The sequence below is a fragment of the Marinagarivorans sp. genome (assembly GCF_982758155.1).
Genome location: NZ_CEXWTU010000006.1, coordinates 1 through 57,671, shown reverse-complemented (window position 1 = coordinate 57,671; position 57,671 = coordinate 1). Strand labels below are relative to the sequence as shown.

The following is a 57,671-nucleotide window of genomic DNA, read 5'->3' as shown; positions in this document are numbered from 1 at the left end:
CTTATTAGCCTATTGTTTTTTTCAGGCATTGGCAAAGCCCATGCCCAATGGCCTGTTAACCTCGTTACTGGTGGCTCGCAGGTAACCGATAGCGCGGTTGATTCACAAGGCAATCATTACCTTACTGGTCATTATGTTGGAAATATGCAATTTCCACGGGAAGGGCAAGAAGCTGCTGTATTAGCTTTTGATACCAGCAGCCAGAGTTCCCAGTATTTCATCGTAAAATATAATAAAGTAGGAACGTTTATTTGGGCGAAGCAGATTCTTGGGTACGGACCCGATAGAAACCCTGCCAGACTAAGCATTGACAATAAAAATAGAGTCTATTTTAGTAACTACGGTTCAGGAGTTAATCGCAGAGGCAATATTGGTGATTCTGTGGTAACTAGGGCAGTGTTTAAGACCGAGTTAGACGTTTTTAACGCCGATGGTGTTCGGCTTTCACACAGCTCCTCTGATCTTTATCAGATTGACGCTCCCTTCAGTGATACAGACTTGATTCATCCAACGGGAAATGTGCAGTTTTCGCTCTCAGAGTCGATTGATAATGCAGGTAATCAAACTGGATTTCAGTTGATGACTTTTAAAAATAGACCTATTGGCGGAAGTGCAAGTGATGACTGGGATTCGACTAGGGTTCGTCAATATCACTGGCAGGGTGATACCTTGATTTGGGGGGATTATAAGACAATCCCTGTAAATCAATTCACAAGCACGGCAAGGGTATTATCAATAGAAGGTTTACTAGGAGATAGATATTGTCTGCTGATCTCAGCAGGAACTCCTAACAATATTAAACATCAATGCTTTTATAGAACAAACTTAGACTTGTGGAAAATAGCTGCAGATGGTGATGGCGAATCAATAGCATTTCTAGGAAGTCTAGCTTCCCCTAGAATACTAGAATTGGATATTCCTGCTAACTCAAACCCGCTTATGGCGCATTGGGATGGTGGAATATATTATTATAACCGTGAACTATTAAGTTATACCCATCCTGGCGATCCTAGCCGGAACTTTAGCCAAAAAATTGTTGGCGGCGCTGTGCTTAGCAACGATTTAACGGTAGATAGCGCGGGTAATGCCATTATTTCAGGACGCACTGCAAATAAGTTGACCTTCACCAATGTGGGCGGCGATCCAGTAACACTGTCATTTGATAGTAGCAGTGCAGAGTCAAGTTTTGTCGCTAAAATATCGAATAGCGGAGAGTGGGCTTGGGCTAATAATGTCGCCCGCACAAGTAAAACGATGTCGGGCAATAGCTTAGCTGTCAATCGTGACGGTAGTGTTGTTTATCTTGGTGCCAGTTATGTGCGCACTGCCGCCTTTGCCGGTAGCAAGCCGCCCATTGAATTTTCTGGAAGCCCTGCGTTTAGCACATACATTATGCCGCTTGAGACAACGTCCGGAAAATGGCTAAACCCAACCCCTATTACAGTTGGTCAATCAATAAGTCGCCCTGTTGACGCGTTAGCAGGTAAGCCTCCCTTAGTCTATGTCGACAATATTCTTATAAACGCACTAGAAACAGATTATGTTTATTGGAGTGAAGTGGATGATGCGCTGTATGTCGTAGGAGACCTACCCGGCAATACTCAACTTGCCTGGCGCACAGTAGAAAGTGGCGAAACAGACGATGAAGGTAGCCCCATTGGGAGTATTTTTGGCGCAACAATTGCCGAGCCCATTATTAATCAGCCCAGCGAGCAAATAAGTATTCATGCGGCGGGCACCTCGGTTGATTTACTGCCAGCTTATACACCAAATAATTTTGTTAATAGCGCCAATAACAATAATGAGGCCAATAGACCATTGCGTTTTGAAAGGGTGGTATGGCCGTCAGAATTAAATTTAGCCTTTGAAAATAATGTTTTTACCCGTGACGAATGGGAGGGCGTTGAAAGTGATTATGTGGTATTACAGTACAACTATACATCTCCAACAACAAACACAGCACATCCTTATTTTCAAATGGTTGAAACTAAGAAAACCAGTGATTTTATAAAAGCTGGTAGTAATTGCGTGATTGGTGAAGCACTTACCGAAAATAGCCATGCTCGACCCGCAGAGCGTAACGGGCATGTTGTTAATGTAAGGTCTCGCTACGATGCCAGTTTGCACAACCGAGCAAGTGATTTAGGTTCTATTATTGCGGTAAATACTGCTGCCGCCGCCGCTGATACAAAAATGGATGTGGTGTGGTATGGCATAAACGAATTAGGGCAATTTTGGTCCAATAACCCGCGCCGTTATAACTGTCAATGGAAAGATTCTGCAGACGTCATCACTATTTCCGATCAGCAAGGTTCGGGCGATCTTAGTGACATCCTAGGGCCTAATGTTAGAAACCCGAGTATTTATTATCAAAACGACGTATCCCTGCCGGGTTTTAATGCCAATGAAGAGCATGCTTTACTGTATAACAACCGTGTATATGCGCTGCGTGATGACCTTAATGAAAAGTTGAATCAGCAAAACCCTGAAATGTATTCATTGCCTCGTGTGCTATTAAAGTACGAAGATGGTGATAACGCTAATAAGACCACCTTTAAGCAGTTCAAAATAACGGCTGTGGCAGATGATAAACCGTTTGGGCCTAAGGATGCCAACAAGATATATCAGAGCAAAGGGCTGTATAAAACCACGGTAGGTAATTTACTACAAGCACCTGCGCCACTTACCCGATTAGGCGTCGATGGCTGTGATGGAACCACCATTGTTGATAGTTTTAACGTCGGGTGGACTGATCATCAAAATAATTTTTGGGGCCGCTCTGCTGGAATCATTAAGGTAAAATACCAATACCCGCTTCAAGACGGTTTTTATTTTGATTTTGATGATAATGTTGTTGTTGAGGGAACAAAAGAGGTGGGCGAATGTGTCTCGTGGTTAGCATATCATTCCTTCGCTGAAGGTGGCGCAACAGACGATGCTATCAGTATTAAGGTTTTATTTGAATGGCCTGAAAATGCACCGATTATGGCGCCGGGTGAAACGCTCTTTAAAAGTAAAATTGTTGAGTGTGCTGATCCAAACACCGACGAAATATGTACGTTACCACAAATTAATGGTCAAGCCGCAGCCGAAATTATATATGACGAGGTAATGCACGGGGCTGATGCACCGCTTGATGCTGACCCTGCCGATGCATTATTAACACTGTTTGATCCACTCAGTGCACGTAGTGTTGCTCTTGAAAAGCTGCCGCCGGCTATCGCAACCTTCTCGCAGGGCGGAGTAGAGTTATTTACCGGTTTGCCTTTTGTTTTACGGTCACGCTTAAGCTACGACCCGATTAATAAACTACTGAGCTTTAAAGGCACCTTTGATGATTCGCAAATAGGTGACCCGCATTTATTAGCTAACATTATGACAGCTAAAGAAAAAGACCGTATTTTAGCCTTAAGTAACAATACAGATTTCGCAACTGCCGTAACCGCCTTATATCATAAAAGTCGTAATCCCAACGATCTAGAGCTTGCCACGGTATTAATCGGCGGTGTTGTTGTAAATGCCGGTGTACCAGGTGAAGCCGATCAAGCCTATCTCATCGGTCTGCAAGGCACTTATTTAGGAGACGGGCTTGATACCGATGATGATGGTATTGCGAACGATTTTATTGATGAATCAAGTTATAACGATACTGGTGAGTTGATCCTTAACCCCAATTTCATCGACGACAGGCTGGATTCACCGACATTTTCGCTGCAATCAGGCCACTCAATTGTCAAAAAAATTGATAAAACAGCAGCACAGCCTCAAGCGTTAACAGGAGTGCCAATGGCTTTAGCAGCGGGGCGTACCCGTGGTGAAGGCTGGGTAACGCTCGCTTTTAATAATGACCCTGAGCTAGGTTTACCGGTGAGTTTACAAGTGATAAAAGTAGATGCTAGCAAGGGCGTTTACCAAGGGAATATTTGGATTGTGCCTTCTGATAACGTTTTTGATGAGTCACTTACTTTACGCCATAGCGCGGACTTTGCCGGTGACCCTGACCGGATTGATTTTAGCTGGTACTACCAACCCGATACAGCAGGCCAACCTGAAGCCCCTTTGTCTTTTGCGGCTGGTGACACCGATAAAACGACCTTATTACCGGTTGATTCACCTTGGATACGCCATGGCAGCTCCGGCCTTGGCGCAATAGATATTACCATTGAAGGACCTGGTTTATTAACGCTAAGTGATAATTGGTTTATTACCCGTTATACCGGTTTAGGTACTGATAGTGTTGACACAGATGTCGATTTGTTTGGTAATAAAGACATTCCAAGCCCTTGGGCTGGCGATCCTTCCTATAACCGATATGCTGAAACGTCAAACCCTGCCGTTGAAACAAAGGGGATGTTGGCCGAAGGTTGGATTAAACGCGTTATTGGTAAACTGAATGTATTTGACCAACGTGTATCCGATTTCCATACCAGTGAAGTGAATACACTCACTAGCATAATTGCCCAAGCGGGTGAACCTTATGCTGGCCCAATTCCTTTTAACCCCGATCCTGATGTTATCAATAATGTTGGTATTATCGAAGCGTATCAAACGGTATTAGACCGAGGAAAAGACTTAAGTATTGGCGCGGGTTTTAACGATATTGCTGCTAATACCCAATTATTAAATGCCTCTACCCGTATTGCTGATTTGTATATGTTATTAGGCAACGAAGCTTATGCTGATGCACAAGACCCGACTATCGGTTTTGATACCCATAATAAAATTGGCTCTGTAGGCTCTATAGCGTCTTCCATGTTCGCTTTTCAAAATCAACTGGCATCACCTCTTGAAGAAGAGCTGATACTACTGCGTGGTCGTGATGATTCTCGCTCGGGTACCTCTGGTCACCCAGTAAATAACCGCCTATTTTGGAACTTTACCCAAGGTAATGGCGAGGTCGCCTACGTAAAAAATTATCGCATTACCGACCAAAATGCTGATGGTTTTGTTAATGAAACCGATGCGCGTATTTTATATCCTCAAGGTCATGGTGATGCCTGGGGACATTATTTAACGTCAGTTAAAAATCGTTACCTATTACTTAAAGAAGAAAACTTCACTTGGAAACCGCGCACAGAGTCTGTATTGGTGGCGGGCGTGCCGATTGAAATTGACTATCTGGATGAGCGAAAGTTTGCCGCGGCTGCCGCCGCTAAGGCGCGAGCTGGTGTTGAAGTAATTAACCTGACTTACCGCGAAAAATATGTTGAATCGCCTGCCGGCCAATGGCAAGGCTACAAAGATACAAAAAAGGTTAACGTAACAAACGAGTCTGGCGATGTTAGCCAAATAGATCGTGCTTGGGGCCTTGACGGCTGGGGCCGCAGGGCAGCACAAGGCGCATATTTTGATTGGCTAACCGCTAACGCCATTTTACCGCACGAAGACCCTGATCCTACACACGAAGGTATTGAAAAAGTAGATCGTACTACCGTGCCAGAGTTGGGCGAAATAGCGGCCGCTTATAACGCGATTCAAGCGCAATTAGATAAAGCCGATGCTGGATTAAACCCGTTGGGGTTAGCCAAGGGAGTTGTGCCTTTTGATATTAACCCCAATACACTAGAGGGAGAAATGGGTAATCATTTTGACCAGATAGCTGGGCGAGCGCAGGCGGCGCTCGATAATGCATTGAAGGTCTTTGATCATGCCAATCAGCAGACGAAATCTTTGCGCTATGTTCAGGATAACGTTGATCAAATCACCACTAACATGGCCGAGCAAGAGCGAGATTACAAAAACCGCTTAATCGAACTTTTTGGCTACCCTTATGCCGGCGATATTGGCGGAGGAAAAACCTATCCCTCGGGCTATAACGGACCAGACTTGTATCACTATCAGTACATTAACAGTGACTTGGTTGGCGATTTACCCGCACCCAATGGTTCATTTACTGGCTACTTTACCGGAATACCCTTTGGTGGCGTAAACGCCCATTTCTTCCCTGAAGACCTTACCGCTTTTACTAACGTTGGCGAAGATATTCTTGAAGTATATTACCCGGTAACAGAAGGCGCTGGAGCAACACACGGTGGGAGCTGGAAATTTATTGCCCCGACCAGCTGGGGTAAGCGCAGAGCTCCGGGGGAATTACAAAATTCGCTGTCAGCCTTATTACAAGCTGAGGCCGAATCAAAAATGGCCCTTAAGGCGCATGAAAACTTACTGGAGGACATAGAAGATGCGGCTGACTTGCTTGAAGCTGAATACCAACTGAACATCGTTAGTATCTCTATATTAAAAGACGAAAAATATCAGGCTGAAGCGTTTAGTAAAACAATATGGAAAGTACGTAACGCTCAATCTGCCGCAGGGTTTACTGCAACTACTAGTGAATATATTGCACAAATAATAGAGCTTGCCATAGCAGATACGGTAGGTCTTGCTACTGATGCGTTAGCCCCGATTACATCAACATCCGTGGCTATTGCTTTGGGTGTAGCCACTGTTTCTAATGAAATATAAAGGCTTCTTGATTCTTCAGCTCATCGTGTGGAGTTAAGGAAGGACGATACGTCGCTTTCTACGGACATACGCTTAGAAGAAGATACCATTAACGTTGCCCTAAAAGAACGTATCAAAGCACTTGAGCAACTTTGGCGCCAAGAGGCGGTATTACGTTTAGAGCTATATACCCAAGCTGAAATAGCGCAGCAATCAAAAGCTAATTATTACGAAGTATTAGCACGTGGGCAGCGTTTGCTGGAAGAACGTAAAGCTTTTCGTGTTGCGACGTCGGGAGATATACAGTCTCATCGCTACAGCGATATGACCTTTCGAATATTTCGTAATGACGCTTTACAAAAATACCGTGCACATTTTGATTTAGCCGCTCGTTATGTGTATTTAGCGGCAACCGCTTATGATTACGAAACGAACTTACTTGGCGATGGCGCGGGCGCAGGGCGTAAATTCTTAGCTGACATAGTACGCCAGCGTAGTTTAGGCCAGGTTATTGATGGTGTGCCCGTTGCTGGCACTCCTGGTTTAGCAGATGTTTTAGCGCGATTAAATCAGAACTTTGACCTTTATCGTGGGCAGCTTGGCTTTAATAACCCGCAGGTAGAGACCAATCGTTTCTCATTGCGTAAAGAGCTGTTCCGCCTTGCTGGGGATGACGAACAGTGGCGTAATACCTTAGAAAAATCGCGGGTGAATAACCTTTGGGATGATCCTGACTTTAAGCGTTATGCTCGACCTTTTGCTCCTGAAAGTAGTGGCCCACAACCGGGTTTGGTGATTGAATTTCCAACCACGATAAGTTTTGGTCACAACTTTTTTGGCAAGTCCTTAGGCGGCGGTGACAGTGCCTATGATCCGACTAACTTTGCCACCAAAATTCGTGCGGTAGGCACTTGGTTTAGTGATTACGATGGCACAGCGTTGTCGAATACACCGCGGGTATATTTGATTCCTGTTGGCATGGATGTCTTGCGTTCGCCAAATGGCGATAACTTTGAGACCCGTGAATGGCGAGTGGTCGACCAAAAATTACCCGCTCCGTTTCAAATTGGTGCCTCGGATCTGAATAATCCGTCGTGGATACCGAGCAACGACTCATTAAGCGATACCTTTGCGGAACTCAGGAGAGTGTCGAGTTACCGCGCTTATCATGACAGTGGTGAATACGACCCAAGCGAAGCGATTACCGATAGCCGTTTAGTAGGGCGTTCGGTGTGGAATACTCGCTGGAAGTTGATTATACCGGGCGGCACGTTAAATGCTGATTCGGCAGAGGGATTAGATCGTTTTATTCATGGGCAAGCTCTTCAAGGCGGCGAGCGTGATGGCAATGGTATTTCCGATATTCTTTTACACTTCCAGACCTATGGCTTTTCGGGTAATTAAGGCGATGATTAAAATGAAATTTAAACTATTTTTCACAATGAATTCGCTGATAGCGGTATTGAGTTTATTACCGCTTAAGCTCGCATTCGCTTTAATACCAGAGCCTGACAATTTGGTTTTTGGCACGGTGACTCTTGACGGAATTGCGTTAACTGCCAATGACAGTGCGGTAAGCATTGTTATTCGCCAAGGTGATGTAACGATAGCGCGATACTCTTTAGGGGATAACGAAGCTGCAGGAAATCGCTATTTACTCGCGGTACCCACTGATTCGATATTAGCGCGTAATCCTAGCGCTAATCGGGCTGAAGATAGCTTGATGGTTTCTTATCAATCAGGGGCTGTATTTTACGACGTGGTTGAATTTGAAATTCCTGAGCGAGGAGAGGCGACAGAGTTAAACTTAAGTATCTCAAGTGAGGCTATTGCTCGTAATCAAAATGATTTACCTAACCCTGGCAATCCTAATAATGGTGGTGGCTCTGGAGGTCAAAATCCAGGTGATGGTAACACGCCAGCTCCACTTGATAGTTTTGGGAAACCAGACAGTGATGAGGATGGTATTAGCGACGAGTTTGAATTGGCCAATGAGGGACTAAGTCCATTTATTGGCAGCGATGCTGTTAAAGATAACGATGGCGATGGCGTGAGTAACCTTGATGAATATCTTACGGGTACCAATGTAAACCTCGATGATATTGCACCACTTTGTCAAGCGCCACTTGATATATCGATAGGTTCACAAGGCCACTTAACTGCGGTAAGTCTTGGAGAAGCCCTGGTCACTGAGCAAGGAACAGGTAGTGCTATTGCGTTAGCTTCAGATATAGGGCCTTTCCTTTCTGGTCAGCATCAAGTTTTGTGGACGTGTACAGATGAAGCAGGCAATACCAGTTCGGATCTTCAGTTGGTAAGGGTATTACCAAGCATGAATTTTTCTGCCGATCAGGTCACTGGAGAAGGTGGATTAATAAACGTGTGTTTACAGGCAAGTGGCGAAGCAGTATTGCTTCCTGTTATCGTCAATTACAGCGTTTCTGGTGATGCGTTAAACCCAGAGCACCACAACGCAATTGATGGCGAACTGTTTTTTGATGACGCTGTTTTTGCTAGCGATAAAACGGTCTGTGTTGATGTGGATATTACACAAGACGAGCAAGTTGATGATAATCGTAATTTTACCCTTACGCTAACCGCAGCGCAAAATGCGGTGATTGGCGATAAATCCTCCCATAAAGTGACTATTATGGAAGGTAATATTGGCCCTGTTGTTGCGCTAACAGTTGAGCAAGATGGGGCTGAGCGCGATTATATTAGTGCTGATGACGGTATTGTTACCATAACCGCTGTTATTCAAGATGCTAACTTCGCTGATCAGCATAGCCTTGATTGGTTTGTTGCTGACGATTTGATTACCGATACTGATGGCATTCCAACGGATAATGTTTTTGTATTCGATCCGAGTACTTTAGCGACAGATAAGATGTTTTTGTTTGAAGTAACGATTACTGATGACGGTGCCCCGGCTATGTCGACAACCCAACCAATGACAGTAGCGTTCAAAGCCATTGACGGCCCAGATAGCCTTGATGACATGTTGGATAATCATCAATTACCTGGGCAAAGTGATTTTAACCATCATTACGTGCTAGAAACGGATATTGGCTTGGCGTTGCTGTTAGGCGATCAGGCTAAGTCTTCTGGGGTGGAGCACGCGATATTAAATGAGGTTGAATTTAGTGCTTTTGCGGGAAGTGAGCTTGTTGATACCTTTATGAGTTTATCGGGGTATTTTGATGCAGTTGTTAGCAAACTTTCAGCACCGGGTTTACAAGCCAATATTGTTTTACCTTTATTGTCTGAAGTGCCTTCAGGTAATGTCTTTAAAGTTCTTATTGATGGTGAGTGGGTAGCATTTATTGCCGATGAAAATAATAAAATTCGTAGCGCGAGAGGACAAGAAGGTGTTTGTCCTGCGGTAGGAAGTGAATTATATCAACCAGGTTTAACCCCTGGAGATTGGTGTGTACAGTTAACATTACACGATGGCGGTTTATATGATGTTGACCAACGTGGTAATGGCTCTGTTGCTGTTACAAGTGGTATATCATCTTTAAGTAGTTTTGCTACCGTTACCTATACCTTCTTGCCTAAGCTAAAACAAGAGATGGGCTTAAGCAAAGTTACTTTGTCAGCCTTTGAAATTGATAATGGTGAAGATGTTCAAATAAGTGGGCTGACATTACAAGCTTCTGGTAGTGGTGATGAAGCCACTCATGTTGAACGAGTAGAGATCTGGCTTGATGAGAATGGCGATAATAGCTGGGATGAAGGCGATCAAAAACTAGGACAAGGTCACTTTAGCGAAGATGATGAGCGTTTGGTCATCGACTTTGATAGCTCTTTCGATCTTAATAAAGGTATAAGTAATATTTTAGTTACCTACGATTTCTATGAAGCGACATCGCTAGCGGATTAATTTAATTTGGTTTGATTTAATTTATGAGTAAAAATATGAAAATAGTTAAAACAGCACTCTTTGTGTTTATCGTCTTGAATTCTCTTTTTTTAGTTGGCTGTGGTGATAGTGATCATAGCGTTGCTATTACTGACGAAGACAGTGGCGATAACACCGGCGTTGGTGACGACGATAACACCGCCGGTAGTAATGACAATAACACCGGCGGCGGTGATGACGGTATTACGAATAAAGAATCAGGGCCTAAAACTGAAATCAGCTATAGCGCGACAGTTGTTGCTTTAAAAATGCAATATAGCAGCGACGTAGAAACGTATGATGTTGTCGTAGCAAACCCGAAAGAGAATAGTCGAGTCGTTACTATTGAGTAACTATCTGTTAGATAAAAATAGCGCTATTGTCCGCTTAGACTAGCTTATATAGGGGGAAGTAGGGGACACCCAGTGCGCATCCTTCTGAATTGCAGTAACGAAGAAGTGATATTGCTCAAGCACTTCTAGAATGGGTTTAAAATGTCTTTAAGCGGCATTAAATAATCAAAGTATAGAGCGACTATACTTTGATTATTCTCCTTACCTAAAGGCATTTTAATTCCCACTGGAATCGAGCACTTTGAATGGTAATGGGTATAGGTCCTACCAATTCAGTATGTTTTGCACAATGCCGTAAAGGTTATTGGCCATAATTGTATGACCAGCCCTTGTTGGGTGAGTCCAATCACCGGAAAAATCGTCTTGATTTGGTAACCAAGCGCCCAGTGGTCCTTTTACCCCTGGGTCAATACAATGAACCTTTTGATCGCCTTTATCATTCAATTCCTCGACTGAATTACATATATAGGCATTAGCATCAATCCATGCGGAGCCATTTGCAGGTGAACCAAAAGCAAAAATATGTGCGTTCGGATACTTACCTCGTATATTTGTAATAAACGTTTTATAAGCCAGCTCAAAGTCATGTTGATTGGGTTGGTCCCCTATAAAGTCATTCGTACCTAGGGCAACAAAAACAGCATCCATTTGTACTTCGAAAGACCACTCAGGGATACTCATGCCTGACCACATAGGGAAATGTGTCATCAGGAATTCATCGGTCAAGGTGTTACCGGCCGCAAAAAATAATTAAAATAAAGCTTGCAACTTCCAGCTTGTTTTTCAGGATTTTTCGTTTTTGACACCCTTTTTTACGAGAAATTCACATAAATGAATCTATACATTAACTGATCATATTCTCGCACATATTGATGACAGTATGACGGCAGCCCTATCTGGCCGCACTCCTTTATGGGCACGATCATGCTCCGAAATGAGCGACGCGGATTTTATTAAGTTTGGAATATTACGCTGCATTGGTCGAGTGAATAGTGGTCGAGATTTTTACAGACCGCTAGCGATATTCATGATGAGGCGATTCCTTTATCGACATATTTTAATTCGCTAAAGTCATCACGCCGCATGCAAATGCTTGAATCAATCGAAGAGGGAAGCTATGCGCTTCACTGTGAGATGCTCGCATCGCACGATATCAATTATCTAGAAAAATTCCAGAGCTTGACTCGTACACTGTAATGGCGGCAGATGGCCATTTTATTGACCATGCTTGCCATACAAAAAAAGACTCTAGCGGAAATTTTTTCGCTGCCGGTTTTATTTATTCTATGAACCATTCGAAATGGACTCTTAAGGCCTTTATGCTGCATCACGAACGGAACAAGACGAAATCATGAAATTTCCGTTCTGAGGCGTCACACAGAAGCAAACCTCTATCTATGAGCTGTCCAATATGACGGCTATCAGCCGGCAAGACATCTCCATGAATTAAAATCATGTACCCATGAAAAATAATCAATTTTTTTCATGAAGCAACCCATCTATCATTCTATTTAGGTGTTGAGTGTTTACCAGCACCACTGGTTAATCACATAAATGGCACCAAGATATTCTAAACGGACAATAAAGATATTCAGGCTTTATTCCAATAGACAGGATTAAAATATAATGAGTAAAGATTTCACATATATAATCAAGCGAGTTTGTTTCGATGAGAATTATCATCCTCCCGACAGCACGCGAATCACTACCAACTTTGCAAATTTGGCGAGAGGAACGAATCGCCAGGAAAACTTACGCAAGGCCTTGAGGATGATAGACAGCCGCTTTAATGCTTTAGCCCACTGGGATAACCCCAAGGGAGATCGTTACACTGTCGAACTAGAAATTATTTCTATCGAAATCGACATTGAAGGTAATGGTCATCAATTTCCATCGATTGAGATACTTAAGACCAACATTGTTGATCATAAAATTAATAAACATATAGAGGGGATTGTAGGGAACAACTTCTCATCTTATGTTCGAGATTACGACTTTAGCGTGCTACTGCGTGACCACAATAAGAGCCAATCAGAATTTAGTGTCCCAGAAAATTTTGGTGATTTACATGGGAAACTGTTTAAAAGCTTTCTCAACTCAAATACATACAAAGAAAATTTCAACAAGCCGCCAGTCATATGCTTGAGCGTCTCAGACAACAAGATGTACAACCGAACTCAAAATCAGCACCCAGTATTGGGCGTTGAATATCATCCAAGCGAACCTTCTTTAACTGAGCTGTATCTAAAAAAAATGGGCTTTGATGTTCGATATTTCATGCCGCCAAATAGTGTTGCACCTTTAGCATTTTATTTCCTGGGCGACTTACTCAATGATTATAGTAATGTTGAGCTCATCAGCACCATTAGTACAATGGAGACATTTCAAAAAATCTACCGCCCAGAGATTTACAATGCCAATGCTGTTGCAGGAAACCAATATCGACCAAATTTAAAGCACTTGGATCATTCGCTGACGCAAGTTATTTACAATCGGGAAGAGCGTAGTCAACTTGCGATTAAACAGGGGGAGTTTGCTGAGGAAAATTTCATAAAACCCTACCAGTCGATCCTTGAACAATGGTCAGAAAATTACGCCTTTTAATTCACCCAAGTAGACATAAGATTATTATGAAAAAAATATTACCTACTTCGAGTGCCGGTAGCTTACCAAAACCTTCTTGGCTTGCACAACCTAAGTCACTGTGGTCGCCATGGAAATTGCAGGATGAAGAATTGATTGGCGGGAAGCAGGATGCTTTACGTGTGTGTTTGCAAGAACAACAACAAGCAGGTATTGATATTGTTAGTGATGGAGAGCAAACGCGCCAACACTTTGTGACCACGTTTATTGAGCACCTTAGCGGCGTTGATTTTGACAGTCGAGAAACTGTCAAAATTCGTGATCGTTATGATGCTAGTGTACCAACGGTTGTCGGGCCGGTCAGTAGACCAAATTCGGTATTTGTAGAAGATGCAAAGTTTTTACGTCAACAAACTGATCAACCTATTAAATGGGCTCTGCCAGGCCCAATGACAATGGTAGATACGCTTTATGACAATCACTATAAGAGTCGGAAAAATCTAGCCTGGGAATTTGCCAAAATCCTCAATCAAGAAGCTAGAGAATTGGAGGCTGCGGGTGTTGATATTATTCAGTTTGATGAGCCTGCATTTAATGTCTTTTTTGATGAATTTAGTGAGTGGGGAATTGATTGCTTAGAACGAGCTATAGAGGGTCTTAACTGCGAAACGGTGGTGCATATTTGCTACGGCTACGGTATCAAAGCAAACACAGACTGGAAACTTACACTTGGTGCCGAATGGCGACAATACGAAGAGATTTTTCCAAAGTTACAAAAATCGAATATCGATATTATCTCATTAGAGTGTCACAACTCCCGTGTGCCGATCGAGTTACTAGAACTCATACGAGGTAAAAAAGTTATGGTCGGTGCCATTGATGTGGCAAGCGATACCATTGAGACTCCCGAAGAAGTCGCCACAACTTTGCGGCAAGCTCTTAAGCATGTTGATGCCGATAAATTGTATCCTTGTACCAACTGTGGCATGGCGCCACTGTCGCGTGAAGTGGCAAGAGGCAAGTTAAATGCCTTGCGAGCTGGAACGGAGATTGTAAGAAGAGAGCTCTCTGTTTAGATAAGGGGCGTGCATAAAATAACTTTCCGTTTTTGAATTCCTGGGTGTACGGCCCTAAGTATATTTTCCGATATAAGGGCCGAGGAAAAAATACTTTATCCAATAATACTTGTTGCCTGTCTCCTCAACGGCGTTGTTCAAAGCGTTACATGCCTCGGTAACTGCTCCACGACATTATGCTCCTGCAATGTCTAATAAGGGGCTCCTGCCCCGATGCGTTACCCTAATGACCTATATCCATATAGGCCCCGGCATGCGCCTATTTGAGTGCCTTGCTGAGAAAACAGGCTCCCTCGTCCCTAATGACGCTGGACGTTACAATTGAAGTGGTTATTAATGATCATCATAGAATTTATAACAAATAATATAGCTACCTTTTTTGCTTTGGTCGCGACTGGGGCATTCGCGGGTATTCTTGCTGGCTTATTAGGTGTAGGCGGTGGCATCGTCATTGTGCCAGTGCTGTTTTTCTTATTTCAAAAATTTGGCGCTTCACCAGAAACTGCAATGGCGGTAGCAACAGCAACATCACTGGCCACAATAGTGCCCACATCTATTAGCTCAATTCGTTCGCACATGCAAAAAGGGAATGTAGATTTTGACCTTTTAAAACGCTGGGCCACATTCATTCTTTTGGGTGTACTGACTGGTAGTTGGTTGGTGACACGTGTCGACGGTAACTGGCTTACGGTATTGTTTGGTGTGATTGCCACTTCATCTGCACTGAATATGCTGTTGAGAGCAGGGAAGCCCGCGTTTTACGAACAATTACCCGGTAAAGCAGGACAAGCAACAATGGGCACATCCGTTGGTTTTTTTAGCTCGATGGTCGGTATTGGTGGAGGCACTATTTCTGTTCCTTTACTAACCCTGTACAACTACTCAGCCCATAAGGCTGTTGGCACCGCAGCAGCAATAGGCTTAATCATTTCCTTGCCGGGCGCAATGATAATGTTGTTAGTGGGCAATACACCAGCTGACGCTCCAGTTGGTACACTGGGGTTAATCAACATTGTTGGTTTCGTGTGTATTGTGCCACTTACCATACTATTTGCTCCGATGGGGGCATTCCTGGCTGGAACTTTAGATTCGATAAAGCTTAAAAAGATCTTTGCTGTTGTATTACTTATCACTGGCCTGCGTATGTTAGTGCAAATCTTGCTGTAGGCTATAAACCATAAGAGGGGGCTTCCTCCATATCCACTAAATATCGCTGCAGGGCCCGGCATGCGCCCCTTCGAGCGCCTTATTGAGAAAGCAGGCGCCCTCGTCTAATTGGACAAGCTTTTATTGCCTCGCCCCTAAAGCGAACCCTTCAACGCGACGGCCGTAGACCTATCAGCTCGCGAAAATACAGAATTGAAGTGCTCGGCGGACCACCTAAGGTTGAGCTATGCTCTTTAAAGTGGTTCAAACCTTTAGTGTCGACCTCAATGCATGAAATGCCCTCGTTCTTGGATGTTTTCACGCTTTTAACTTTGAGGAGCTATTGAAAGAGCTTGCACAAGTCTGTATACCTCTTGAAAAATTGCCTATGTCAGCACCTTTGATCGTGATATTAGTGTTCTTGCTTTGGCTTGGCTCTAACCAATATCGCCCTATTTACAAATGGTTTATCAGTGCCTTTATAGGTGCATTGGTCGTTGATTTGAGTGTGAGCGGCAAAAACGTTTTGGCGGCATCTGAGGTTAATAACCAAAAAATGCTGGATAATATGCGTTTTCAACGCCTGTTAACGGGCGCGGAAGAGGAGAAGGGGGGGATTGGTGTCGTATTTTCCATTGTGCAGGATGACGCGGGTTTTCTTTGGTTTGGTGGCGAATCTGGACTTGCCCGTTACGATGCCCATGACTTTAAATTTTACACCGCCGATGCAAAAGACCCACGTGGCTTGGCCAGTACTTGGGTAACCGATATGCAGGTAGACCGCGATGGAGTGTTGTGGCTTGCCACTAGCGCGGGTCTTAGCCGTTATAATAGTGAAACTGACGACTTTACAACTATTGGAACGTCTAGCGTATTAGGTCTGACACTGTTATCAAATTTTGTTGCGGCGCTTGCGGTAGATAGTCGTAACAACCTTTATATCGGAACGGATGCGGGCTTTACAGTATTTAACGCCGAGCGCACTCATGCACGTCACTTCACCTACGATAAAAATCAACCTCGTGGTATCGGCGATAAACGTGTCGCCAGTTTATTTGTGGGCGCTAATGATCAAGTCTGGATTGGCACAGCAGGCAATGGCATTAGCCGTTTCGATCCTGTCACAAAAACCTTTCAGCATTGGCTTAATGATCCAGATGATCCCGATTCACTTATGCACAACAATATTGTTCGTATCGTCGAAGACAACAAGGGCCGCATTTGGGTTGCCACCCGCGGTTATGGTTTAGCACGATTGCTGGAGGATGGCCGGAAATTTCGTACTTACCGCCACAATCACGACAATCCTCGCTCTATTGGCAGTGATATTATTAGTGATGTCCACGTAGATTCTCATGGCAACCTTTGGGTTGCCACAGATCACGGTGGTTTAGCATTGTATCAAGAAGAAACAGATGATTTTTTGCACTTGCGGCATCATGTATACGACCGAACAACCCTTATTTCCGATCAACTACGTCGTATTTACGGAGATCGTGACGGTAATTTATGGATAGGCGTAGTGCCCACAGGCATCAATTTTTATGATGCCGCAAAAGCTCGGTTTCGAACTTTAACGCATCAACCAGACAATCCCAATAGCCTCGACCATAACGGTGTACTTTCCTTGCTTCAGGATCGTGACGGCATTATCTGGATTGGCACTGAAAATGGCCTTAACGCCTATAATCCAAAAACTGATCAATTTACGCGTTACGCCCCAAACCCTAAAGACCCGGATAAACTCCGCTTTGGAGCTATTATTGGGCTCGCCGAGGACGCTGACGGTACTTTATGGGTTGGCAGTTGGTCTGGCGGCTTACACCATTTTGACAAGAAAACAGGTAAATTTAAGAATTATTATCCAGAGCCAGGAAAAGAAGACAGCCTCATTGGCGTCCACATATGGAACGTCACTCTCGATAACGACAATGACTTATGGATAGGGGCCATTCATCAAGGCGGCATGAGCCAGTATCTTCGTAAAAGCGACAGTTTTCGTCATTTTCATAATAACCCAGAAGACGTTAACTCGCTGCCGTATGATCACGTATGGCGCATTTTACCTGATCGCAAAGGTAACCTGTGGGTTGGGACTCACGATGGACTTGGGCGCTTCAATAAAGACACACAAACCTTTATCAATTACCGGCACGAGCCGGATAATCCCGACTCGCTCGGTAACGATAATGTTATCTCGATTTTAGAAGATAAGGTAGGGCGTATTTGGGCTGGAACTGCCGAAGGCGGGATTAGTGTACTCGACCCAAATACTGATATTTTCCACACGTTTAGCCTTAAGGAAGGTCTGCCTTCAAGGCATATATCCACCTTGGTTGAGGATCGAGAAGGGTCTATTTGGGCGGGCACGCCCGCTGGACTAGCTCGAATTGACGCCACCAGTTTTGCCATTAAGGTGTTACGAAAATCTGATGGACTTGCGGGGAGTAATATCAATCGCAACTCTTCATTGCTTGCAGAAAGTGGTGAATTGTATATAGGCAGTTCGGAAGGGCTTACCGTGTTCTTGCCGGAGAATGTTGATCGCGATCAAGCCCCACCAAAAGTTGTTGTCACGCAATTACGTATTCTTAATCAAGAAGTGAAAGTAGGGGGGTTGGCTTCTCCTCTAGTTTACGCCATTGAACATACAAGTGATCTTACCCTCAGTTACGAGGACTCGATGTTTGCTTTTGATTTTGCCGCCCTTAATTTTAATGCCTCCCATCAGAATCGCTATTGGTACAAACTTGATGGATTTGATCGCGATTGGAATGATGTAGGAACCCGCCGCAGTGCAACCTACACTAACTTGGACCCGGGTATTTATACCTTTAGGGTACGCGCAAAGACCAATGCGGGTGTTGCTAGTGTTAAAGACGCGACCATTGATATCACCATCACACCGCCACCTTGGAGAACTGGATGGGCTTATCTGGGCTATGGATTGTTGGTATTTGCTGCGCTGTATATGCGCAAACGGTATGTGAATTTGCGCACGAAGTCTGAGGAGTACCAGATATTATCCACTACGGACTCTTTAACGGGGCTACTAAACCGTACGGGCCTACAGCAGGCAATGGCGCTACGTTTTAAAAACAGCAAGGATAATCAGCGCTTTCCGATTTGCATTATGTTATTTGATATTGATCATTTTAAGCGCATTAACGATAGCCTTGGCCACGATACTGGTGATCGCATTTTACAAACCTTTTCTGAAGTTATTGGTCGCGCCGTACGCAACCGAGATAACCTTGCCCGCTGGGGCGGCGAGGAATTTTTATTGGTCTGCGATAATGTGCCTACAGATATAGCCCGCTCGCAAGGTAATGAATTACGCGAAGTAATTGGCCGGCATCTATTTGAACAGAACGAGGAGACACTAAGTATCACAGTTAGTGTTGGAATAGCGAATGCTAATCCAGATGAAACCTTCGATGAACTCTTCAAGCGTGCCGATATAGCACTTTACCAAGCCAAGAAGGACGGCCGCAATTGCGTAGTTGTCAGTACTTAGATCGCGCCATTCATAACTGGCCACTCAAAGACAGGGCAATACAGCTATCACTATGTCCAATACTGTTTAGTATGCGACATTCTATAATTGAATATAATAGCTATTAAGTTAGCCACAGTAAGCAGTTTTTAAAACAATCTAAATACACCCTTAGGTGTATTTAGATTTGAGTTGAGTTCAAACGTTTTAGCGTGCGCAGCCTGGGCGTTCTGGGGCAATAATTACATCATCAATCCAACCTTCAAGGCTGTCGCTTTGTGGGTTGTAGCCCAGTTTCACAACCTCTACAGGAAATTGACCCGGTGCGGCAGAATCGCGGAAATATGCGCCGCCATCAGGAATATCATCACGTAGGCTTGGGGTTAAATAAACTGAAACAACGGGGCCTTTTTTCAACTGAATTTCAATGCACACCCATTCATTATTCGGTAGCGTGCGCCGGCCACCCGGTGGATCGATTGACTGATCGTAACCGGCAGGAAAACCCGCTGGGCACGGATGGCCATTCCAGCAAGACCAATTACCTAAAACACCGTTGGCGCCTAAATTTTCAGCGTATTTTTGTGTGCCTATACGAAATGCTGGAAATTCTGATGCGGCAGAACTAATCAAACCGTACCAGTTTGTTGGCACTGGGGTTTTGGTGACTTTTTGGTAATAACTGACCCAAACCTCGGGTGTGCTATTAAATGCCGTATTGGCAAATTCTACCCAAGCATTGCCGCCATTTTGATCAGTATTGTAATGAAAAGCCGCACCAGAACCATTGGCGCCTTGGCTAGTATCAATACTACCTCGGCCCCCTACTTTACGCCCACTGCCAAAACCGTTTTCAAAACCTTCACAAATGTAAGCGCTTTGGCAAATGGGGTTGCCCATGGTGCTGGCAGCCTTAACGGTAATAGTGCCATCTGCCATGGCTTTATTGCCGTCGTTATCCGTTATTGTCAGGCGTATTTGATGATCACCAATAGTATTGCCAGGGAAATTAACCTGCTGTCCATTAGCGGACCATTCGCCATTTAGCTCGGTCCAGCTGTAGGCTGTAATCATGCCGCCATTATCAAAACTGGCGTCGGCATTAAGTTGTGCGCTGTCGCCTTCGGTTAATAGGTGCGGACCAGCCAGCGTACTGTTGCTGTCTCCATAAGACCACGCAGCAACAGGCAAGCCTTGGTAATCCCCAGCAACATTAACTTCCCACAAGGAAATTCCCCATTCGGTAGCGCGTTCTTGGCCTTGAATACGGACGTATCTAGCGAGGGTGTTGAGCGGAAATTGTGCTTGATTTAGGCCGCCATTATTCTCCGAATTGTTTAATACGCTTTGCCATTGCTCGCCGTCATTAGAGGTGAGTATTTCATAGGCACTGGCGTAAGCGGCTTCCCACTGAAGGTCTATTGCACACAATAAAGCTGGCGCACCTAAATCGACTTGTACCCATTGGTTATCCTCGTAATTACTGGACCAACGCGTTGTAAGATCGCCATCAAAAGCGTCATTCGCTGTTACACCGTCTACATTAGGGTCTAACGACGAGGCTATTGCCGGTCTATTCATTGCAATATTATCGCTGATACCATCGCAAAGATTGACCACCATCGGAGCGCTCGATTGCGCGTTTACGCTGCTAGCAAAAACTGAAGATGCTACTGATGAGAATGCCGAAGAAATCGTGGTTAATGAACTGCTGCTATTAACCGTACTGACTGAATTAATGCTTGAGCTTGTCGTTATTTCTTGGCCTGTGCAGGCCGTTAATGCCGAGAGAAGACAACTTGGAATTATTATTCGCTTCATAAAACCTCAGAGCCGTATCGCTTCCCAATGCAAAGCAATACTTCAATTAAGCGACGAGGAAAAAATATTTCACCCATGGATAGTAACTATTCAGGTGGGTTCGAAATAATGCTCACAAAAAGGCGAGTTGATTATTTTCTGGGAATTCAAGCGTCAGGAGCGCTTGCATAGCGCCCAAGGATCGTGACATGGATGTCACTTATTAGAGCAACGCAGGAGCAGTTGCCGATGGCTTGAGCGGCCCAGAAAATGATCAGCTTGCCGGTCTATTTGAGCATGGCTGAATAGTTACCAGGGATAAACTATTATTGCGACGTCCCTAATGTATGAGAAAAAACCACCGCATAGCAATACGGTGGCGTTAAGGAGGCGGTGTTTGCCCTACCCCGTAAAATAATCACCCTCGTTATTTAGCGTACGATTACCGTCACCGAAACTTGTCATATTCAAACCCATTCGCCTACCGATGGTGGCGAGTAAATGTGAATGTGGCTCGCCATTCGGGTCGTAGTTACCGTTGTAGTTGTAGGTGATTTTTTTACCGGTTTTTAATCCGAAGGCATCACCACCCGCTAAGAAAAAAGGCACGCGGTTAAAATCGTGACTGTTCGAATGTCCAATTTCGCTGTAATGCATTAACAGGGTGTTATCCAATACAGAATCCGCCCCGTCGGCAGTACTCGCTAGCGTGTTGATTAAATCTCTAAGCTGCTCGGCCCAGTAAATACGATAGCGCTTCCACTCGCCATTAAGGTCGTTATGCGAAGCATCGTGATCGTATGCGCTAAAACCTGGTAGGCGAATACCGTTAGCTTCGTGGCCAAAAAGAAAGTTAATACTCCGCGTTAAATCACACGAAATTGCCTGCGCAGCAATTTGTTGCATTGCACGGGATATTTCATTAATGCTGTTTTCAGCATTGGGATTGTTGTCGGGAACGCCATTAAAATTAACCGAAGGGGTTTTGCAATCCTGACTTGGAATTGCATTTAATCGCTGCTCTAACTGTGCAAGCGCATCGGCATGTTGCTCTAAACGCTCGCGCTCAAGCTGACCTAACTGCCGCTGTAGGCGCGCAAGTTCTGCAGTAGCATTCGATAAAACATCGGCGTCCGGGTTGCCGCCGGACGTGCTGCCTCCGCCCGCCGAAAATAGCTGGTTATACAATGCCTTGGCATTATCCCAAAAAGGCACTTGCTGACCATTGCGATACGAAGGTGTGTCGTGGTTGTCGAAACGGTTAGGCATTACGCCCATTTGCACCGAGCCAAAAGGCGTATCGTTACGGTAATGATCGCCAATCACAATATCGAGAGAATCGTTGCCATTCGCGGTTAATGCCTTGCGGTTACCTTGCTTGTGGCCATCACCAAGATTGTGCGGGTTACCGTACATAGACATGCCATCAATAAACAACATTCTGTTTTTAACGCTTTCCATCGGGCGCGAAAATTCATTGAGTGACAATTGGTTATCTGGGTGCCACAGGTTGGGTTGGTCCCACGAGGGACCACCGCCGTGTGGCGTAAAAACAAACATCACACGTTTAGGTCGCGTGCCTGAGGTTTGCGCCATTGCAGACCGAGCCAAGGTTAAATGCAAAGGTAATTGCACGCCTGCGAAGGCGGCTGAAGTCAATTTTACTAAATCACGTCTTTTCATAGTGTTATCTCCTGGCCGACTATTCGCGAATTAAAAAGGTATTAGCCGAAACAATTTCCGACCAAAGCTGTTCGAAACTGTAACCACCATTCTGCCAACGCTCGGTAGTGGTTTGCACGGTGCAAGCATCTTGATGCTCTTGCCCGGTGGCATAAATTTGAAAGTTTTCGATCATGCAAGCCGCTGCACTATTGGCCTCGGATAATATGCCCGACAATTCATGCACGCCCTTAAAGGGGTGTACATCTGGCGCTGTGAGTGAATTAAGGCCAGTAAGAATACCCACATCATCGGGGTTGGCTACGGCTTTACCGGCACCATCAAAGGTATCGAATCCGAAACCAACATCATCAATATATTGGTGGCAAGCCGCGCAAGTTGGATCGGCCGAATGTTGAGAGAAACGCTCGCGTGGGCTAACACCAGGAACCGGCATGGGAATGCTAATTTCCAGCGTTGCATCCGGTAAAGGCATCGGCTGGCACAACAAGTGTTTACGTAAAAATACGCCGCGCAGTACGGGTGATGTATCGTTGGCTTTACCTTGTCGCGCAAGCAGTGCGCCGAGTTTTAAAATGCCGCCGCGCTCACCGTTGGTGGCAATGCGTGCGGTATTGTTCGATGCACCGTTCAAACCGTAGTAATCGGCTAAGGCGCTATTCGCAAAGGTGTAATCGCTAACATACAAATCACGGAATTGCGTTGTTTCACCCAAGAACACACTCTGAACAAACTGTTGGAATTCCTCTTCCATGCCGGCTTTTACCGCTGGGGTAAAGCCTGAGTAAACACGCGTATCTTTAGTGACATCTTTAAAATCAAATAACATTAACCACTGCCGCGAAAAATCCACAATGGCAGCATTCGCCTTGGGCGAACTTAGCAAACGTTGCACCTGCGTAGTCAGTTGGGCGCGTGTTTGCAATTGATTATTTTGTGCCGCATTTAATAAAGTATTATCCGGTGTAGTCCCCGAAAAGGTATAAGCCAATAAGGTAGCCGTTTCCCAGGGGGTTAATGTGAAATGGTCGCCATTAGCAACACCTTGTTCGGGTCGGTAAAGGAAGTTAGACGAAATCAAAAAACCCTTAATGACTTTAACAGCACCCTCGCGCGCATTGCCGCCACTTAAGAAAATATCAACATAAGCGCCCTGCTCTTCATTACTTAATGGACGGCGGAATACTTTGCGGCCCATATCTGCAACAAACGTACTGGCGCAGTTAGTATTGAGCTGATCGCAGCCCACGATGGCATCAAACCGGTTTTCAATAACTGCGTTAGCAATCGTGTTTGCGGCATCCCAGTAAACACCAATGCGCGCTTCACTCACGCTTTCGGCAAAGGCGTTGTTGTCGTAACCATGAATACGAACGCCACCAGGGAAGCTGGCAGTAATTGTTGTTAATGCGGGCACTGCAAATAAATCATTAATGGAGTTTTGATATTCGCGGTTAGTCAGAAGGCGCAAGGTACGGGGTAATGGCGCTTCTTTATTATCGCAATCCATGGCGGTTGCCGGCGCAAATGTCATGATGTAGGCCGCAACACTGGTGGCACAAATACCTTGGCATTTTTGGATATTACCTTTGGGCATTGTGAGGTCAATTGTTTGGGCTAAATCATCAACCTTACCCTGCCATTTGGCCGCGCTTAGTGGCGTACCAAAATTGCTGCCCTCACCGTTATCACCATGGCAAGCTGCACATTGGGCGTCATAGAATGTCTTGCCACCCATGACGTTTTCACGCACAGAAATTGACACAACTTGGCTTGTAACATTGCCGTCATTATCGGTAACCGTAAGCGTCACTGAATAATTGCCAGCCATGCTGTAATTGTGCGTAGCCTCGGCGCCTTGTGCTGTTGCACCGTCACCAAAACGCCAAGCGTATTGAGTAATATTACCGCCGGGGTCAATGCTGGTGCTGCCACTAAAGGCTAAAGCTTCACCAGCGATGGCATTACCGGGCAGCGTAATATTCGCTACGGGTGGGCCATCGTGTGCGCCCATCACTTTAAGTTCCCACAGCGAATAACCCCATTCGGTCCCGCGTTCAATACCGACAAGGCGAATGTGACGGGCCGATACCGGAGCTGCAAGCGAGACTTCATCTTCGCCGCCGTCACTGTTCGTCATCGACGCTACGGTTTGCCATTGGCTACCGTTCATTGACGTTTCCAGATTATAGGCACGCCCAAAAGCATCTTCCCAGCTTAAGGCAAATCCACAAATAACGGCTTCGCTGCCCAGATCAACAGATAACCACTCATTATCGGTATAGTCACTGGACCAGCGCGTCGTCGCGTCACCATCAAAGGCAAGGCTCGGGGTAGCCTCAGGTACATTAACATCCACACTGGAGCCTACAGCCGTAAGCCCTGCAGCGAGGTTGATCGGCTGTTCACAGCTTGATGTTTCACTCGGCTGCATAGCTTGGCTGCTAACTGCGGCGCCAGAGCTCGGCGTAACAGTGGATGAGACGCTGGAAACGGCAGTATCGGCAGAGCTGCTATCCACATCGGTCGGCTGCGCAACACAGCCCACCAGTACAAAAGCCGCATAGCCCACCGCCAACTGTCTGGCTGTATGAGAAAAGCGTGAGAAACCATTCACCATGTTGAAACCCTCAACGTGTATTTATTGTTAATTGCGCGTTTTACAGACAAAACGCGCCTTCGATTGGAATAAATTCCACTAGTGACAGAGGTTAATCATCAAATGTGTACACATTGTGGAGAAATAACGAGGCATGCCCAATTTGTGAGCCTGCGCACAGACGCCGCTCACACATACCGTTGAATGCTTGCCTTGAAAAGAAAATTGCTTAGAGCAGACACTAAAGCCCCATCTACTCATACAATAATTGACGACAGTTCATGCCTTAGTCGTTGCTCAATCTTTGACTACACTTATGAGTAAGCTAACTATTGATACGTATACACCTAATGCCTTATGCCTTATGCCTTTATTACAAAATTGCGCGTACTGTTATTCCTTCTTACAGGAGTTGCTTTGCTTGGGTACCCCTTTGTTCCACTTAAACGGCTTAACCTGTTGACGGAAGATCGCATACAGGTTGACGTCTATAGTGATGCGAGTAAGGGGGGGAGTTCAAAAGTCGAATGGCTTGACCGAGCAGGTTACAACTACCGTTGTTTTATTGATGGCCCCAAAAGCGACAACTACTGCGGTATTTCCATTAAGTTTCACGATGGACAGTATCTCCCAGCGGGCATTAATTTAACGGGATATAGTGATATTGTTATTAATGTAAATTATAAGGGTGACGATAAAACATTAATTCTTTTTTATCGCAATGCCGATGAGCAGCTGCACGACTTTAGCAGCGTTCCGAAGCAACAATACATATATACATTTTTAGATAAAGGTGAGCTTGGTCAAACAATCACAGTGCCGCTAAATTCTTTCATTTTGGCCGATTGGTGGCTTTATCAAAATTATATACAACGGTCACAAATACACCGCGGTATCGATAATGTTGTGGAAATTGGTCTAAGTACTAACGGGGATGCAAGCAAGACCGAGTCAGTCTATACAATAAATCAACTATTTGCAGTGGGCCTGTGGGTTCATAAAGAGGACTTGTATTTTAGTATTTTGATACTGTGGTTGACTTTTGCATTGCTTGAGGGGGCTTTCAGAGTCTGGAGCTTGTGGAGAGAGAAGCGACGATACGCGCTCCACCTATCAGAAATGGAAGATAACCTGCGAACCTTAGAGTCCGATTTTAAAACTCTTGAAACCACATCAAGCAAAGACACTTTAACCGGCGTATACAATCGTGCGGGGTTGTACAAAGCGCTTTCCAGAACAACGACCTTTGACAAACAACAAGCGTATTTATATGTCTTAGATATAGACCACTTTAAACAAGTCAATGACGGCTATGGTCACGATGTCGGCGACGTTATACTTAAGGACTTTGCCATAAAGTTGGTAAATAACTTGCGAAATACAGACTTAATCGCCCGGTGGGGGGGAGAAGAGTTTGTTATCGTGGCGCACCACAACACTCAGGACGGGGCGATGATTATGGCGGAAAAATTGCGCTGCGTGATTTCAGATAAACCTATTGATACGGCCCCAAAGGATATTAACAACTCAATCGCATTAGCGATTACCACCAGTATTGGTGTAACGCAGATATTAGAGGGGGAGGAAATTGATAGCGCATTTAAGCGCGCAGATCAAGCCCTGTATCTCGCCAAGAACAAGGGACGTAATCGAGCAATCCTTTGCCCAATCCCTCATCATATTAATGAAAGGCTCAGCTAGCAGTCCTCCCATGCTAGCTGAGCCTTTTTTCCAATAAAGGGCGGCTAGCTACTAGGCGCGATTCAAATAGCCAGACTCTGCAAGCAAGCACTCACAACCCCAAATTCCAGCAACTTATTCCGTGTACGCCCATTAGGCTTTCCAAGGCTAGGTATTTAAGTTGGGGTTTAATAAATCGAAATGTTCATTCGTATCAAGTCGAAAGCGGTCTGCAATTGCTGTTCCGCTTAATCCCAACATACCACGTAGCGTCTCATGCACATGCTTTGGCTCTATATCTACGCCATTAGCATTATCGACTTTAAGCGTTGTTGGATTTATTTTTTGCTGTGCATGCCCTGCGGTAGTAGCTCCCACCACACGATTAGACCAAGCCTCCCCCATTTTCATCAACAAACTACTGCCAATAGGCCAATGATCTTTACCGCCCTGCGCATTGTAGTAAGGCTGTCGACCAAAATCACTGCTCACATATACTACTAAGCGATCAGCAATACCTGCCTGCTCCGCGTAATACCAAGCAGATGTAATGATATCGGTAAAAAGTCGAAACTGCCGACTGGCAATTGAGTCATGATTTGTGTGCGAGTCAAACTTTCCAAGCGCAATACTAGCCGAAACTCCAAGTCCACTGCGAAAACCTGACACCGCGAACTTCACGGCTTTTTCTTCCTCAGTCAAAGATGAGTCCGTGTCTTGCAGGCTTGTATGCACGTCACTTAATTGAGAAAACCCCGTGGTATCGGCCATTACGGCTGCATAATAGTCATCGATTTGACGCTGCTGCTTCGGCAACTGATATTGACTAAGCTTTAACGACTCAGCTTGCATTTCTCGCAATAGTTTAACGCTAATTAGATCTTCCTGAGGTAAAAAATCAGGTGAAGAAGCATTAGTCGCGACAGACAAATTAGTGTCCACTAAACTGAACGTACCTTTATTAATTAAGGTCGGAGCCACGATTCCAGCGGTTAAGATCGTCGAATTGGTCATGATGGGCATAGCAAGCCCTTGCCCATGCTCATAGGCATGCATTGCAGCTAGACCTGGTGCCGTACTTTTTTGTGACCCAGTGTAGTGATATAAACGACCAGCAGAGTGAGCATTCGTGCGTGCATTTATGCCATTAATAACTAATGTTTTTTTATGATGTGCTTTGAAAAAATTATCGTTATCCGCAATTGGCGCATAATTTATGTTCCCCGCTGAAAGCACATTTCCGGACGTTGCCCACGTATTCATCACTGGGTCATCTTTAGGGTCACAAAAACTCGTTGGGTCCCATGCGCCATCGGCAAATAGGTGTAAAAAGTATAAACCATTGTAATTTGATTGCGGCGCACCCCATAACTGCATTGAAGTCGCAGGTAATAATGATGCCGCTCCACTTAATCCCGCCACTTTGATAAAACGTCGTCGATTCATGATTACAGTCCTATTCGTAAAGGTAGTTATAGTTTGCCATCAACGCGACTAACATACCGCGCCATGCACCTAAACTATGGTTATTATCTGAAGCCCACTGCGCTCGTGATTTACCGTTCGAGTTATAATTACAGGTGGTATTTTTTTCATCTAGGAACTTTTCGCCACGTGCGGCTTTTTGCGTCACTAGCTTCTTAAACAAATCTACGTACTGTGTTACAAACGGTGAACTTGAGCTTGCAACAATACCTTGTGTGCGCTCAATTAAAACAACAACTTGTTGCGCGATAATGCCATCACTTAAAACTGTATCGCGCTCTATTTGAGTAAATAACAAGCGTTGATCTCTTGGTTTATTAAACTCTGACGCAACAATCGTGCAGCTATTTACAAGTGCATGCCTCTCTGCAACACGCAGCATCATGTGGTTAATGTCTCGCTGACGCGTGGGGGTACCGACAGAATCCATGCCGCCAAAAGATAACATTAGCTCATCGAGTAGTGTCGAATCTTTTACGCCGCTTATTGACAGTGTTTTATTGTACAGCTCCTCCGGTGTTAATAAGCGCTTCCCACCGGTATAGAACCCCACCTCAGAATTGCTCGGCGCGCTAGGATTTTCTTCCATGCCGCGAAACCAATCACTCATGAAAATATCAGCCAGAAGTGACTTGAAATTATAATTGCTCGCTCTAAACCTTTCCGACAGGGTTTTTAACGTAGCCGTTTTAGCGTCATACTTAACCTGATCGTTCTCATCCAGGTCTTCAATAAAATGCTCACCAAAAATTGCCGGCCACCAAAATTTAATAGTGCCTTCAGCAAAGCGCTTGTCTGCAACCATACTCTTGGCTAGCTCTTGCATAGAATCCTTAGCGGGGTCAAAAACCTTACCGTCAAAACCCGGCTTAAGCATAGTGGAATACCAAACATCCCCTTTTGTATAATCTGAAGTCTTCCTATAGTCATAATCTAGTGAGTTTAGCCCCCCAGGCCCAGCGCGGTAATAGCCACGATCACTGTAGCTCTGGAATGCGCCCGCAACTGGGTCCATTCGCTCATGGCACACGGTACATGCAGGATTCTTCAGGGTTGGATTATCTTTGTCCGCGAGTGCAGATGAATCGATTGTGCGCGCCGTTGAATTTTCAATATCTACACCCAAAAAGTGCATATAGGTCCATCTAGAGCGGGCCCGATTGCGGTTAGTTGCAGTGGTTGGATATTGAATTAAAAACGCTTGATCAGTTAATACACCAGCATGGGGCATAGCGCTTAACTCAACAGCCTTTGACCAATCACGCGCGGGATTGGCGTTTTCATAGGCGCCGGCCCAAGTGACGGATTGCCCTCGGTTAACAGCTGGTACAAAAGTCCCAGCGGCCGGTGAAAGGCCGGTTTTAAAGACAGTGGCCAACTCTTTGCTGACCATGGTGTAATTTGCCGTGAGCACTTCGGTATATGGCTTATTATTTTGAATGACATAAGAAAACAACTCCAGCGGTGCTTCAGCAACTTCATTATCAACACGGTAACCATAGGCCTCGTCCCAATCAATAATTCTGCCAGTGGCGTCTCGCTTCAACACAATCTTGTCATCGTATACTTTGTAATAGTCACGCATAGCCTGGAACAATGTACGGTTAATTAATTCACTGCGCACCAAAAGTTTATCGTTGGCACTTCGCTTAATGAATTCTTTGAACTCTTGCCCGTTCATCAGTTTTAGATAAGCGCTGCGTAAGGTTGAGTCGGTTGCGTTTTGTAAATTATCAAGCTCAACTCTTGATGGCACCTTACCCGTTAGCAGTAAACTTGCTCGACGAAAACTACTCTCGGGTGATTCCTTAACTACGTCAGTTAGTGGCGTGGTGTTTTGTAAATTCTCGCCGGTTAGCACCTCTAAATAATCCAATAGCAGCATATACTCAGGTTGCGTACTTACGAGCTGCTCCCCGCCACCATGCATATCTAGACCTTTTACTTTGTTAAGCACTTTTAATGGGGTTTCGTTGAGCGCGTAGATATCTAACGAGGCAAGGTTCGTGCTTTGTGCCAGTGAGTTATCGCCTTGAATGAATATCAGATTCGAATTTTTTGCCAAGCTAGTGTCACTGTGGCATAAGACACAGATTTTCTGGATAACCTGACTGTGGAGTTCGGCCCCACCAGTATTAGGCTGGCTTGGAATAGCATTAATATTTGGCAAGAAGTTTGTGCTTGTAGCGTTAGTGACTTGGCATACTTTTTTAATCGTTGGAGCAGGGTCCGTAAAAACACTATTTTTACAAACCACAGAGTCAGTAAATGTTGCTTCGCTCCAGTTTGGCTCTACCCCGTAGCGTACAATTTTAGTGCCAGGGAAATCGCATACGGCATTCTCTATGGCACAATCTACCCAGGCGATATCAGCCACTTGACATACCTTACCTTTGCCGGAGATAGGGTCACCAAACGTTGCATTACCGCACATTACAGTGCTGGTATAAACGCCCTCGGCCCAACTATCCCCCACACCGTACCTTACGCGCTTTGTCCCAGAAAAGTCACACACTTGCTTTTCTTTGGCGCAATCAACCCAACTAGACGCCGCATCATCTGTAAGCTCAAAGCGAAGCGCATCAAAATTTGTTTCCCCTGTCGTAAATGTAATTCGAATGGTATGAATGCCCTGCCCTAAAAACATTTCTACGGGAATGTCGCTGTAGATACTCCAGCCGTCCATAGGAACAGTGAGCGTCGCCCAAGGCGTTGCATCTAAGCTCAAATTAGCAATACGGTTTGCGTTAGCAGATGCTAGTGCTAGAAATAGGCGGTAGTTTCCGCTTTCAGGAATATTCACATCATATTCCAGCCACTCACCGGCATTCGTATAGCCTATATCGCACCGCCCTGGCGAACCAGGAGTAACGGCTACCATGTCAACCTCGACATCACCGCCGCACCCTCCTTCATTTTCTAAAGATACGTCAGAAAAGCGATCATAATTCTCTGATTCGACGATAATTACTTCAGCGCGACTTAAACTTGACGAAGAACTCTGCATCGAGATTGACGAAGAACTCTGCATCGAGATTGACGAAGAACTCTGCATCGAGATTGATGATACGCTCGAGGAACTAGTCTGTCCGCTATCGATACCACCGTTACATCCCGCCAAAGTTAAAGCTAAAGCCGCCACAATTGGTACGGGGAGCTTTGAAACTAAATATCTAAGATGGCTTGTATTTAAAGGCCTAAAAATCACCATATATAATCCTCTACAGATTTTACTATTATTAAAATTAGCTGCGGGTTTCAAGGAGGGCGTTGAAAAATGATCCAATATCTGCGCTCTCAATATTATTAGACGTCGTTTTCCTGCAATGCTCTTAGTCCAGATGAAGAAAGCGTCTAGTTACTGCTAAGCTAAATGCAGAATGTGCAGAGAATGTGGAGGCAATAGGTGAAAATTAAAATATGATACATGTGTCACACAATACTTATTTAATGCAGAGGGAAAACTTGTCTAGCCAATAAGTAAAAGGCGAATATAATTAAAAATAGGATGCGATAACAATACCGCTTATAACTGAAGGGGGGCGATAGGGTATCTTTGCAAATGCGTTCCTCCCTTGGTGGGGGCGCCATTGTTTTTTGCTCATCGACATTGCGCGACTGCAACGCCTAATAATAGGCTCCAGATCTGACTCACCTGAACTAAATCGGTTTCCGAGCGGTACTTTACGTAAGAGGGAAGTTTTCAGAAAACGTAGAAGCATATATCGGTCCTGACTTTTACAAATAAATCACCTTTTAGACGACCTCTTATTAGGGTGATAACTGGAGCGAATAGCCATTATGATTGTTATAAGAGTACTTAATGATAGCCATCTGTAAATTGGGCATGCGATTCACATTAGTCTTTTTTAATATTGTCTTTCGGGATATAACTACCCGTGCCAAATCGCACCAACCCCACATAAATGGATGCTTGATTCCCATAGTCTTTTTGCCATTGTTATTGCAGGCGGATACGCTTGGAAATCTGAGCGATGAAACTCCACATGTGCCGCAGTTGAAATTTGAGCATGTATTTGAGGCCTTTGCTGACGGCGCCAGCCCACATAATCACCTACCACTAATTATTCAGGATCATGACGGTATGATGTGGTTCGCCGGAGATAATCTCTATCGTTACGACGGCGCCCAGCTTTATCCATACACACTAGACCCAATGAGTATTTGCTCGAGTTTTACCACGGGCATGGCCGTTGATCACGACGGAGGCTTGTGGTTAGCCACAGAAAAAGGGGTATGCTTCTATCATAAGGATACTGACAGTTTTCGACCATTTAGCTTACCATCAGGACAAACGCTGTCTAGAAGCGCGGGCACCGTTAGCGTTAGCCCCAACAATGAAATATATATTGGTTTCAGCAGTGAGCTGGCGATAATTAACGCTTCGCGCACAGACATAAAACATATTAGCTCGCCACTTAAACCGCAGTATCATAATAGGCATAATGAATTTAGAAGCTTTTTTTTTGAGTCGGCCGATAGTGTTTGGATTGGCAGTCTAGCATCGGGGTTAATCCATTTTTCACCGTCGACGGAAACGTTTACACACTTCATGAATACACCTGAGCAACCCAACCTACTGCCTAGTAACGATGTTCGTGCAGTGGTAATTGATAAACATGGCGACCTGTGGTTCGGCATGCATCAAGGAGGTGTTAGTAAGCTCCTGCGCGATAGGAAGACATTTAAACACTACCTTGATAGCGACGATAGCTATCAACTAGGAAGTCCATATATTTGGTTTTTAAAAGTTGACTCAGCTGGCCAGCTATGGCTCACGTCTGATGGTGGAGGGCTTTTAGGCTATGATTATGACACAGATAGTTTCTTCTCTTATAAACACGATGCCAATAATCGAAATAGTATTTCTAGTAATAAGCCCTTAACGGTATATGAAGATAGCGCTAAAAACCTTTGGGTGAGCCTCTACCCTGAAGGCGTTGATTTAATTAACCGAAATGGTGCCGACGTGTACCAATTCTACGCAAACGATGATGACAAGCACAGCTTAAATGATAGCGGAATTTTGAGTATATTTAAGGACGCTAATCAAACTGTTTGGGTGGCTACGGAAAAAGGGCTAAATCGTTTTGATCAGGAAAAAAAACGTTTTGACAACTTCTCTGATGGAAGTCAGGAGTGGTCAGTGCCGCCGGTTCCCATTACCAACATCAATCAAGACCGTAACGGTCACCTATGGCTGAGTTCCTGGGGTAGTAGCCTATTTCGCGTAGACCTTAAGGCAAAAGTGGTGAGTCATTACAAACATGCAGAAAAGGCCGGCGAGACCGTGGATGCCATACGGTTTTGGCAAATACTCCCGGAGCCTGATCGGGTGCTTTTTGCAACAGAAGGTTTTCAGGGGATCCTAGAATATGATTTCGTGCTTAACAAATTTAACCGCATACAGTTAACAGACGGAAGTTACGCTTTTAACGAGACTCATCAGTACAGTCTATTGCGCGACTCAAAAGAAAATCTTTGGATTGGAACTATAGGCGGCCTATTTCGGCAGACGCCCAGCGCTGAAATTAGGCCGCTATCAGCGGAAAAGGTTTTAAATCAAACAATGATCTCCAGTTTTCGCATACGCAGTTTATTTGAAGATAAATCGGGTGGCATTTGGGTCGGAACCGAGGATCAAGGCGTCTTTCTGCACAACTCAAAAAATGAACAATTTCAGCACATAAGTAGAAAAAATGGATTGCCTTCCAATAGCGTCAGCCAAATACAACAGTCCCCTGATGGTGATATTTGGTTGTTTACCCTTAATGGGTTAGTGCGAATAGAGCACGAGACTCATAAACTTAAAATATTTAACAAGGCCCACGGCTTAGCAGGCAGTAATTTTAACCGCACTGCGAGCTTTATTGACGACGACGGCACTCTGTACGCCGGATCAGCAAAAGGGCTCAGCGTATTTAAGGTGAAGCAATTAAAAACAAAGATGCAGCACTTTCCCGTTCACATTACAGGCTTAAAACTATTCAATAAGACAATTACTACGGGGGATCACCCAGGATTACAGCATAATATAATCCAGACAGAATCGATCACTTTAGGTCACAAGGACGACGCCTTTACATTTAGTTTTGCTGGCTTAAGCTACCCCCTATCCCGCTGGAATCAATACGCCTATACATTAGAGGGGTATGATAAAGCTTGGAACTATATCGGTAAAAACCACTCGGCCACTTATACCAACATCCCCGCTGGGAAGTATGTTTTCCGCGTGAAAGCGCAGGACAAACACGGTAATTGGAGCGACCAGCAAGACAGTATGCAGATTATAATAACCCCCGCCCCATGGCTAACATGGTGGGCTTACTTAGGGTATCTCGCTTTAGGTGTATTGTTGTTGCAGTTTGCATTTCACTTACGCCTACAGCGCTTAAAATACCGCAAAGAAAAACTATTAAATACCGAAATTATTCGCCTTAATGCTGTGCGCGAAACATTGCGCCGCGATTTCATGGCCGACATTTCACACGAACTTCGTACACCGCTCTCAATACTAACGGGCGAAGTTGAAGCCGTACACGACGGAATCCGCCCTCTTACCATGGCTACAATTGAATCCATTCGGGGTGAAGTCACCATCATTAAAAAGATTGTAAATGATCTATACGATTTGGCATTATCAGACTCTGGTGTAATGCAGTGCAAGATGAAAAAAGTGGATCTCAGTGAAGTACTAGCCTTTGCTGTATCGCAAATGCATATCAAATTTGAGCAGAAATCGATCAAGCTTGATCTAGATATTACTGGTAAAGATCTATGGGTCAATGGCGACAGCCAGCGCTTACATCAATTATTTTTAAACCTGTTAGAAAATAGCTTTCGATACACCGATGATGCTGGAATGCTCTGCATTAAAGCGTCTAAAAATAATATGCATGTGATCGTTGAATTTTCAGACTCATCCCCTGGTGTAAACAATGCGATATTGCCTGAGATTTTTAAGCGTTTTTACACCGTAGACACCTCCCGCAACCGGGAGCATGGCGGTTCTGGATTAGGATTGTCCATCTGCAAAAATATCGCCATTATTCATGGCGCCACAATTACTGCAAAAGAATCCCCATTGGGCGGCATAAAAATCGATTTAGTGTTTCCGCATTACAGAGGTACCACACAGTGAATTCGAAAGGGCGGGAAGTTTTAATTATTGAAGATGAACCCAAAATAGCGGGTTTGATGATTGATTATTTGAACGCGAGTGATATAGCCACTCATTGGATTAGTGATGGTCATCAAGCGCTAGCCGTTTTTAATGAGCGGCAGCCAGCATTGGTTTTGTTGGATATACTCCTGCCAGGCGTCGATGGCTTTAATATTTGCAAACGCATTCGGCTAGAATCCAGCGTCCCTATCATAATGGTCACGGCTAAAGTCGAAGAAAACGACCGCCTGGAAGGTTTTGACTTAGGTGCGGATGATTATATTTGCAAACCGTTTAGTCCACGCGAATTAGTGTATCGCGTAAAAGCTATATTAAATCGGCTTCCGCCCAGTGATGTTCCGCCTTTAGTCGTAACACGTAACGCTTTAATTTTAAACGATAAAACTTTAAAGGCGACATACCACGCTATCGATTTAGATGTGACACCGGTCGAATTTAAATTACTCACAACCCTGCATGATCAAATGGGGCGAATATTCAGCCGCGATGAACTACTCGATCACGTTTACCCTGGGCATAGAGTCGTAAACGAAAGAACGATTGACAGCCATGTCAAAAATCTACGTAAGAAAATGAAAATTATTACACCGCACCTAGAGATAATTCAATCGGTTTATGGGGTGGGTTATAAAATGGAGATGGCGCCGGCGGAGGAAGCAAAATAATTCGTAACTATTCAGCCATGCACGAATAGGCCGGCAAACTGATCATTTTCTGGGCCGCTCAAGCCATCCATGGGCGCTATGCAAGCGTTCCTGACGCTTGAATGCCCAGAAACAATCAATTCGCCTTTTAAGTGAGCATGGTTTCGAGCCCACCTGAATAGATACAAATCTTTTAACAAAAAAGGGGCGCTAAAATAGCGCCCCTTTTTTATTCAACAGGTACTCTCAAGGTGTTGCATCCCAAACTTGTCCAGACCCAACGCCATTGTTACCGGGGTTAAATACTTCAACCGCCATAACCTGGTAAGTAGGATCATCACTCGCATCCAGGTTATTCATGTCCGGTAGTGCCCAACCAGTATCGGCCCAGGCTTTCACGTGATCTGCGAATATGATTTTATGATCAACGCCGAGCGCCTGTTGCTGAGCCGGCTTGCTCCAGTATTGGTAAAACGTAGACGTATTATTAATGGAGGGTTGTTGCCTGCGTGTTGACCGGTAAGTCGTGTATTCAATACCATTACTCACGAAGGTTTTACCGTAGGTACCGCTTTGGCTTGGATCAAAGGTCCAGCGCTGCAGAATGTAATACTCTACAAGATGCGCAGGGTCAGACTTAGGCATGTCTTTATCATAACCCCAACCGTATAACGTAATGTAACTTGCGCCGCTGTCATTATCAAAACGGTAACCGATAACGCGATCTTCATCGCCGTAATGCCAGCCTGGTCCGCCTACATAATTGTAACCACCGCCCTGCCATGCCACGTTAAAGTCACCATTAGTATCCATGGTTAACGATGTCGAGCCGCCATCTTTCCAATGTGTAAAGAAAAAGTCACCGATATGGCCGGTAGCGTGATTGGAGGTAATAACAGTTTCTGATGTGTATTTTTGGGTATAGGCCGAAAATTTACTTAAGTCGGTTGAGACCTCTGGAACAAAAGTCGTATCCAGCGCACCATCAGCGGAGTAAACAGCAAAGCCTGCAATAGTGGGATTCTCGACGCCTGCAATTAAAGCAATCGTTAAACTACCATCGTTAACAGCAACGTCAGCAAAGGTTTCGGTATAGCCATTGTCGTGCCCTACTTCAGAATAAAGGTCCAGATTACTAATAACGGTATTACCTTCAAGCTCCACACTAAAGCTACGCGAGCCAGCACTGTTTAGATAAGTTTCTGCAAAATGTAATTCTACGGTATAGCGCCCACTGGCTGTAACGGGAATCTCATAACTAAGCGCCCCATAGCGCTCAGTTTTATAAATATCCCCACCGCTTACGGCATCTTGCGTACTGTTAGTTGTACCACCAAGGGCATATTTATCGGCGTTAAATTGAACCCCGTCAAAAGTAATTGCAGCACCTCCCGCATTAATCGCCACTACAAGTGGTAAATCAATGACCGCTGCAACACTGGATGAGCTGGCCAATGGCAAAGATGAAGACGATAAAGCCACACTTGAACTTGAAGGCATCACTACCGAACTTGCCTCGCTGCTAGACACCACTGCAATACTTGAAACGGAAGATGTAGAGCCAGTGTCAGCCACACAGCCCGCCAACAACGCGACTGCAGCGATAGCAATACTGGCTTTAGCTGGAAGAACAAAAGGGAGCAATGGTTTTTGCATGGTATGTACCCTGACGAATAGATAGGTGAATAAATGAATAGTTGAATAAATGGATAACTGAATAATGTTGACTTCAAACCGTTGTTACCTAGCAGTTTGCAGCGTGAATGATTAACAATATCACTCGTCAATCCGACCATTGACTCACTTAAAAGACCGTGAGACATAAGTCTCATACATTTTTAACACCTGATATTTATGTGACGCCCAGCCGGTGTTTTATTAACCGGTAGTCAGAGGGGTAAATTAGAAGTGTGGATTAGTTCGAGAAAACTTGCTGGGTGGGCGCCAGCAATAGAAATTGGGTTGTTAAGCTAATTTTCAGCGACTTTAAAAAATGTGAGCCTTAAAGTTCGTCTGCGGTGGATGGTTTTTCTGGATATTGAAAAGGTTTTAAGCGCAATTCGTTATCGTTTATCCATAGTTCAGTTGAACCCTGAGAGCTAGCTTCGTAATAATGATCTTGGCAGGCCGAGTAAATAGACCACTCGAAAGACCAAGACGCAAACACCCTTGCTTTATCGTAGTGAATTGCAGTAAACACTACGGTGTCCTCATCAACCAGTCCTTCATCATCATTCGTACTAAAGTCTATAGCTTGCCTTGTAAGCGCTAGATTATCGTTCAGAGCTTCGAGAATTTTAACGGTATTGTTTTTATCAAAAACTTTTTGTAATGAAAGTTCTATGCAGATATCCGTGTTTTTCATGATGATCCCTTGTTATGTTAATGCCACCAACCAACCCTGATAGCATCGCTTTAGCAGTAATTTTCACACAACCCTTGTGATGCCTGTTCTTGTATTTGACAGACTCCCTTTGTGGTGTCGATTTAAAGTGTGACAAAAACCACGAGCACTGCGGTCATTGTACTGGCTATATGCCTACTGCATTTCGACCTCGCCATTTGTATTAACTACCTGCCCGGGAGCTGCATCCAGCCAACCTAAATTGCTGGCATTGCCCTTCACTATATTTCTATTGCTTTCACTAAAACTGCAAAGGTTTCCATTTATTGTTGAAATGTAAAATCCATATTGCATGCAATCTTCATTTGGCCCAGTGTGATCTAGGCCAAATATATGACCAAATTCATGTGCGACATGGCCGGTACAATGTGCTGGTGAATTTTCGTCATACGGAAAGTTATAACCATTACTACTCCCCAGCAAGCAACTTAAATCATCACCATCCATCCAAGCCCCGCCAAAGTTAGCACCCACACGACCGTCGTGTCGGGTTGTAGGGTAGTTGATTATTCTAACTTGCGCACTTGTGCTGCGCGGCACACTGCTAAGCCCTAGTTTGCTATACACCTCGCGCTTAATGTTTCCTAAGCGATACCATCGTTCATCGCTGTGTATACCGTCGGCGTTCGTCAAATACCAATTAGCTTCATGATCGGCATAAATCACATCCACCACATTATTGTAGAGATAAAACGTACCGCCAAATTGATCTTGCCAATATTGCTGTAAATAGAACGCTTGTGTTTTTATCGCATCAAAATATGCTGGGCTATACGACTCGCCCTGCTCTATAAAATAAACAAAACGAACGACTTTTTGAGAAACCTGCAGTGGTAACTGCAACCCGCTTGATGAGGAATTGAAAGAGGTCGAAGAAGAGCGGCTTGAGCTTGACGAAGAACTGCTAGAGCTTGATGAAGAATTGAAAGAGCTAGTAGACGATGAGCTTGTGTTTGAGTTACCCCCACACGATACGATCAAAGACAATAGACCAAAAAGCATAAATACCGAAAAACAATGAGATAACCATCGCTCCATTTTTATAAGCATAGTTTTTACCTTGCGCTAGCGTTCTTCATGGGATTATTTTTAAGCGACTAAACCCAATACCTAACATCACTTGTATCTCACTTAGGGCCGTGCATGAGACACCATTTTTGGCCAAATTCAAATATGGTAAGTGGCATAAGACATAGCCCCATACGCATTTATACGTGTATGAAGATAGACTCTGCCTATTTGTGGGAGCCAAGTATTAGCATAACCATACTACTGAGGTAATGCTATGTTTAGCATCCGTTCAAAACGAACTGATAACCGACCGCCTACCTAACAGTATTGTTTTTATAAAAATATTTTGTACATGAAAGCTCTATACAGATATCCGTGTTTGGCATGATGTTTGAGGCGTGAGCCTTTTATTTTCTCGCCCCTTATGCTGATAGGGTGCGTTAATCGATTCGAAAACATAATGCCCGAGTCAAGTCGTGGATTCGGTAAAACCCACTTATCAGTACACTTGATATCAATGATACGGGCTGTTGAGCTCTATTGTTTCTAACAACGGCCAAACGCGCTTTTATAGACTTCATCAAGAGTACTCTGCAAGCCATAACCCCGCGCGCCCCTTTCAGGACTCTAAAGCATACATTTTGATATCACTGTTATCCCCCTCTGCCATAGCCAATAACATCTGCTTTCATTTTAAAATGATACGGTATATCATATCGGAATGAGTTGAGGCACTACACGGGGAACAGAAGAAATGAAAGATGCTTTAGGCGCAGCCTGTTCAGGGCTATGCGTTATCCACTGCTTGGGGCTTCCCATATTAGCCGCTACAGGAACGTCCTTTATCGGGCTTGCCGCGCTGTCTAGCGAATCAACACACCTTTGGCTTAGTGCTGCAATGGTGACGATTGCACTTTGGGCTTTCCCTTCGGGATGGCGTATTCACAAGCACTTACTTCCCGGATTGTTAGCTTTAGCAGGCTCTGTATTAATGGCAGCGGCCTTAACCGTGCCAGAAGCCATGGAAGCTTATTGGGCGATCGCATCAGGCATGACCTTTATTGCAGGGCACCTATTCAATCGCCACCTATTGAACTCGAGGAAGCCTCAATGACATTAACGTCAGCCAATTCAGCTAATGCTGAATCAATTCATTCGTCGTCTCGTTTGCCCGTTACAGTGCTTTCTGGTTTTTTAGGCGCAGGCAAAACCACCGTTCTTAATCACATTTTAAACAACCGCGAAAATCGTCGTGTTGCCGTTATCGTTAACGACATGAGCGAAGTGAATATTGATGCTGCCACGGTTAAAAATGAAATCACCTTAAATCGCAGTGAAGAAAAGCTGGTCGAAATGAGTAACGGCTGCATTTGTTGTACTTTGCGCGAAGACTTGCTAATCGAAGTACGCAAGCTAGCGGAAGAAGGCCGTTTTGATTATGTATTAATTGAATCCACGGGTATTTCCGAGCCATTACCGGTGGCCGAGACATTCACTTTTGCCGATGAAGATGGTCAAAGCCTGGCTGATGTTGCCGAACTGGACACAATGGTAACAGTGGTCGATGCCGCAAATTTTTTGACGGATTACAATCAAGCTAACTACCTACAGGACGGAACCGAGCATTTAGGCGAAGACGATGAGCGTACGGTGGCCGATTTACTCGTAGACCAAATTGAATTTGCCGATGTGATTTTAATCAGTAAAATCGACCTCGTTAGCCAAAAACATGTTCAAAAAGTGCAGGCGGTGATTCGCACACTAAACCCCGAGGCCACACTCTTACCGATTAGCGAAGGTAATATTGATTTAGGTGAAGTGCTGGGTACCGGTAAATTTAGTTTTGAAAAAGCCCAGCAAGCTCCAGGCTGGCTAAAAGAAATGCGTGGCGAGCACGTACCCGAAACGCAAGAGTACGGCATTAGTAGTTTTGTTTACCGCGCTCGCAAGCCTTTTCACCCTCAAAAATTCTATGATTTTTTGCACAGTAAAAATCTCGAGGGCAAACTCATTCGTTCAAAGGGGTATTTTTGGTTAGCCTCGCGGCCTGAGTTTGCAGGGCAATGGAACCAAGCGGGCGGCATTGCACGCTATGGCTTTGCAGGTATGTTCTGGAAGGCTATCCCAAAAGACCGCTGGCCCGATGACCCTGAATACCTTGAATCTATCGAGAAAAGCTGGGTCGAGCCCTTTGGGGATATGCGTCAAGAGTTGGTGTTTATCGGTCAAGGCCTGAACAAGGAGCAAGTCATACAAGCTCTGGATCAATGCCTATTAACGGATGAGTCGTTATTAGCCGGTAAGGATTATTGGCAAACATTGGATGACCCTTTCCCCGAATGGGAAGACGAATCCGCCAACGAAGAATCAGCCGCTTAAGGACTTTAGGACTTTAGGAGTTTTACATTATGAATGCCGCACATTCCTTAGCCACCGATTATCACCCCAGTGCTTTAGCCGATATCTACCTGCCAGATGTCAATATTGCCATTTGGCAGCGCCATTTAAACAGCCCTATTATTCGCTACGCGAAACATCTAATTGATGTGTCGCCAAACTGGCAAACACGGGTTATTCAAAAGCCGCAAAATATCGCACAACAGTTGGAGCGCGAGCTACCGCTATCGGAAAGCCGCCCCAGTTTTATTGAAGACGTAGTACAAGTGGTCGACATGTTCAGTTGCCTATTTGAGTTAGGGACGAGGCAATAATAGTTTATCCAATTAGGCGAAGAGATCGGCATTCTTATCAAGGCGCTGAAAGGGGCGCATGCCGGGGCATGTAACGCTTTGAGCAACGAAGGTAAGGATGTCGATATCGAGCATTAGTGGATGAAATATTGTTTCCTCGTCCCTTAGAGCACGTGGGATTACGCCTGGCCGTATTAAATACCGCCATGTGCCCCAAGTTTCATGTGGACCGTGTACCCTGCCGTTTGATTTGCACCTATGCTGGCGCGGGTACACAGTGGCACGCACCAGAGGATGTAGAGCGCTTGGGCAATGGGCGTGTAGCAACACGACCAGAAGCCGCCGGCAAACAGCTTAAGCTTGGCGATGTAGCCTTATTAAAAGGTGAAGCTTGGGATGGCAATGAAGGGCGTGGATTAGTCCACCGCTCGCCAGCCGCCACTAAAAACACACCGCGCTTAGTGCTAACACTAGATATGGCCTAAGGGCCGAATGGACGAGGAATCATCTTTCGTCCATAAGCTAAGAATACACAACGCAAAAATCGATTTACCTTTTGAGTTACGTTTGGAGTTACCTTTGGAATTAGGAATGAAGCACACACTATTAGCCGCCGCCGTTGCAGTAGCCGCGACAAATGCGCATGCACTGGATGGCACTGTAGTTAATGATCAAGGCCAACCTATCGTAGGGGCTAAGGTTAAAGCGAACGGATTCAAACAAGCAATTATTACAGATGACCAAGGTCGCTTTAGCCTAGCCGATGATGTGGCAGAAATTCACATCATCGCACCAGGTTATAGCCATAGCATGGTGCATTTGCACGATGATGGTGATAAACCACTCGTTATTACCTTAACCGGTACGGTTATAGAACAAGTGGATGTTATTGGATTACCTATTCACGCCTCGGTAATCGAGTCCGCGTTACCGGTTTCTGTGCTCAGTGGTGAGGCGTTGCGGAATCAGCAAGCGGCCACCCTGGGCGATACTCTGGATAGACAGCCAGGCGTGAATACTAATTTTCATGGCAATGTCGCCAGTACGCCCGTCATTCGCGGCTTAAGTGGTCCACGTGTTTTGATTACCCAAAATAGTTTGGATGTGAGCGACGTTTCACGTGTTGGCCCCGATCACTCAGTCGCATCAGAAGTGTCTACTGCCCAGCAAGTTGAAGTCTTGCGTGGACCCTCCACTTTGTTTTATGGCAGCGGCGCAATTGGTGGTGTTGTTAACGTAGTGGATAAACGCGTGCCGACCGACTCCGAAACCCAAGGCGAATTTTTATTGAGCCGTGAGTCCGTTAACAACCAAAATCTTGCGTCGTTTAACGCCATTACCGGTACAGATACCTTTGCTTTCTACGCTGACGGCTTTTGGCGCGAAACAGACGATTACGATGTGCCCGTTGCGCCCGAGCAAGACGAGCCGAACGGGGAAAAAACCGTCGGCAATAGTGCCGAAGAGTCCAGCGGCTATACCCTAGGCACCAGCTACTTACTGGACAATGGCTATGTCGGGATTTCGATGGGGCGTTTAGACCGTGAATACGGTATTCCAGGCCACACCCACGGCAGTGATGATGGCCGTGTTTACGCCGACCTAGAGCAAGATCGTTATCAATTGTTGAGTGAGCTGGACGTCGACCTACCCTGGCTACGCGCCATCCATACCCGTGCGGCATACACAGACTATACCCATGCCGAAATTGAAAACGGGGATGTTGTTACATTGTTTTCCAATCAAACCTCAGAAGTGCGTATCGACTTACTTCACCAAGAATGGTCACACTGGAAAGGCGCTTTAAACCTCCACTACAAAAAAAGTGATGCCGCAGCTGAGGGTGACGAGGCATTCACTCCACCCTCGACAACTGAAACTTTGGCAATGGCGCTAATGGAAGAGAAGCATTTCGCCGATGTACTGGTTCAAGTGGGGGCACGAGTTGAGCGCGTCAGTATTTCCGCCGGCAACATGCTACTGCCGCATCTTGAAGTCCATGCGCATGACAGCATAGAGGATAGCGATGCTGATCACGGCGACGAATCTACCCGTGCTTTTTCGGTAGATAATGATTTTACGCCTGTCAGTTTGTCTGTTGGCGCGGTTTGGGATTTTAAGCCGGGCTATAACATGGGTGTATCGCTTTCATATGCACAACGCGCGCCCTCGGCATCAGAACTTTTATCGTTTGGGCCACACATCGGCACCGGCGCTTACGAAATTGGTGCCCTATTCTCCTTGCATGAGGAGGATGGTGAATCTCATTTTGATTTAAATGATGCTGATGTCGAACTGGAAACATCCAACAATATCGACTTAACCTTTCGTAAGTATGAAGGCGACGTGGGTATTATTTTAAATGCTTTTTATAACCAAATTAATGACTATTACTACCAGAGCAATACCGGCTATTTTGCTGAAAACGGTCACGATCACGAAGACGAGCACAACCATGGTGACGAGGAAGAAGAAGGCGAGCACGAAGATGAACTGCCGGTTTACCTCTTTACTCATCTCGATGCAGAGCTTTACGGTTTTGAAGCCCAGGGCATTTGGAAGCTGAATGATCACTGGAAAACAACGGTATTCTCTGACTATGTTAATGCCACGCTCACAAACGGGACTGATCTGCCCAGAACCCCACCACTGCGTTTCGGTGCCGACTTGGATTATACCGGCCAGCGACTGAGTGCAACCCTAAGCTGGACGCAATACGCCAAACAAAATAATACCGCACCATTGGAAACCCCCACCGATGGCTATGGCATGTTCGACGCCAGTGCTACCTACCGCTTACCGGTTGGCTCAAGTGAATTGGCGCTGTTTATCAAAGCCGAGAATATCACCGACACCGAAGCACGCGTCCACACTTCGTTTATTAAAGATATTGCCCCACGACCCGGGCGCAATTTTACCTTGGGTATTCGAGGCACTTTTTAGTGTGAAAAATTGACGCGCACATTCTTTCAAATTTTAACGATATAGGATCAAACATGAAGCCGGTAAAGAAAACGTTAGCCCACCTAAACCTAAAGCCCTTAGGAGCTCTTATTGCTACAAGTGCCATACTGGTATTAACAGGTTGCGGTGACGCAGAAACTAACATTGTAGAAAAAGCCTCCCCTGCCGTGAGTGATGATGACCACAATCACGGCGGTGAGCACGAAGGTGAAGCGATGGGTCGCTTACTGGTAGTGAATTCATCCACTATCGAAGCCGAAGTGTTTGACTTAGATGACAACGATTCAATTGCAACTATTGCACTGGATGCATTACCCAGCGCTGTCTACGCCTCTGGCGGTTATCGCTTTGCTACATTGATCGAACGTAATGCAGATAAAGTAGGCTTTGTTGATGGTGGCCTTTGGCAAGTGCTCCACGACGACCATTATGACCAAGTGACAACCACACCACAGCTAAACAACTTCACGTTAACCGGCAGCCGCCCAACACACTATGACGTGAACGACGGACATACAGCGGTTTTCTTTGATGGTAATGCAGACACTGGCAGCAATGCATCAACTCAAGTTTTTGATGATGATGCGATTGCCGGAGCCGAAATGCCGGCAATGGTTAGCTTTAATTTACCGATGCACGGCGTGGCAAAAACCCGTGGCGAACATTTACTGGTAACAATCCGCCGTGATGATTCAGAAAGTACATCCACTAACGTTAAACTCCCTGATCAAGTGGGCGTTTATCATCTTCACGACAGTGAGTACGAGTTAGAGCAAACTCTAGATGTCAGTTGCCCCGACTTACATGGCGCCGCACAAAATGAAACCCATGTGGTATTTGGCTGTGGCGATGGTGTTTTATTAGTGACTGAAGGCAATGATGACACCTACAGTGCGCAAAAATTGTTGAACCCTGACACCCTCCTAGCAGATGCTCGTATTGGCAGCCTTTGGGGGCATCACGAAAGTGGTCAGCTGATTGGATCGGCTAGTGCAGATGACGTGAGTCAGTTTTTTGTGATTGACCCCGAAGAAGGCGAAATCGAGCTGATTGACTGGCAACCCATGCCAAACGCCAAACCGGTTGCTCGTGATTTTGCTTTTGAGGCCGAGCAGTTTGTTATTTTGGATGACCAAGGTTATCTCACGCTAATTGAACCTCATCTGCACGATGGTCATACTCATTGGGAGTTCGAAGGCGCACGTCTGCAAATTACCAGTGAAGATGTCAGCCTTATGCCCGACGGCATGAAGTTTTCCATGACTTTGGCGCAGAATAGCCACACCGCCTATATCGCCGACCCAATAGCGCAGCACATTCAAGTTGTCGATCTAAGTACACTGACCGTCACCAGTACAATAGAACTGGATTACGCCCCAACCATGATTACGTGGCTGGGCATTGCTGAAGAGCACGACCACTAGCTTTTCCCCTCCCCCATAGGGATTTTGGCGGAAGCTTAGCTTCCGCTTTTTTTCGCCACCGATGAGGTCTTTATGCTATTAATATTGCGGTTAATTATGCTTGGACTTTGCACGTGCGCCCACGGGGCGTTAGCTCAAGTCCTACAAAACCCTTCAGCACATACCCACGGTACCGCACATATGACGGTCGTGTATGAGGCCGGCGAATTACTTATCGAACTAGAAACCCCAGCAGCCAATATGCTCGGCTTTGAACATGCCCCCCAGAATACAGCTCAATGGCAGAAGTTAAGTCAGCTGACTAAAACACTTAATACACCGGAAAATATTATCGATTTGCAGCCAGCCTGTAAGGTACAGCAAGTTAAAGTCAAATTGCCTTATCACGAGCAAATAGAAACCCAAAACACATTAGAGCTTCACGGTACTCAGCATACTAGCCACGCTCACCTTCATGGTAATATCGGGCCTCTTGCCGCAAATGGCAGTAACATGACTGTAGCGGATGATGAAGATCATCATCAAACACATCGCGATATTCATCTAAGTTACGAATGGCTGTGTAAGCTAGCAACCCCATACGCTATACAATTACACCTTTTTAGCCTTTACCCTGGCTTTGAAAAAATAGACGTTCAATGGATCGCTAATGGCAAGCAAGGCGCAACAACACTCAATAAAAGCCATACGGCAGTGGAGCTAAAACCGTGAAAAAGCAGCAATTGAATTCCATCATGGGTAAAGCACAAGATATTTGTGCACACTCCGGTGGTCGCTTAACCGAAAAACGTAAACGAATTTTAGAACTTTTACTCATCTCGAATACTCCCCTGTCGGCCTACGAAGTAGCCGATGCCTACAATAAGAGCGCCGAGGCTTCTATGCCTCCGATGTCGGTATATCGTATTCTGGATTTTTTAGAATCTGAGCAATTAGTTCACAAGCTCAGCTCGGCCAACAAATATGTGGCTTGTTCGCATATTGCCTGTAGCCACGCGCATGAAATACCACAATTTTTGATTTGCGGGGAATGTCAAAGCGTCAAAGAAATTGCCATTGCTAAACGTATTGTTGAAGAGCTAGATCAGCAAGTTGCCAGTGCAGGTTATAAGCTCATTAATTCGCAGTTAGAGCTTCAATGCCTATGTGATAACTGCTCGGCGAGTGCCGCTTAAAATGCACAACACTTTTTATAAATCCTTGGAACAGATTAACGCTGGCGACACCATTGCGCTGCAAGCCTGCATTTCGCAATTAACATTTAACGCACAAGGCTTAATTCCAGTCGTCACCCAAGACGCAACAAGTCATAAAGTGCTCATGCTGGCATGGATGAACAAGAATGCCTTAGAGCTTACGCTATCAACCCAACGCATGACGTATTGGTCTCGAAGTCGAAAGCAGCTATGGGTAAAAGGTGAAACCAGTGGGCACACTCAAACACTCGTAGCGATGTCTTTTGATTGCGATGGAGATTCAATTTTATGTCGTGTCGATCAGGTTGGTGCTGCTTGTCACACCGGGCGTGAAGACTGCTTTTACTTAAACGTCGATAGCGATGAGCAAAAAATTATCGTGGCTTAATGAACGATAAAACAACTAAACAAATAATGATTACCTCGCCCCTAAGTCGCCTCTAGAATATTTCACTACCTACAGTATAAAAACTTATGAATGTCTTAGAAGAAAATGCTGCCATCAACAACGCTGATGAGAATGACGGCGATAGCTGTTGTAGCAGTGTAAGCTGCTGCGGACCCAAAACCCCTACCGTTCGCGCCGCGTCAAAAGTCGGCCGAAATGACCCTTGCCCATGTGATAGCGGAATAAAATTTAAAAAGTGCTGTGGCAAAAAAGGGGTGTAATGTGACATCGCAAGAAAAAGGTATTTATGCCGTACCCACCAATATTATTACCGGTTTTTTAGGCGTAGGGAAAACCACAGCTATTTTACATTTCCTGAAAACAAAACCCAACAACGAACGCTGGGCGGTATTGGTTAACGAGTTTGGTGAAGTGGGGGTTGATGGTAGTTTACTTGAAGGGCAACATACAGAATCAAGCGGGGTTTTTATTCGTGAAGTTCCCGGTGGGTGTATGTGTTGTGCGGCGGGCTTACCTATGCAAATTGCTCTCAATCAATTACTCACGCGCGCTAAACCTGATCGCCTATTAATTGAGCCCACAGGCCTTGGTCACCCTAAAGAAGTACTTGAAGTACTGAGCACAGATCATTATCGCGATGCGTTGAGTATTCAAAAGTGTTTAACATTGGTTGATGCCAGAAAACTGCATGATTCACGCTATACAGACCACGATACCTTTCAACAGCAAATTGATATTGCTGACATTGTTGTTGGCAATAAACAAGAATTGTATCAACCCGGAGACAAAGAGCTACTCGAAAATTACCTAAGTAATCGTGATATGGCCGCAAAGCCGATTACTTTTTCAAGCTATGGCCAGTTAGACACCGGCATACTGGATGGCCCATCCGACACCGCGAAAAATTTATTCCGCCCCCACAATCACTCCCATACACATACCCACCCTGAACGCCCCAGCATTAACGATGTGGCCATTCCAGAATGTGGCTACCTAAAGGTCGAGAATGCGGGTGAAGGTTATCGCAGTCTGGGCTGGCGGTTTTCACCCGATAAAATCTTCGACAGACAGTTATTATTTTCTTATTTAAGTCGTATGCGTGCTGAACGTATGAAGGCCGTCTTTATTACTTCTGAGGGGGTTTATGCGTATAACGCGACAACCGATGGCCTCACTGAGTATGAGCTGGATGATTGCCTTGAAAGCCGTATTGAAGCCATTACGCACAACAATGATCAATTAAGTGAAATGGATATATTGAAGTGTATCGTTGCCTAACCGCACAAATCATTATAAAACCATTATGGCGCCGCCTCCTCTTCAGCCTGTACATTACCATCTTCGACATACGGTTCAACCGAAGAAACGCTAATGGTATAAGCCGCTGTCGCCACCTCATTTTCGATTAACGTAGTCGATAATGTGCCCTCAATCCAATATGGGTCGTAGAATGCATTTAGGCGAATACCCGGTTCAAACTCGGCATAAATAATTTGATTGGGTGGTGGTGGCGGCATATGAAGGCAAGCACCAAAAAACGGCACTAGGAAAAAACTAGTGACAGTTTGTTGATCATTATATTCCAAGGCCACAATAAAGCCTGGGATACGAACACGACGGCCATTAAACTCTGGTCGAATTTTCTCGGACGTTAAAGCTTGCTGGTAGCGGTTTTCGGCAGGAGATGATTGATTTTTAAGTTGACTCGTCAAGCGATCTTCAGCGCTGCCGTCTTCAATCTCATCAAGATACGCTGGCGGGTTTTCTAATGCCTGTAAATCATCGTCAGGAATAAGATCTACCCACTCCACTTCTGTATAGGTCTTTTTACTTACAGCATTCGGCGCCTCAGTTATTGTAACCTCGGTTTCTGTTGGTGATAATTCCACAGTAACTGAAGTTTCCATACTGTTATTAACTTCATCTTTTGAGCAAGCAACTAACAGGCAAGCAGTGACTATAACCACCCTAATTAAATATATTTTCATAAGAGGTTCGCTTCACCTATAAGACTATTTGATATATCGTATCATTAAAGTCATAACATTCGAAACCAATATGCCTCAAACACAAGGTTTTAATAAAGCACCAATGGATAGCCTAATAGTCAATTCCCCCTTTGCGATTTACGCGAAGGCGTTAAAGTTCGCTTATTCAAATAACCTAGAGCCCGCTATTGATATTCCGGATTGGAAAGTGGCTGTTGGCGAGCGAATATTTTTACAGGGCGCCTCGGGTATGGGGAAATCGACACTGCTTAAATTGCTTTGTGGACTTCATACCGGGGCTGGCAAACTGAATGTTGCCGGGGTAGAACTTGCGGCGTTATCTACCGCTAAGCGCGATAATTTTCGGGCACAGAATATTGGTATGGTATTTCAGCAATTTAATCTTATTCCGTATCTATCGAGTTTGGATAACGTGTTGCTAGCGTCATCTTTAGTGTGTGGCGGTGGTAACCCGCCAAAGGAATTAGCTCGATCATTGTTAAATGATACCGGGTTAGAACCCAAATTTTGGCAGCAATCTGCAAATACTTTAAGCATTGGTCAGCAACAGCGTGTGGCTATTGCGCGCGCCCTTATCAACTCACCACCTATTTTGTTGTTTGATGAGCCCACATCGGCGCTTGATGACGTGAATAGCAACAGATTTATGCGGGTCTTAAGCCGGCATCTTGAAGAGCATGCCGATACCACCGTCATTTTTGTAAGCCACGATACACGCTTGGCGCCCTATTTTGATCATCTAATAACTTTATCCGAATTATCTAATGATAGGGTTAACGGAGCCATTGACCATGCCGATTAAAACAATGCTAAAAGTCGCTTGGCAGAGCTTACTGTACAGACGAGGCTCTGTATTATTAACTGTGGCGGCGATAACCGTTAGCGTCTTTACCCTGTTAGGCACCAAACACATTCAACAAGCTGCCAAACAGAGCTTCAATAGCACCATATCTGGAGTCGACTTAATTGTTGGGCCGCGCACCAGTGATGTGAATCTATTACTGACCACGGTATTTCGTATCGGTAACCCATCGCAAAATATGACATGGCATAGTTACAAGAAGTTAGTTGATCACAAAAACGTGGCTTGGGCGATTCCGATAAGCCTAGGCGATTCTCACCAAGGCTTTCGAGTGGTGGGTACCGAAGCACAATTTTTTAGTCACTTTCGATATGGTCAGTCGCGCAATTTACGCTATGCCAGTGGGCAGACTTTTTCTGATGACTACGATGTAGTACTCGGTGCCCAAGTCGCCGCACAATTAAACTATGCGCTGGGCGACACATTGATATTAGCCCATGGGCTTTCTGCAATCAGCTTTCATAAACACGATAATTACCCTTTCCGTGTAGCAGGCGTATTAGCGCCAACGGGCACACCAGTGGACAATGCATTGTATGTGAGCTTGGCAGGGTTAGAGGCTATTCACCAACCTCAAGCACATAAGCTCGGTGAACCTCAAAACTTGGAGCCGACTAGCATTACGGCCGCGCTATTGGGTTTAACCTCGAAATTTGCAACCTTTAAAGTTCAGCGTGAATTTAATACCGCGATTCAAGAACCTCTAACAGCCATTTTACCCGGTGTAGCACTCGCGAAGCTGTGGCAAATGAGCCGTGGACTTGAGAGTACGCTGGCTTTAATGGCACGCTTGATCTTATTTTCTTCTCTGCTGGGCCTCGGCGCTATGTTGATGGCTACCCTGCGAGAGCGCCGCGGTGAATTCGCAGTCATGCGTACCTTGGGCGTCGGCTCAAGCACTATTTTCTTCTTGATCAAAATAGAATCATTGTGCGTCGCCACCCTGGGAATCTTATTGGGCTGCACCTCCTTAGTAATCGTTATTGCTGGCGCCAGTTCTTGGGCGATGAACCAATATGGCATTGATATTAGCTTGGCTAGCGTGACTCTCGAGCACCCAAAAACACTTTTATATGTACTGCTAGGGGCAATAATTGTGGGTTTTGTACCGGCTTTTGTTAGCTTTTGGCGAGTTTCACGCTGAAAGTTATCGGCTATCACCTCCTAAACATAGTGCTAGAATCAAAGCTTATGAATATTATAAAGTTCCCCCTGAGTCGTTCACGTGTCAAAATTAGTAACTACTCAGGTAGGGTTGAGATGACGCCCACCAAAAAGGCGAATTGATTGTTTTCTGGGCATTCAAGCGTCAGGAACGCTTGCATAGTGCCCAAGGATGGCTTGAACGGCCCAGAAAATGATCAATTTGCCGGCCTATTTGTGCATGCCTGAGTAGTTACCAAAATTGATGACGTACTCTACAGGCTGATTCCAGCCAAGGCTCACTATGGCAACCCCTACCCCAGTCGCACTTTACCCTAGCTATAAAGATTTCAAAGATTTTGCCTTCGATGAGTATTGGCTACTAGAGCAATTCTTGAATACTGGCGAAAACTGGTGGATGCCCCACTGGCAATGGGGCATGGAGTTTTTGAATTACATTGGCAGGAATAAGTCGGAGCATACTTTTACGCGTTTTCGAACGGAAGTTGAACGCTTTTTGTTGTGGCTGTTTGTGATTAAATTAAAGCCGATGTCGCAATTAGGCAAGTCAGATATTCTTGAATACGCCGATTTTTGTTGGCAACCACCAGTTAATTGGATTTGCCTCGCAAACCACGAAAAATTTCTGTATGAAAATGGGCGTTATGTTCAAAACCCAGCTTGGGCGCCGTTTAAATTGAAGTTACCTAAAGGGTTTAATGTCGACACTGTTACCCCTGATAAGAAAAAATACAAACCTTCACAGCAAACCTTAACGGCCACTTTTACAGCGATTATTGCGTTTTATAAATACTTAATGAATGAAGAATACCTTTATGGCAACCCTGCTCAAATCGCCAAAACCGATTGCAGGCACTTCATTCGCGATGCACAAGTCAAAGAAGTGCGGCGGCTTACACAGGATCAATGGCAATATGTTCATGCTGTAGCGCTAAGCAAAGCCGACGAAGATCCAGACTACGAACGAAGTCTATTTATTATTTCGGCCCTTAAAACCTTGTTTTTGCGGATATCAGAATTATCCGAGCGCACACAATGGTCTCCAGTGATGAGTCATTTTTGGGAAGACTCAGATAAGAATTGGTGGTTAAAAATTTACGGTAAAGGGCGAAAGCTACGCGATATTACTGTACCCGATAGCTTTATTGATTACTTAAAACGATACCGCGCCTACCGCGGCCTAAGTCCACTGCCCGCTTCTGGCGAAAACGAACCCATCGTCGAAAAATTGCGCGGCCAAGGCGGAATGACTGCAAGGCAGCTATCACGTATCGTTCAGGATATTTTTGATCAAGCTTACGAAAAGATGTGTCGCATAGAGGGTGAAGATAGTGCACGTAAATTAAAAGAGGCCTCCAGCCACTGGCTTCGCCATACCGGCGCCAGTATGGAGATTGAACGCGGGCGCGCCCTAAAAGATTTATCTGAAGATCTAGGCCACGCTAGCATGGCCACAACGGATACAGTTTATGTGCAAACTGAAAACCGCATTCGCGCAGAAAGCGGTAAGAGGAGAAAGGTTGATTAAGAGGTATTAATAACTCCAATAAATACACGTAACTACTCAGGCAGGGTCGAAATGACGCTCACTAAAAAGGCGAATTGATTGTTTCTGGGCATTCAAGCGTCGGGAACGCTTGCATAGCGCCCAAGGATGGCTTGAGCGGCCCAGAAAATGATCAATTTGCCGGCATATTTGTGCATGCCTGAGTAGTTACAAATATACAGCTGTTAATACTTAAGGGACGAGGAAACAATATTTCATCCCCCGCTTGAAATTATTGCGCGCTAAGCCCTAACCATGCACTCGCACGTGCAATACGTTTCAACACGAATCGCTCCAAGATAAAAATTACAATAAGCGATATAGCCAACACAGGAAGCACTGCAGCTAACCCCAGCGTAATGACCAATACAACTTTACCTACGTGAGCATTTGCCATTGCCGGCGGCGCTCCAAGTACATTGGCAGGCTTGCGTTTTCGCCATAAAACAAAACCGCTAATGCTCAGCAGAATTAAGCCCGCCGTCACCAACAAACCCAATAGCTGATTTAGCCAGCCAAACAAATGACCTTCATGTGCCGCGATACCAATGCCGATAATTTTATCGGTGGTTAAACGCTCAGCAAACGGCAGCACCTTAACCAATTCACCATTATCGGCATTAAACCAAGCGTCGGCTCTTAGCATTCTGTTTTGGTGCCCAGATGATAGCTTCCATTGGTTTTCATGCTTTTTATCCGGCGCGAGTGTTACGGGGTGAGCGAATTGTAGCTGCATCGCTTGCGTTAATAACGCCGGTGACAATGTTTTTGAAATATCGAGGCCTGTGCTATGCCCGCCGTGATGGACGCTCCAACTTTGTTCGCTGGCAGCGGCACCCAATGAGCGAAGCTCTTTAAATGCACTGCTCCACACCAGCGCCCAAGGCAATCCACTAATCAGTAAAAATAGTGTGAACACTGCCACCCAAAGACCTGTCACCGCATGTAAATCACGCCAAAGTGTCCGCCGGCCTTTGCCAAGTCGTGGATAAACAATTCCGCCTAATCCTCGCGTAGAGCGCGGCCACCACAAATACAATCCCGTGATGACCAAAACAATGGCCCAGCAACCCGCGAGCTCAATAATAATAGAGCCTGTATTTCCCAGCATTAATTCACCGTGCAAAGCGCGAACAATTTGAATTAACTGACTGTCGGCGTTGACTGTTTTTAGTACCTCCAACGTGTAGGGATTAATATAGAGCAGCACGCGCTGCCCCTCATTGCTCAAGGTAATGATCACCGCTTGCCGGTTGTGCTGAGGTAGGCGATAACTCACAAAAGAAGCTTGAGGAAAGTGCGCTTTGGCCGATGTGATTTGTTCAGCCGGTAAGCTGCGCTCCCCGGTAATGGCAAGGCTTTGATAATCGCGATCTATCCATGCTTCAATTTGAGGTTTAAATAAATAAATGGCCCCCGTTAACGACAGCGAAACGACAAAGGGAATACAGAATAGGCCAGCATAAAAGTGCCAGCGCCATAGGGTTCTGTAGAGGGTATTGTGATAAGTGATCATCGCCTAGCGCACCGCTTACAAGTTTAAAGAAAAATTAAAATAGGCCGTTCGTCCTGGCCAAGGGTGCGCAACGTAGGCAATGTCGTTAGTCAGGTTATCGAGGCCTACACTGACACGCCATTGGTCATTAATCTGATACGCCGATTTTAATCCAATTCGCGTGTAATCATCTTGTGCGCCAAACACATTATCCTGCATGTCCGCATTATCAAGGCTGCCGTAGCTATCGCTGGCATATTGAATGCTAGCACTCAGATTCCAGTCTGGGTTTAGGTGATAGGTGGCAAGTAAATTACTCCGCCATTTCGGCATTCTTGGGTAGGTATTGCCCTCAATAGATTCATCGGCCGAACTGTTGTCGATAATAGTGGCGTTCGTCCATGCGAGGTTAAAGCGCACATCCAGCCCACTGACGAGCAACCCACTTTTATTGACAATAAATTCAAGGCCTTTAACCTCTACTTCATCTATGGGTACAAAGGTGCGTACAAGACTAGAAAGGCTAACTTGAGATTCGATGGCTTGTTTTACGCGCTCGTGAAAAACATTCACGCGTAAGTAGCCGCCTGTAATTGTTTTATCAAACATTAGGTTATGGTGAAGACCGGCTTCGGGCTGTAGCTTAGGGTTCGATAAATTCTGGCTGTTGTAGTCCTCGTACTGACTAAAAAGTTCTTCAACTATTGGAAAACGATAGGCTTTGGCTAATGAATAACGCACCAACCAAGCCTCCTCTGGGCGGTAACCCAAAGAGAATTTTGGCGATACGGCAGTTTTAGTTTCACTGGGTATTCGAACCAGATCGAGTGCTGCCGTAGTGGCATCATCATCGCTGTAGTAACCATTACGGCTTTTAAATGATTCGTAGCGCAACCCAAAAGCCGTATCCCACTGCGTGGAAATTGTCCAATTTGCTTGCGCAAAAACAGCGGACATTTGGGTCTCGCCCCCAAACCGGCTCTTGTGCGCCCCTTTAATTGCCGCCGCATAATCTGGCGATTGATAAACATCAAGATTTAATGTGTAAGCCTCATAGCGAATACCGGTTATTAGCTCTACCTTAGCGGCGGAAATATCTTGTGTTATTAGCTTTACTTCGGCGGTACTCCAGCCACTGTTGTCGTAGTCGTTTATTTGGCCTTCTGGGGTATAGTTTGCTGCGTTTGGGTTAAGCAATGAAGAAAGCGCTTCATCTTTTAATATCTCAAAACGATTTACGTTGGCCTCTAGCCGAATTTTTTTATTAATTGTCCCTTTTAATCGTGCGCCTAAAGACAGACTCTGCCGGTTGAGTTCACTCGCATTGAGCCGACTTGATTGTATTGAAAAAGACTGCCCATGTTCGGTTAAGCCGTCGCCAGCCCACAGGGTATTACCGCTGCTATCTTTAATGTAAGAGTTACCGATATTGGCAGAATGCCTGTCCTCATAGGCAAGATTGAAGAGCGATTGCCAATCACCAAAATCGTACCCTAATTTCAATTTAAAGTTTTCTGTTGTGGTCTCGACAACACCAGTATCACCATACCAAAGCTGCGTATTGCCGGTTGAATCCTTGCCCACGATACTGCCGGTCACTATTTCGTTTTCAGGAAGCGAGGGGCTTGAGTCTCTGAAGCTTTGTGGCTGTGCCGTGTTGTCTAAATAATTGTACGAAAGATAAATGCTCGCATCGCCAATTTTATCACCATAGGATGCAAAACCTTTGAAGCCATCAACGTTATCATCAAAACCGTAAGCCTCGAAGGCTTGTGAAAAATAGGACCCATCGATGTGAATTTCACGTTTCTGTGGTATAGCCGTTTCTATCAATACCACGCCACCCATTGCATTGCCGCTATATTCCGCTGAAAAGGGGCCGTAGATAACCTCTACCTGTGCAATTTCACTAGCCGATACCATTGTCCAGCGCGGCGCCCCACTCCAACGTGACTGTAAAAAATAATGTAAAGGTACGCCGTCAGCAAAAACCATTGAGCGAGACGTTTGAAACATATTGGAGCCGCGAACCCCCAGCGTGCCATTAGAATCTCCGATAAAACGGCGGCGAATGACTAAACTAGGTTCAAATTTCACCAAATCTTCTGTGGTTACTGCATTAATAGCCAGAATATCTTCTTGTGTCAGCACACTGGTTGGGCTCACATAACCCGCATCGCTTGTTTCACGGCTTTCACCCCAGACATACACTTCTTCTAATGGATTTTTTTTAAACGAATTCAGTTTAGTTTCGTCAGCTAACAGAAGGCCACTTGGGCTAAGTAACGCACAAAAAATGGGGGCGTAGGCACGCAGCAAGACCATGTCAATTCCTCAAAACGGGATAAGTTAGGGACGAGGAAACAATATTTCATCCACTAATGCTTGATCTCGACCTCCTTA

General features: G+C 45.1%; 36 protein-coding genes and 1 pseudogene (1 of these 37 running past the window's edge). 25 read left to right on the top strand and 12 right to left on the bottom strand.

Translation table 11 applies throughout. The features are described from left to right. The 4 genes in view from AC3A8L_RS01710 to AC3A8L_RS01695 are tightly spaced (at most 35 nt apart) and all read left to right on the top strand, a layout consistent with a single transcriptional unit that may run on beyond the window. On the top strand, positions 1–6,465 hold the 3' portion of the coding sequence (locus AC3A8L_RS01710; protein WP_487960486.1) for a hypothetical protein. 69 nt of this gene lie to the left of the window's left edge; the window shows 6,465 of its 6,534 coding nt (coding positions 70–6,534); its start codon lies beyond the left edge, outside the window; the stop codon is at positions 6,463–6,465. 27 nt (positions 6,466–6,492) lie between these two features. Continuing rightward, positions 6,493–7,848, top strand: coding sequence for a hypothetical protein (locus AC3A8L_RS01705; protein WP_487960485.1), 1,356 nt, complete (start codon positions 6,493–6,495; stop codon positions 7,846–7,848). A 13-nt stretch (positions 7,849–7,861) separates the two neighbouring features. Then, the gene (locus AC3A8L_RS01700; RefSeq protein WP_487960484.1) at positions 7,862–10,327 is read left to right on the top strand and encodes a Calx-beta domain-containing protein; all 2,466 of its coding nucleotides are present in this window, start codon (positions 7,862–7,864) and stop codon (positions 10,325–10,327) included. 35 nt (positions 10,328–10,362) lie between these two features. Beyond that, positions 10,363–10,698 carry a hypothetical protein gene (locus tag AC3A8L_RS01695; RefSeq protein WP_487960483.1) on the top strand — a complete coding sequence of 112 codons (336 nt, stop codon included), beginning with the start codon at positions 10,363–10,365 and terminating at the stop codon, positions 10,696–10,698. Positions 10,699–10,962: 264 nt separating this feature from the next. Here the strand turns inward: AC3A8L_RS01695 and AC3A8L_RS01690 are convergent, their stop codons facing one another. Next, entirely contained in the window at positions 10,963–11,424 is a 462-nt protein-coding gene (locus AC3A8L_RS01690) for a GDSL-type esterase/lipase family protein (protein WP_487960482.1), read from the bottom strand. A gap of 900 nt (positions 11,425–12,324) precedes the next feature. On the opposite strand from AC3A8L_RS01690, the gene AC3A8L_RS01685 reads away from it, so the two are divergent. The 4 genes from AC3A8L_RS01685 (at position 12,325) to AC3A8L_RS01670 (ending at position 19,020) form a co-directional block, all read left to right on the top strand. Beyond that, positions 12,325–13,302 (top strand): DUF1852 domain-containing protein, encoded by a 978-nt coding sequence (locus tag AC3A8L_RS01685; protein ID WP_487960481.1) that lies wholly within the window; start codon positions 12,325–12,327, stop codon positions 13,300–13,302. A gap of 26 nt (positions 13,303–13,328) precedes the next feature. Next, complete coding sequence (locus AC3A8L_RS01680) at positions 13,329–14,357, top strand: methionine synthase (protein WP_487960480.1); 1,029 nt, start codon at positions 13,329–13,331, stop codon at positions 14,355–14,357. Positions 14,358–14,693: 336 nt separating this feature from the next. Then, a complete protein-coding gene (locus AC3A8L_RS01675; RefSeq protein WP_487960479.1) occupies positions 14,694–15,524 on the top strand; it encodes a sulfite exporter TauE/SafE family protein in 831 nt (276 codons plus the stop codon). Between the two features lie 367 nt (positions 15,525–15,891). Beyond that, positions 15,892–19,020 (top strand): ligand-binding sensor domain-containing protein, encoded by a 3,129-nt coding sequence (locus AC3A8L_RS01670; protein WP_487960478.1) that lies wholly within the window; start codon positions 15,892–15,894, stop codon positions 19,018–19,020. Positions 19,021–19,206: 186 nt separating this feature from the next. Here the strand turns inward: AC3A8L_RS01670 and AC3A8L_RS01665 are convergent, their stop codons facing one another. From AC3A8L_RS01665 to AC3A8L_RS01655, 3 genes are all read right to left on the bottom strand, one after another. Further along, complete coding sequence (locus tag AC3A8L_RS01665; protein ID WP_487960477.1) at positions 19,207–20,820, bottom strand: discoidin domain-containing protein; 1,614 nt, start codon at positions 20,818–20,820, stop codon at positions 19,207–19,209. Between the two features lie 381 nt (positions 20,821–21,201). Continuing rightward, entirely contained in the window at positions 21,202–22,482 is a 1,281-nt protein-coding gene (locus tag AC3A8L_RS01660) for a DUF1552 domain-containing protein (protein WP_487960476.1), read from the bottom strand. A 19-nt stretch (positions 22,483–22,501) separates the two neighbouring features. Continuing rightward, a complete protein-coding gene (locus AC3A8L_RS01655; protein WP_487960475.1) occupies positions 22,502–25,102 on the bottom strand; it encodes a DUF1592 domain-containing protein in 2,601 nt (866 codons plus the stop codon). Positions 25,103–25,498: 396 nt separating this feature from the next. Between AC3A8L_RS01655 and AC3A8L_RS01650 the strand changes: the two genes are divergently transcribed. Further along, entirely contained in the window at positions 25,499–26,782 is a 1,284-nt protein-coding gene (locus tag AC3A8L_RS01650; protein ID WP_487960474.1) for a GGDEF domain-containing protein, read from the top strand. Positions 26,783–26,929: 147 nt separating this feature from the next. On the opposite strand, the gene AC3A8L_RS01645 is transcribed toward AC3A8L_RS01650, so the two are convergent. Next, positions 26,930–28,207, bottom strand: a complete 1,278-nt coding sequence (locus AC3A8L_RS01645) for a DUF1501 domain-containing protein (RefSeq protein ID WP_487960473.1) — start codon at positions 28,205–28,207, stop codon at positions 26,930–26,932. A gap of 10 nt (positions 28,208–28,217) precedes the next feature. Continuing rightward, a complete protein-coding gene (locus AC3A8L_RS01640) occupies positions 28,218–31,457 on the bottom strand; it encodes a carbohydrate-binding protein (protein ID WP_487960472.1) in 3,240 nt (1,079 codons plus the stop codon). A gap of 612 nt (positions 31,458–32,069) precedes the next feature. Between AC3A8L_RS01640 and AC3A8L_RS01635 the strand changes: the two genes are divergently transcribed. Both AC3A8L_RS01635 and AC3A8L_RS01630 read left to right on the top strand, forming a co-directional pair. Next, positions 32,070–35,408: a two-component regulator propeller domain-containing protein gene (locus AC3A8L_RS01635; RefSeq protein WP_487960471.1), complete on the top strand. Its 3,339-nt coding sequence runs from the start codon at positions 32,070–32,072 to the stop codon at positions 35,406–35,408. Continuing rightward, complete coding sequence (locus AC3A8L_RS01630; protein ID WP_487960470.1) at positions 35,405–36,115, top strand: response regulator; 711 nt, start codon at positions 35,405–35,407, stop codon at positions 36,113–36,115. The genes AC3A8L_RS01635 and AC3A8L_RS01630 overlap by 4 nt, the downstream gene beginning before the upstream one ends. Before the next feature lie 225 nt (positions 36,116–36,340). On the opposite strand, the gene AC3A8L_RS01625 is transcribed toward AC3A8L_RS01630, so the two are convergent. The 3 genes from AC3A8L_RS01625 to AC3A8L_RS01615 form a co-directional block, all read right to left on the bottom strand. After that, positions 36,341–37,750, bottom strand: coding sequence for a glycoside hydrolase family 11 protein (locus AC3A8L_RS01625; RefSeq protein WP_487960469.1), 1,410 nt, complete (start codon positions 37,748–37,750; stop codon positions 36,341–36,343). A 346-nt stretch (positions 37,751–38,096) separates the two neighbouring features. Continuing rightward, positions 38,097–38,459 carry a hypothetical protein gene (locus AC3A8L_RS01620; protein ID WP_487960468.1) on the bottom strand — a complete coding sequence of 121 codons (363 nt, stop codon included), beginning with the start codon at positions 38,457–38,459 and terminating at the stop codon, positions 38,097–38,099. A gap of 174 nt (positions 38,460–38,633) precedes the next feature. Beyond that, on the bottom strand, positions 38,634–39,548 hold the full coding sequence (locus AC3A8L_RS01615) for a hypothetical protein (RefSeq protein WP_487960467.1): 915 nt from the start codon (positions 39,546–39,548) through the stop codon (positions 38,634–38,636). Between the two features lie 715 nt (positions 39,549–40,263). Between AC3A8L_RS01615 and AC3A8L_RS01610 the strand changes: the two genes are divergently transcribed. The 11 genes and pseudogenes from AC3A8L_RS01610 to AC3A8L_RS01560 all read left to right on the top strand — a co-directional run bounded on the left by AC3A8L_RS01610 (position 40,264) and on the right by AC3A8L_RS01560 (position 49,470). Next, entirely contained in the window at positions 40,264–40,623 is a 360-nt protein-coding gene (locus AC3A8L_RS01610; RefSeq protein ID WP_487960466.1) for a MerC domain-containing protein, read from the top strand. Further along, positions 40,620–41,888, top strand: coding sequence for a zinc metallochaperone GTPase ZigA (gene zigA / locus AC3A8L_RS01605; RefSeq protein ID WP_487960465.1), 1,269 nt, complete (start codon positions 40,620–40,622; stop codon positions 41,886–41,888). The genes AC3A8L_RS01610 and zigA overlap by 4 nt, the downstream gene beginning before the upstream one ends. 29 nt (positions 41,889–41,917) lie before the next feature. Beyond that, on the top strand, positions 41,918–42,220 hold the full coding sequence (locus tag AC3A8L_RS01600; RefSeq protein ID WP_487960464.1) for a DUF1826 domain-containing protein: 303 nt from the start codon (positions 41,918–41,920) through the stop codon (positions 42,218–42,220). Positions 42,221–42,336: 116 nt separating this feature from the next. After that, the gene (locus AC3A8L_RS01595) at positions 42,337–42,684 is read left to right on the top strand and encodes a DUF1826 domain-containing protein (RefSeq protein WP_487960463.1); all 348 of its coding nucleotides are present in this window, start codon (positions 42,337–42,339) and stop codon (positions 42,682–42,684) included. 106 nt (positions 42,685–42,790) lie between these two features. Then, entirely contained in the window at positions 42,791–45,142 is a 2,352-nt protein-coding gene (locus tag AC3A8L_RS01590; protein WP_487960462.1) for a TonB-dependent receptor, read from the top strand. A 53-nt stretch (positions 45,143–45,195) separates the two neighbouring features. Then, positions 45,196–46,587, top strand: a complete 1,392-nt coding sequence (locus AC3A8L_RS01585) for a 5-methyltetrahydrofolate--homocysteine methyltransferase (protein WP_487960461.1) — start codon at positions 45,196–45,198, stop codon at positions 46,585–46,587. Positions 46,588–46,659: 72 nt separating this feature from the next. Next, a complete protein-coding gene (locus AC3A8L_RS01580) occupies positions 46,660–47,298 on the top strand; it encodes a ZrgA family zinc uptake protein (RefSeq protein ID WP_487960460.1) in 639 nt (212 codons plus the stop codon). Positions 47,299–47,321: 23 nt separating this feature from the next. After that, the gene (locus AC3A8L_RS01575; RefSeq protein ID WP_487960489.1) at positions 47,322–47,762 is read left to right on the top strand and encodes a Fur family transcriptional regulator; all 441 of its coding nucleotides are present in this window, start codon (positions 47,322–47,324) and stop codon (positions 47,760–47,762) included. 1 nt (position 47,763) lies between these two features. After that, positions 47,764–48,171, top strand: a complete 408-nt coding sequence (gene hisI, locus AC3A8L_RS01570) for a phosphoribosyl-AMP cyclohydrolase (protein WP_487960459.1) — start codon at positions 47,764–47,766, stop codon at positions 48,169–48,171. 173 nt (positions 48,172–48,344) lie between these two features. Next, positions 48,345–48,452 (top strand): annotated as a pseudogene (locus AC3A8L_RS01565) (SEC-C metal-binding domain-containing protein); the annotation flags it as partial. 1 nt (position 48,453) lies between these two features. Beyond that, the gene (locus AC3A8L_RS01560) at positions 48,454–49,470 is read left to right on the top strand and encodes a CobW family GTP-binding protein (RefSeq protein WP_487960458.1); all 1,017 of its coding nucleotides are present in this window, start codon (positions 48,454–48,456) and stop codon (positions 49,468–49,470) included. A gap of 23 nt (positions 49,471–49,493) precedes the next feature. Here the strand turns inward: AC3A8L_RS01560 and AC3A8L_RS01555 are convergent, their stop codons facing one another. Next, positions 49,494–50,180, bottom strand: coding sequence for a DUF3299 domain-containing protein (locus AC3A8L_RS01555; protein WP_487960457.1), 687 nt, complete (start codon positions 50,178–50,180; stop codon positions 49,494–49,496). A gap of 70 nt (positions 50,181–50,250) precedes the next feature. Here AC3A8L_RS01555 and AC3A8L_RS01550 point away from each other — a divergent pair, with 70 nt between their 5' ends. The 3 genes from AC3A8L_RS01550 (at position 50,251) to AC3A8L_RS01540 (ending at position 53,755) form a co-directional block, all read left to right on the top strand. Continuing rightward, positions 50,251–51,003, top strand: coding sequence for an ATP-binding cassette domain-containing protein (locus tag AC3A8L_RS01550; RefSeq protein ID WP_487960456.1), 753 nt, complete (start codon positions 50,251–50,253; stop codon positions 51,001–51,003). Beyond that, on the top strand, positions 50,993–52,207 hold the full coding sequence (locus AC3A8L_RS01545) for an ABC transporter permease (RefSeq protein WP_487960455.1): 1,215 nt from the start codon (positions 50,993–50,995) through the stop codon (positions 52,205–52,207). Before AC3A8L_RS01550 ends, AC3A8L_RS01545 begins: the two co-directional genes overlap by 11 nt. A gap of 303 nt (positions 52,208–52,510) precedes the next feature. Further along, positions 52,511–53,755 carry a tyrosine-type recombinase/integrase gene (locus AC3A8L_RS01540; RefSeq protein ID WP_487960454.1) on the top strand — a complete coding sequence of 415 codons (1,245 nt, stop codon included), beginning with the start codon at positions 52,511–52,513 and terminating at the stop codon, positions 53,753–53,755. A 250-nt stretch (positions 53,756–54,005) separates the two neighbouring features. On the opposite strand, the gene AC3A8L_RS01535 is transcribed toward AC3A8L_RS01540, so the two are convergent. Together AC3A8L_RS01535 and AC3A8L_RS01530 are read right to left on the bottom strand one after the other, a co-directional pair. Continuing rightward, positions 54,006–55,289, bottom strand: coding sequence for a PepSY-associated TM helix domain-containing protein (locus AC3A8L_RS01535; protein WP_487960453.1), 1,284 nt, complete (start codon positions 55,287–55,289; stop codon positions 54,006–54,008). Between the two features lie 15 nt (positions 55,290–55,304). Beyond that, positions 55,305–57,593 carry a TonB-dependent receptor gene (locus tag AC3A8L_RS01530; RefSeq protein ID WP_487960452.1) on the bottom strand — a complete coding sequence of 763 codons (2,289 nt, stop codon included), beginning with the start codon at positions 57,591–57,593 and terminating at the stop codon, positions 55,305–55,307. Positions 57,594–57,671 lie beyond the last annotated feature (78 nt).

Bases quoted from the DNA above. Each gene is read 5' to 3' on its own strand.
- hisI (WP_487960459.1), top strand. From the start codon at position 47,764: ATGCACAACACTTTTTATAAATCCTTGGAACAGATTAACGCTGGCGAC.
- AC3A8L_RS01655 (WP_487960475.1), bottom strand. From the start codon at position 25,102: ATGGTGAATGGTTTCTCACGCTTTTCTCATACAGCCAGACAGTTGGCG.
- AC3A8L_RS01685 (WP_487960481.1), top strand. From the start codon at position 12,325: ATGAGTAAAGATTTCACATATATAATCAAGCGAGTTTGTTTCGATGAG.
- AC3A8L_RS01550 (WP_487960456.1), top strand. From the start codon at position 50,251: ATGCCTCAAACACAAGGTTTTAATAAAGCACCAATGGATAGCCTAATA.
- AC3A8L_RS01680 (WP_487960480.1), top strand. From the start codon at position 13,329: ATGAAAAAAATATTACCTACTTCGAGTGCCGGTAGCTTACCAAAACCT.
- AC3A8L_RS01660 (WP_487960476.1), bottom strand. From the start codon at position 22,482: ATGAAAAGACGTGATTTAGTAAAATTGACTTCAGCCGCCTTCGCAGGC.
- AC3A8L_RS01675 (WP_487960479.1), top strand. From the start codon at position 14,694: ATGATCATCATAGAATTTATAACAAATAATATAGCTACCTTTTTTGCT.
- AC3A8L_RS01590 (WP_487960462.1), top strand. From the start codon at position 42,791: ATGAAGCACACACTATTAGCCGCCGCCGTTGCAGTAGCCGCGACAAAT.
- AC3A8L_RS01645 (WP_487960473.1), bottom strand. From the start codon at position 28,207: ATGAATCGACGACGTTTTATCAAAGTGGCGGGATTAAGTGGAGCGGCA.
- AC3A8L_RS01600 (WP_487960464.1), top strand. From the start codon at position 41,918: ATGAATGCCGCACATTCCTTAGCCACCGATTATCACCCCAGTGCTTTA.
- AC3A8L_RS01620 (WP_487960468.1), bottom strand. From the start codon at position 38,459: ATGAAAAACACGGATATCTGCATAGAACTTTCATTACAAAAAGTTTTT.
- AC3A8L_RS01535 (WP_487960453.1), bottom strand. From the start codon at position 55,289: ATGATCACTTATCACAATACCCTCTACAGAACCCTATGGCGCTGGCAC.
- AC3A8L_RS01610 (WP_487960466.1), top strand. From the start codon at position 40,264: ATGAAAGATGCTTTAGGCGCAGCCTGTTCAGGGCTATGCGTTATCCAC.
- AC3A8L_RS01695 (WP_487960483.1), top strand. From the start codon at position 10,363: ATGAAAATAGTTAAAACAGCACTCTTTGTGTTTATCGTCTTGAATTCT.
- AC3A8L_RS01580 (WP_487960460.1), top strand. From the start codon at position 46,660: ATGCTATTAATATTGCGGTTAATTATGCTTGGACTTTGCACGTGCGCC.
- AC3A8L_RS01555 (WP_487960457.1), bottom strand. From the start codon at position 50,180: ATGAAAATATATTTAATTAGGGTGGTTATAGTCACTGCTTGCCTGTTA.
- AC3A8L_RS01625 (WP_487960469.1), bottom strand. From the start codon at position 37,750: ATGCAAAAACCATTGCTCCCTTTTGTTCTTCCAGCTAAAGCCAGTATT.
- AC3A8L_RS01635 (WP_487960471.1), top strand. From the start codon at position 32,070: ATGATAGCCATCTGTAAATTGGGCATGCGATTCACATTAGTCTTTTTT.
- AC3A8L_RS01545 (WP_487960455.1), top strand. From the start codon at position 50,993: ATGCCGATTAAAACAATGCTAAAAGTCGCTTGGCAGAGCTTACTGTAC.
- AC3A8L_RS01670 (WP_487960478.1), top strand. From the start codon at position 15,892: ATGTCAGCACCTTTGATCGTGATATTAGTGTTCTTGCTTTGGCTTGGC.
- AC3A8L_RS01665 (WP_487960477.1), bottom strand. From the start codon at position 20,820: ATGAAGCGAATAATAATTCCAAGTTGTCTTCTCTCGGCATTAACGGCC.
- AC3A8L_RS01640 (WP_487960472.1), bottom strand. From the start codon at position 31,457: ATGGTGATTTTTAGGCCTTTAAATACAAGCCATCTTAGATATTTAGTT.
- AC3A8L_RS01700 (WP_487960484.1), top strand. From the start codon at position 7,862: ATGAAATTTAAACTATTTTTCACAATGAATTCGCTGATAGCGGTATTG.
- AC3A8L_RS01615 (WP_487960467.1), bottom strand. From the start codon at position 39,548: ATGCTTATAAAAATGGAGCGATGGTTATCTCATTGTTTTTCGGTATTT.
- AC3A8L_RS01530 (WP_487960452.1), bottom strand. From the start codon at position 57,593: ATGGTCTTGCTGCGTGCCTACGCCCCCATTTTTTGTGCGTTACTTAGC.
- zigA (WP_487960465.1), top strand. From the start codon at position 40,620: ATGACATTAACGTCAGCCAATTCAGCTAATGCTGAATCAATTCATTCG.
- AC3A8L_RS01575 (WP_487960489.1), top strand. From the start codon at position 47,322: ATGGGTAAAGCACAAGATATTTGTGCACACTCCGGTGGTCGCTTAACC.
- AC3A8L_RS01540 (WP_487960454.1), top strand. From the start codon at position 52,511: ATGGCAACCCCTACCCCAGTCGCACTTTACCCTAGCTATAAAGATTTC.
- AC3A8L_RS01585 (WP_487960461.1), top strand. From the start codon at position 45,196: ATGAAGCCGGTAAAGAAAACGTTAGCCCACCTAAACCTAAAGCCCTTA.